This is a genomic window from Arthrobacter sp. CMU6, from assembly GCF_059090205.1.
This window is the reverse complement of record NZ_JBNHFL010000018.1, coordinates 57400-113937: the sequence shown is the minus strand read 5'-3', so window position 1 is coordinate 113937 and position 56538 is coordinate 57400. Positions and strand designations below refer to the sequence as shown.

Sequence of the window (56538 nt, the reverse complement as noted above, 5' to 3'; positions counted from 1 at the left end):
CACCGCCATGCGCAAAAAAGGCTGGGAAATCCCCGCCGAACTCGCCCACATCGAATCCTCCGGCTCCACCCGCCAGGAAGCCAGCACCCTGCTCGCGGCACACCAGTAGCACCGGGCATTTCCTACGGCAAAGGGCCGGACGCCGGAACTTTCGGCGTCCGGCCCTTTGCGGTGGATCACGTAGAATTAAGGCACTATGGCGAAATCCCCTGACTCCAGCAACAACACTTCTGCGGCCGCTGATGCCTCCAAGCGCGGTCTTTTTGGGCGCAAACCCAAAGCCGTGAAGGAAAAGAAGCCCAGCCGGCTCAAGCAAATCCGCGAGGTCTTCAACATGACCCGCCGCCACGACCCCATGGTTCCATGGCTCATGCTGCTGGCGTTCTTGGGCGTCGTGGCCGTCAGCCTCGTCGTTGGCCTGTTGCTGAACAACTGGATCACAGGCCTGATCATCGGCATCCCGCTGGGTTTCCTTGCGGCAACGTTCATCCTTTCGCGCCGCGCCGAGGGTGCTGCTTTCGCCCAGATCGAAAACCAGCCGGGGGCGTCGGGGGCTGTCCTCAGCACGCTCAAGCGCGGCTGGATCACCGAGGAGCAGCCCGTGGCTGTGAACCCGCGGACCCAGGACGCCGTTTTCCGCGCTGTCGGGCGTCCTGGCGTCGTGCTCGTTGCTGAAGGACCCACGCACCGCGTGCGCCCGCTGATCGAAGGCGAGCGGAAGAAGCTGGCGCGTATCCTTCCAAACGTCACCATCCACGTCATCGAAACCGGACGCGGCGAGGGCCAGGTGCCCATCAGCCAGGTGGCGAAGAAGATGAACAAGCTCAAGAACGAGCTCACCAAGACCGAGGTCAGCGCCGTGTCCAAGCGCATCTCATCGCTGGGCACCCGCCTCCCGATCCCCAAGGGCGTGGACCCCTATAAGGCCCGGCCCCAGCGCGGACGCTAATCAGCCTGATCCGCCCCGGGGCCGCCGCATCTGCGGCGGCCCCGGGGTGTTTTCGTTTGCACGACGTCGCCCAAATAAAGGGCCATTGACCGTGTGAACCGCACATAACACCAGCCAGATCCCAGCACCTACAGAAGCCGGAGCCTCCTGTGAAACTCCCGTCCGTGTCCGCCGTCGTCCGCGTCTTCCGCCTGCTGGCAGTGGCCGAAGCCTTCAGCTGGGCCGCGCTCCTGGCCGGCATGTACTTCAAGTGGATCGCCGGAACCACTGAACTTGGCGTGGAGATTGCCGGACCGGTGCACGGCGCGCTGTTTATCGGCTACGGAGTGGCTGCCCTTGTGCTGTGGCGGCTGCAGCGCTGGCCGTTCAAGGTGGCGCTCTTCGCAGGCGTCTCGGCGGTTTTCCCGTTCGCCACTGTCCTGTTTGAGCGGTGGGCGCTCCGCCGGGGGTACCTCTCGGACGGGTGGCTACCTGCGGACGAGGACCGTGTTCATAGCCTTGTCGTGGAGTCCGCGCTGGTCGGGGTCGAAGATGACCGCCGGGATGACAAGGCACAGCAGTACAGTGCGGACCAGGGCGGCCAGCGGACCGGCCGCTGAGCCGTCCGGCTTCACCACGTGGATGCCCATCGCCCGGTGGCCGATGCTGTAGCCAAGGGTTCCGATCAGCAGGATCTGCTCGGCGGCAAAGATGGCAAGCGTGGCCATGGAATTGCCCGCGAGGAATACGTTGCTGATCAGCAGCGCGATGGTCCAGTCGATGGTGATCGCCAGGATCCGCCGGCCGGCGCGGGCCATGGATCCGCTCCCCGATTCGGGAAAGCCCAGGCGTTCCCCCGGGTACTTGGAAATGCCGGAGGTGTCCGGCCCGCTGAGCCACGAACCGATATCTTTGCGATCTACCACCTGCCAAGTTTACCGAGCCGCGGGCACCGCCGCGGACGTTCACAGTCTGGATAGGCGTGGACCACAGTGTGGACACCGTATAGCGTTTACATATCAGTAGGTTCTGTAACCTGCCGGAAACAAAGCGGACACGGGCGAGAAATCCCGGATCCCTAGGGTGGTAACAGTTGCTAGCGAGCCTGGAGCGGGGCACTTTTGTGTTTCCGCCCATTGGATTGCGCTGGACCACTTGGCTTTACGGCCAGTTATTAAATATGCGTAAGGAGCATAGATGTTCAAGACTGCGGACGAAGTCCTCAAGTTCATCAAAGATGAAGACATTCGGTTTATCGATATCCGCTTCACCGACCTCCCCGGCGTTCAGCAGCACTTCAACGTGCCCGCAAAGAGCGTGGACGCCGACTTCTTCGTCAACGGCCAGCTTTTCGATGGTTCATCCATCCGCGGGTTCCAGGGCATCGCCGAGTCTGACATGCAGCTCATTCCGGACGTCACCACCGCGTTCCTGGATACGTTCCGCATGGAGAAGACCCTTGCGCTGAACTTCTCCATCGTGAACCCCCGCACGGGTGACCCGTACCACCGCGACCCCCGCGGCGTGGCAGAGAAGGCTGAGGCCTACCTCGCCTCCACCGGCATCGCCGACACCGCGTTCTTCGCTCCCGAAGCAGAGTTCTTCGTGTTCGATAACGTCCAGTACAAGTCCTCCCCCGAGGGCAGCTTCTACAAGATCGACTCCGAAGAAGCTCACTGGAACACCGGCCGTGAAGAAGAGGGCGGAAACCTCGGCTACAAGACCCCCGTCAAGGGCGGTTACTTCCCGGTTTCCCCGACCGACAAGCAGGCCGACCTGCGCGACGCCATGTGTGTTGCCCTGGACGAGGCCGGCCTTGAGGTCGAGCGCAGCCACCACGAAGTTGGCTCCGCCGGCCAGGCCGAGATCAACTACAAGTTCACCACGCTGACCCACGCGGCTGATGACCTGCAGAAGTTCAAGTACGTCATCAAGAACACCGCCGACGCCTGGGGCAAGTCCGTGACCTTCATGCCGAAGCCGGTCTTCGGCGACAACGGCTCGGGCATGCACTGCCACCAGTCGCTGTGGAGCAACGGCGAGCCGCTGTTCTACGACGAGAAGGGCTACGCCGGCCTGTCCGACACCGCCCGCTGGTACATCGGCGGCCTGCTGAAGCACGCCGACGCTGTCCTCGCGTTCACCAACCCGACGGTCAACTCCTACCGCCGCCTGGTTAAGGGCTTCGAAGCCCCGGTCAACATGGTCTACTCGCAGGGCAACCGCTCTGCCGGTATCCGTATCCCGATCACGGGCTCCAACCCGAAGGCCAAGCGCATCGAGTTCCGCGCGCCGGACCCCTCCTCCAACCCGTACCTGGCCTTCGCTGCCCAGCTGATGGCCGGCATCGACGGCATCCGCAACCGCATCGAGCCGCCGGCTCCGATCGACAAGGACCTCTACGAGCTCCCCGCCGAAGAAGCCAAGGACATCCCCAAGGCTCCGGGCACCCTCGAGGAAGCACTCCAGGCACTGGCTGAGGACAACGAGTTCCTGCAGGCCGGCGGCGTGTTCACCCAGGACCTGATCGACACCTGGATCGAGTACAAGTACGAGAACGAGATCCGCCCGCTGTCCCTGCGCCCGAACCCCTACGAGTTCGAGCTCTACTACGGCGTCTAGCCAGTTCATGCGGCTAACGCGGACTTAGTCCGCAGGCAGACCGCAAGAATGTCGCTACAGCAAGGGCCGGTTCCAGGTTTCCCCTGGAGCCGGCCCTTTGTCGTGCCGGACTCCGCCGTGTTGTGCCGGACTCCGGCTATGCCCGCTGCTCGGCCGCCCCACCTTCAGGGGTCAGCGGAAGCTCCATGAACTCGTACAGCTCCCGCCATGCGTTGTCTAATTGCAGCTCGGCCAGGACCAGAGCCTCCTTACCCGATCCAGCGCCGCCCTTGGAGCCTTCCCGCAGTGCCGTAAGTTCGCGGTACAGCTCCTCTACACGGACCAGCCGCCTCTTGAATTCGTCATCAGCCATGCGAACAGGCTAGCCGACACTGGCGCAGGATAATACGGCGGGCAAGTGAACTTCCTGCCGGGCGGCCGCCGCTCAGGTCCCCCGGCAGGGTTCCTCCGCATACCCTCCCCAGAGGGAGTCCGCACCGGCGCCGCCGTAGGCTTCAATGTCCTCCCGCAAAGCCCGGCACAGAACGAGGGAGTCAGCGAAACTCCGCCGCATGTAGGCCTCCCAGTCGGCCCGTTCGGAGGTGAACGCCTGGGTACCCATCTGGTACTTGAGGTGGGCGAAGTGATCGAGGATCCGGTGGGCCGTCGCTTCGGCCCGGGCCGCGAGTTCCAGCGCCTCCCGCTTCGCCGCAGGATCCCCGGCTGCCGATGCGTCGGGCAGTTCGTGGCGGTGCCAGAAGTACGGCTGCAGGTCGACGTTGTCCACGAAGATCCTGTCGATCTCCTGCTGCTGGGCATAGAGCGAGGAAGCGGTGCTGCTTTCCAAAGTGCTCCGGATCCCGGCGTACTGGTACGCCGCCGCGATGAGGGTGGCGGCAACGCCCGCCCCAATGAGCAGCAGCTCGGCCCTTCGGAGCCTCCTGGCGCGGCTGCCCTTCGCCTGCGCGCGGGCATGGTCCGCATCCTGGCGTGCCAAGTCCTGGCGCCTGTGGTGCTGCGGAGGCTCGGACGCCGAAAGCTGGCTCCAGGCGTGCTGAGACCGGGAGCCAGCCTGTTCCGGCGAGTGCCTCCGAGACGAAGACCTTTTCAAGCCTTCCCCCCAACAAGGTTTGAAGTGCACTGCCACGTCTCAGCGTAGGCACGCCCGGGCGACGGCGCAACGGCCCGGCGCAGCTTCCGCGCCGGATGAGCGTTCAGAAGGCGGCGTACATGGTCCGCTGCGGGCCGGCCTCGGCGCCCAGATAGAGGCCTTTGTCTGTAAAACCAGCCTTCAGGTAGGCTCCCTGCCCGGCTGGGTTGTGCTCGTTGACTGAAAGCACGACGCCGGCCTGGCCGCCTCCCAGCCTGGCCGTTAGCTTGGCGGCCGCCGCCACCGCCGCATAGGCTGCCGCCTGGCCCAGGCCCTGGCCCTGCCGCCGCCTGTCGATCAGGAACCCGCGAAGCAGCCAGGCAGAGTCGTCGTCGGGCCAGCCGGCGAGCCGGGCTGCCCCCGACTGCAGCGTCAGCACCCCGGCAGCCCTGCCGCCCGCCTCGATGACATAGGGCCGGCGGGACCCGTCCTCGAGCCCTGCCAGCATCATGCGCAGGGGGTCGCCCACGAACTCCTGCTGGCCCGGGGCGAGCTCCAGTTCTGCCACGGCACCGAGTTGGATGGCACGGGCATCGGCATCCAGGTCCCGCAACGGAATGAGCCATACGTCCGGACGCATGATCCGTCAGGAAGCAGGTGCTGCCCCGTCGGCGGGCGGACCCGCAGGGTCCATCCACATGACCTCCCACAGGTGCCCGTCCGGATCCTGGAAGCTGTGGCTGTACATGAAGCCGTAATCCTGCACCGGCTGAGATTCGGTTCCGCCGGCGGCCAGGGCCTTGCTCACCATCTGGTCCACGGCCTCCCGGCTGTCCACCGAGAAGGCCATGATGGCTTCGGTGGCGGATGTGGCGTCCACGATCTCCTTGGAGGTGAACGTCTTGAAGAACTTTTCCACGAGGAGCATCACGAAGGCGTCGTCGTTGATCACCATGCAGGTGGCGTTCTCGTCCGTGTAATCCTGGTTGAACGTGAAGCCCAGCGCCGTGAAGAACTGCACGGATCTGTCGAGGTCGCTGACGGGCAGGTTCATGAAGATTTGGGTAGCCATGCGCCCAAACCTAGCACCGGTTCAGTGGCCGTAGAAGACTTTCTCGAACACGGCGCGGGCCCGCCTGCTCACCCTCAGGTAGTCCTCCTCGAACGCCGTGGCCATCCCTTCCTCGTAGCCGCACCACCTGGCGACGGCCTCCAGGTCTCGCCGGGACGAGGGCAGCAGGTCCGAGGCGCGGCCCGTCCAGATCACGTTCGCGGAACGGATCCGGCTGGCCAGCCGCCAGGCGTCGGCCAGCAGGCGGGCATCGTGGTCGTCCAGCAGCCCCAGCGAGGCCGCCGCGTGGAGAGCCTTCAGGGTGGACGTGGTGCGCAGTTCCGGGTTCCGTCCGGCGTGCTGGAGCTGCAGCAGCTGCACGAGCCATTCCACGTCGCTGAGGCCGCCGCGCCCCAGCTTCAGGTGCCTGGCAGGATCGGCGCCGCGGGGCAGCCGCTCGGACTCCACCCGGGCCTTGATGCGTCTTATTTCCCGGACGTCCGCGTCGGAGACGGCGGCCGGGTAGCGGATGGGATCGATCAGCTTCACGAAGTCGCCGGCGAGCCCGTCGTCACCCGCGATCGGCCGGGCACGGAGCAGTGCCTGTGCCTCCCAGATGAGTGACCAGCGGCGGTAGTACTCGGCGTAGGACTCCAGCGACCGCACCATCGCCCCGTTCTTTCCCTCCGGGCGAAGGTCAGCGTCCACGGCAAGAACCCGCTCGGCCATGATGGCCGGCTTGAGCGGCTGCGTCAGGAGGGTGGACAGGTGGCCCACGATCTTCGCGGCCTGCTGCTGGGCTTCGTCGTCCGAGGCGCCGGGCAGCGCACGGTGGACGTACAGGACGTCGGCGTCGGACCCGTAGCCGATCTCCAGCCCGCCCTGCCGGCCCATGGCTACCACCAGCACAGATGTCTTCAGCGGGCCGGCGGCGGAGACAATGTTTTCGGCCACCCGCAGGGCGCCAAGGATGGCGGCGCGGTCCGTCTCGGCCAGCGCCTCCCCCACCTGGTCCTGGCGGAGCAGGCCGGCGCTGTCAGCGATGGCGATCCGAAGGATTTCACGGCGGCGGATGAGCCGGATGAGGCGCATGGCGCTTTCCGGGTCCGCGTGCCGGGACATCTTGGAGGCGATCTCCTGCCACTGCGCCTCAAAGCTGAGCGGCGCCAGTTCCTTGTCCGTACCCAGCCAGGACACCGATTCCGGCGACACCTCGAGGAGGTCTGCGATGAGGCGGGAGTTGGACAGCATGTGGCACAGCCGCTCGGCCGCCGCAGCGGAATCACGCAGCATACCGAGGTACCAGTGCGTGGTGCCAAGAGCCTCGCTGATCCTGCGGAAGGCGAGCAGCCCGGCATCCGGGTCCACGCCCTCAGCCAGCCAGCCCAGGAGAATCGGCAGCAGCTGCCGCTGCAGGGCCGCACGCCGGCTTACCCCCGCTGTCAGCGCCTCAATGTGGCGGAGCGCTCCCTGCGGATCCCGGTAACCGAGTGCAGCGAGTCGGCCCTGCGCGGCTTCCGGAGTCAGTCGCGCGTCCTCGCTGCTCAGCTTGGCGGCCGTGTTCAGGAGCGGACGGTAGAAGATCCGGTCGTGGAGTTCGCGGACGGAGCGCTTTGTCCGCTGCCACGCGGCCAGAAGCGCGTCCGGGTGCGGCCGGTCCGTTGAGAAGGGGCCCAGCACTGCCTTGGCCAGGGTCCGGAGGGGCTCCTCCTTGACCGGCATGAGGTGTGTGCGGCGCAGCTGGAAAAGCTGGATGCGGTGCTCAAGCAGCCGCAGGTACCGGTAGGCGTGGTCGAACGCGGCCGCGTCTGCCCGGCCGATGTAGCCGCCGGTGGACAGTGCGGCTATGGCCGACGTCGTGTCGCGGCGGCGGAGCGATTCGTCTGACTTGCCGTGCACCAACTGGAGGAGCTGGACGGTGAATTCGACGTCGCGTAGCCCGCCCCGGCCCAGCTTGATCTGCCGCTGTTCCTCGGCCGGCGGGATGTGTTCGGTCACCCGGCGGCGCATGGCCTGCACGGATTCAACGAATCCTTCGCGGTTCGCGGAGGTCCACACGAGCGGCGAGACGGCCTCCTCGTAGCGGGCACCGAGTGCCGCGTCGCCCGCGATGGTCCGCGCCTTCAGGAGTGCCTGGAACTCCCAGCTCTCTGCCCACCGGGCGTAGTAGCTCTGATGCGAAGCCAGTGTCCGGACCAGCGGGCCGGACTTTCCTTCCGGACGGAGGTTGGCGTCCACCTCCCACAGCCCGGGCTCCCGCGCCGGGGATGAAATGGCACGCGAAATACCCGACGCCAGCGCCGTGCCGATGGTGTTGGCCCGGGCGTCGTCCAGCTCCCCTGCCTCCACCACGTAGATGACATCGACGTCCGAAATGTAGTTCAGTTCGCGGGCTCCGCACTTGCCCATCCCGATCACTGACAGTGCAACGTCGGCGACCTCCCCGGCGTCGAACTTCACCGCCGCTTCGGCGCGGGAGACAGCCAGGGCAGCCTCGATGGCGGCCCCGGCCAGGTCCGCGAGTTCGGCGCCGACGGCGGGCATGAAGTCCAGCGGGTCTGCGGCGCAGAGGTCCTTGACGGCGAGGTCCACCACGCCCCGGCGGTAGGCGGTGCGGAGCGCTTCGTAGGCCTCGGGGCCCGAGATGCCCGCCACCGGCCGTGCGGCGGTGGGGTCTGCGCGCACCGACCTGAGCAGCTGGGCACGCAGCTCAGCGGGATCGGCCGGGAGCGGTTCCGGGCTGGCGGTCACGTTGAACGCGTCGAGGTGCTCAGGGTGCCTGATCAGGAACTCACCCAGTGCCTCGCTGGCGCCCAGGACCCGGTAGAGCGGTTCGCTCACCTCGGTGTCCGCCGCTGCGAGCTTCCGCAGGTCCGGGTGCTTCTCGATCAGCCGGACCAGCGACTGCAGCGCGGCATCCGGGTTCGCCGCCAGCTGGAGTCCGGCAAACAGGATCTCTTGGTCAATGCCCTCCAGCTCGGGGGCGGCAAGGAACCGCTCGCCCTTCTCGAGGTCGCTGAAGCCGGCGGTAATGAGCCGGCGGGCCAAGCTCACCGCATCCGCCTAAAGGATGGCGAGGTTGCGCTGCAGCTCATAGGGGGTCACCTGCAGGCGGTAATCCTGCCACTCCGCCCGCTTGTTGCGCAGGAAGTGCTCGAAGACCTGCTCGCCCAGGATCTGCGGCATCAGTTCCGAGTCCTCCATGGCCCGGATGGCGTCATGCAGGCTGGCGGGCAGGGGGTCGTGGCCCATCGCCCGGCGCTCCGCGGAGCTCAGCGACCAGATGTCGTCTTCCGCCGCTGCGGGAAGCTCGTAACCCTCCTCGATGCCCTTCAGCCCGGCGCCCAGGAGCACGGCGTAGGCAAGGTAGGGGTTGGCGGCCGAGTCGATGCCGCGGTATTCGATCCGTGCTGACTGTCCCTTGCCCGGCTTGTACAGCGGGACGCGGACGAGGGCGGAGCGGTTGTTGTGCCCCCAGCTCAGGTAGCTGGGCGCCTCGCCGCCGCCCCAGAGGCGCTTGTAGGAGTTGACGAACTGGTTGGTGACCGCGGTGAATTCGGGGGCGTGCTTGAGAATGCCGGCAATGAACTGGCGCGCCGTCTTGGAGAGCTGGAACTCCGCACCCGCTTCGAAGAAGGCGTTGGTGTCGCCTTCGAAGAGCGAGAAGTGCGTATGCATGCCCGAACCCGGGTGGGCCGTGAAGGGCTTGGGCATGAAGGTGGCGTAGGTGCCCTGCTGCAGCGCCACTTCCTTGATGACGGTGCGGAAGGTCATGATGTTGTCCGCCGTTTGCAGGGCGTCCGCGTAGCGCAGGTCTATTTCGTTCTGGCCCGGGCCGGCCTCGTGGTGGCTGAATTCCACGGAGATGCCCACGGATTCCAGCATGGTCACCGCGGTGCGGCGGAAGTCCTGGGCCACACCGCCGGGAACGTGGTCAAAGTAGCCGCCCTCGTCCACCGGAACGGGTGAACCGTCGGGGCCGGGCTCCTGCGACTTGAGCAGGTAGAACTCGATCTCGGGGTGCGTGTAGCAGGTGAACCCCATGTCGGCGGCCTTGGCTAGGGTGCGCTTGAGGACGTTGCGCGGATCCGCTGCCGAGGGCTCGCCGTCGGGAGTCAGGATGTCGCAGAACATGCGGGACGTCTGCTCCGTCTCGCCGCGCCACGGAAGGATCTGGAAGGTGGACGGGTCCGGCTGGGCCAGCATGTCGGATTCGAAGACACGCGCAAGGCCTTCGATGGCCGAGCCGTCGAAGCCGAGCCCCTCCTCGAAAGCGCCTTCGACCTCGGCGGGGGCCAGCGCTACCGACTTGAGCGAGCCCACGACGTCGGTGAACCACAGGCGCACAAAGCGTACGTCGCGCTCTTCGATCGTGCGCAGGACAAACTCTTGCTGGCGGTCCATGAAGGCCTCTTCTCCGGTCTACGTTCTTGCCCCGGTCCGTTCACGACGGAGCAGCGGCAGCTCACGAATCACTTTACTAAGCATTTACGCGTGGTGCTGGCGCGGCTGCGGCGCGTAACACAGCGTTAACACTCAGCCGGAGCCTTGGCAGCCCCGCCCGGGCAAACCCGCTATGACGCGAATCACCCGGCATCTCATGGCGGCCGGTGGCTAGCACGCTGCGTCCCGGACTACGCTCTTGCCATGGCCTCAACCAGCAGTCCCGATCCAAGCACGTCCGCTGAAGTACCTGCACCCTACGGGAACGGCCCCGCGGCAGCAGCAGCGCCGCCGTCGGAGTCCGCACGGAAGCCGCTCTCCCGGATCCGCACGCACCACCTGCAGCAGGCCAAGACCAGCGGTGAACACTTCGCCATGCTGACGGCCTATGACCAGTACACGGCTGAGATCTTCGACCAGGCAGGCATCGAGGTCCTGCTGGTGGGCGACTCGGCATCCAACAATGTCTTTGGGAACGAAACCAGCCTTCCCGTCACCGTGGACGAGCTGCTGCCCCTGTGCCGTGCGGTCACACGGTCCGCGAAGCGCGCCCTGGTGGTGGCGGATCTTCCCTTCGGCAGCTACGAGGTTTCACCCCAGCAGGCCGTGGCCACCGGCGTGCGCTTCCTCAAGGAGGGCCTGGCGCACGCAGTGAAGCTCGAGGGCGGCAAGTTCTACGCCGAGACGGTAAAGGCGATGGTCCAGGCCGGCATCCCGGTCATGGGCCACATTGGTTTCACGCCCCAGAGTGAGCATTCCCTGGGCGGCTACCGCGTGCAGGGCCGGGGCGACGATGCCGCACGGCTTGTCGAGGACGCCGCGGCGCTGGCCGATGCCGGAGCCTTCTGCGTGCTCATGGAAATGGTTCCTGCGGAGACGGCAAAGGGCGTGGACGCTGCCGTTTCAGTGCCCACCATTGGCATCGGCGCAGGCAATGCCACCACGGGTCAGGTTCTGGTCTGGCAGGACATGGCGGGCCTTCGCGGCGGCAGGATGGCCAAGTTCGTCAAGCAGTACGCGGACCTGCGGACCGTCCTGAGCGACGCGGCCAAGGCCTATGGTGACGACGTCCGGTCGGGACACTTCCCCGGCCCGGAGCATTCTTTCTAGTCGTCGTCGCCCTTTTCCCAGGATTCGTTGCGCGCCTTGACCTTCTCGAGCGCGTGTTCCGCCTCTTCCCGGGTCTTGTAGGGGCCGATCAGCTGGGTCCAGTCCGACATCGCGTCTTCCTCCACCATGTGGGTCTTGACGTTGTACCAGTATTCGGGCATCGGTGTTCCTCGCTTTCCGGTGAACGGCACACTGCCGCCGTGATCCACGTAACGTAACCCGCAACGGTAGCCGCCGGGCGCATTAATTTACATGGCGTTCTGTGCTGCCTTATATGATCAATCTATGCCTTCCTTAGCCTCGACCGCACCCACCGGCACGCTGACCCCGGGGACCATCAGCCCGCAGCGGCCCGTTCCCGCGTCGATCCCGCGGCCGGAGTATGTCGGCAAGCCAGGTCCGGCCAGATTCACTGGGTCAGAGGTCAAGTCACCGGAAACCATCGAGAAGATCCGGGTGGCCAGCAGGATCGCCGCGCAGGCCATCGTGGAGGTGGGCAAGCACATCAGGCCCGGCGTCACCACCGACGAACTGGACCGCATCGGCCACGAATTCCTGCTGGACCACAACGCCTACCCGTCCACGCTGGGGTACCGCGGCTTCCCCAAGTCCCTGTGCTCGTCGCTGAATGAGGTCATCTGCCACGGCATCCCGGACAGCACCGTGGTGCAGGACGGCGACATCCTTAATATCGACATCACTGCCTTCATCGGCGGGGTCCACGGCGATACCAATTACACCTTCCTGGTGGGCGACGTTGACGAGGAGTCCCGGCTGCTGGTTGAGCGGACCCAGGAGTCCCTCAACCGCGCCATCAAGGCGGTCGCCCCCGGACGCCAGATCAACGTGATCGGCCGCGCCATCGAGGCCTACGCCAGGCGCTTCGGCTACGGCGTGGTCCGTGACTTCACCGGACACGGCGTGGGCGAGGCCTTCCACACCGGGCTGATCATCCCGCATTACGACGCCGCGCCCGCCTACAACACCGTTATCGAACCGGGCATGGTGTTCACCATCGAGCCCATGCTGACCCTCGGCACCATCGAGTGGGACATGTGGGCCGACGACTGGACCGTGGTCACCCGCGACCGCAAGCGCACGGCGCAGTTCGAACACACGCTCCTCGTCACCGAATCCGGTGCCGAGATCCTCACCCTTCCCTGACGCCAGGCAACCGCCCTCGTCACTCCGGCAAGTCACCCTTGCCCAGCCCGAGCCCCTACCCTGCCACGAACGGAATCCCATTGGCCAAGAAGGACGAAAAGACCCGCAAGAACGCCCCGCTGATCGGCATCGACATCGGCGGAACCGGAATCAAGGGCGGCATCGTCGACCTGAAGAAGGGCAAACTGATCGGCGATCGCTTCCGCCTCGCAACCCCGCAGCCGGCCACGCCGGAAGCGGTGGTCGAGGTAGTGGCCAAGGTGGTCGAGGAGCTCTCGGCACGTCCCGACGCACCCGAGGCTGACAGCCCCATCGGCGTGACGTTCCCCGGCATCATCCAGCACGGCGTAGTCCACTCTGCCGCCAACGTGGACAAGAGCTGGCTCAACACGGACATTGACGCACTGCTCACCGCCCGTCTGGGCCGCCCCGTGGAGGTCATCAATGACGCCGACGCGGCCGGCCTGGCCGAAGCCCGGTACGGTGCGGGCGAGGGAATCAGCGGCACCGTCCTGGTCATCACCCTCGGCACCGGCATCGGGTCGGCGTTCATCTTCAACGGCCACCTGGTGCCCAATGCCGAACTCGGCCACCTGGAGATCGACGGCTTCGACGCCGAAAGCAAGGCCTCCGCGGTGGCACGTGAACGCGACGGCCTCAGCTGGGAGGAGTACAGCGTCCTGCTGCAGCGCTACTTCTCCCACGTCGAATTCCTGTTCTCCCCAGAACTCTTCATCGTCGGCGGCGGCATCTCCAAGCGCGCCGACGAGTACCTGCCGCGCCTGAAGTTGCGCACCCCGATCGTTCCCGCTGAGCTGAAGAACGAGGCCGGCATCGTGGGCGCTGCCTTGGAGATCGCCGTCAAGCACGAGCTGGCCAAGTAACCCGGCAGCTGCGGCTAACGCGGCCAGCAGAAAACGCCGAAGGCGGCAGACCTAGGGTCTGCCGCCTTCGGCGTTTTGCACTGGAGCCGGTGGCGGTTGCGGCTTCCCCTCCGCTGCCGCCACCGGAGACTTTAGAGCGTGCTCTTCGCGGTGTTCTTTTCTGCGGTGTTCTTTTCTGCAGCGTTCTTGGCCTCGGGTGCCTTGGCCTCGGGGCCCTTGCTTTCGGAGCCCTTGCCGCCAGCCCTTGGGGCCGCCGCCTCTTTGGCGTCGACGTCGGACTCGTGCCGGAGCAGCGCAATCGCGGATTCGAAGTCTTCGAGCGATTCAAAGGCCTGGTAGACGCTGGCGAACCGGAGGTAGGCCACCTTGTCCAGCTTCTGCAGGGGCCCGAGGATGATCAGGCCAACCTCGTGGGCATCGATTTCCGCGGCACCGGACGCCCGGATGTTCTCCTCGACTTCCTGCGCCAGCATCGCGAGGTCGTCCTCGCTGACGGGCCGGCCCTGGCAGGCCTTGCGGACGCCGTTAATGACCTTGCTGCGGCTGAAGGGCTCCCCCACGCCGGACCGCTTGATCACGGAGAGGCTGGTGGTTTCCACGGTGGTGAAGCGGCGGCCGCACTCGGGGCACTGCCGGCGGCGGCGGATGGCGGAGCCGTCGTCGGCCATCCGGCTGTCCACCACACGCGAGTCAGGGTTGCGGCAAAACGGACAGTACACGTTCTTTCCCTACCCTTCCGCGCGCTTACCGATGCTTCTTTCGGCTCCAGTTTACGGCTACATATGGCCGAATAACAAGCCTGTAATTACTACATGTAGTGGGTAATGACTACATGTAGTGGTCAGCGGCCGGTTTGGAACCGGACAGTGACCGCGTCGCCGTGGGCCGGGAGGTCCTCCGCGCCAGACAGGCTGACGATGTGACCGCTGACCTGCCCCAGCGCCGCCTCCGAGTAATTGATCACTTGGATGGCGCGCAGGAATGTGGTCACGTTCAGCCCGGACGAGAACGCCGCAGTGCCGCTCGTGGGAAGCACGTGGTTGGACCCCGCGCAGTAATCGCCGAGGCTGACGGGGCTGTAGTCGCCGACGAAAATGGCGCCAGCGTTCCGGATCCGCGCGGCCACTGCGGGGGCGTCAGCCGTCATGATTTCCAGGTGCTCGGCCGCGTAGGCGTCGCATGCCGCGATGCCCTGGTCGAGGCCGTCGACGAGCACGACGCCGGACTGCGGGCCGGACAGTGCCTCGCGGACACGCTCGCTGTGCTTGGTGGACGCAGCCTGCAGTTCCAGTTCCTCCCGGACCTCCGCGGCGAGCTGCACGGAATCCGTGATCAGGACCGAGGCGGCCTTCGGATCGTGTTCGGCCTGGCTGATCAGGTCGGCGGCGACGAAGGCGGGGCGCGCCGTGGAGTCCGCGAGGATGGCAATCTCCGTGGTGCCGGCCTCGGAGTCGATCCCCACCACGCCCTTGACGAGGCGCTTGGCGGTGGCCACGAAGATGTTCCCGGGTCCGGTCACGACGTCGACGGGTTCCAGCGCGGGGGTCTCCGGTTCGCCTGACACGCCATAGGCGAAGGCGGCGATGGCCTGGGCTCCGCCGATGGCATACACCTCGTCAATTCCCAGCAGCGCGGCGGCGGCCAGGATGGTGGGGTGCGGGAGGCCGCCAAAGTCCTTCTGCGGCGGCGAGGCGAGTGCGATCGATTCCACTCCTGCGGCCAGCGCGGGAACAACGTTCATGATCACCGAGGACGGGTAGACCGCCAGTCCGCCGGGAACGTACAGGCCCACGCGCGCCACGGGCACCCACTTCTGGCTCACCACTGCGCCGTCGCCCAGGGAAATGTCGACGTCGGCCGGGCGCTGCCCGTCCGCAAATCGGCGCGCGCGGCTGATGGACTCTTCCAGCGCAGAACGAACGGCAGGGTCCAGGCCGTCCAGCGCTGACTGAAGCGCCTCTGCCGGAACGCGCGGATGGGCCTGCTCAACGCCGTCGAACCTCAAGGCGAAGTCGGCCAGGGCGGCGAAGCCGCGCTGGCGGACGGCCGTGATGATGTCGGTGACCTTCTGCTCGGCGTCGGCGACTGTCTGCTGCCGTGCCCGGGGCACCGCCTCGCGGAGTTCGGCCAGGCTGAGACTGCGGCCGCGCAGGTCAACGGTGCGGAAGTCGACGGCGGGGGTGTTCGGGCGTGCGGATCTGTCCGGAGAAGTGGTCACCCGTACATTTTACGCGCCGCAGCCGCGCGCCCCGACGTCTGTTACCGCCATACCGTTACGTCACAGGCGGCCGTCGACGCTGTCATCGTCCGGGTCATGGTCCACGGAAGAACGCAGGATGCCGATGATGCGCAGGACGAAGAAGCCGGCGGCGACAGCCGCGGGCCACAGGACAAGGACGGTCAGGGACCGCAGCGAGAAGGCCACGCTCGCGTTCGCCGATGTGTCCTGCGGTCCTCCCAGCCAGCGGCCCGCCAGCACGCCGGTCTGCCAGGCCAGGACGGCCGCCGCCGCGCTGGCCGCCACTGACAGCACTAGCATCCGGCGCGTCCCGCCGTTCCGGCGGCCGGACAACAGCACGGCCACCAGGCAGCCCGCAAAGACAAACAGTCCCGCCAGCACCAGGTCCCGGGGCAGCCAGCCCGCGCTGTTTGTCCCGGAGGAGAGCGCGGAGTTTCCCGAAATGAGGTTTTGCCCGCCGGGTGCCAGGAGCCACCAGAGGAGGCCGGCCGGGATGCCGGCGCAGATGATTCCAGCCGCCCACGCCCAGCCCTTGCCCGGTAGCCGCCGGGTGCCGTGGGCCTCGTCGGAGGAGCGGACCGGAGGGACGGGTGCAGGCTGGGTCATGAAGAAACGTTAACAAATGTTGGCCGGCATTCCGCGCTACGCGTCCGTCCGCCAGGGGAATACTCCATCCGCCCGGAAGCCCCATAGTCTTGTACTAGAGATTCAATCGGCACGGATGCAGTAGGGAGATCGATTCCAGTGACCTCAGATGATGGCGCCTTCGAGGGCACATTCAAGGAGATGTTCCGCCGGCATGCAGCGGGCGTTGCGATCATCACCGTGAACTACGACGGGGTCCCCTACGGCTTCACGGCAACCTCCGTTGCCTCGCTTTCCGCCAAACCGCCGCGCTTCACCTTCAACATGGCGCGCAGTTCCAGCTCGTGGCCGGCGGTGGCCAACACCGCGTACATCGGCGTACACATGCTGGGGCTCGAGAACCAGGAGCTGGCCGACCGGTTCGCCCGCACCAAGGAACGCTTCGCCGGCGACCACTGGGCCCACGGGCCCTACGACGTGCCTGTCCTCAAGGACGTTTCCGGCTGGCTGATCGGCAAGATCCAGATGCGCCTGTCCTTCGAGAACAACGCCGTCGTGGTGGTCGAAGTGGTGGAAGGCCAGGTCGGCGAGGACGGCTCACCGTTGCTCTACCACTCCGGAACCTACGGGCAACCCGTTCCGCTCGACTACGAAATCTGAACGGCTGCGCGATCCAGCCGTCCCGGCAGGGAAGCCTAGGCGGCAGGGCACCTAGGCGTCCAGGCAGGCCGGGCCCAGCAGCACCTTCAGGTCCCCGAACAGCGACGGGTTCGGATTCACCCGCAGCTGCACCGGAAGCGCCATGACCTCGATCCGGCTGTCGCCCTGCAGGTTCACCCGGACCTCGGAGTTGCCCCGGTGGTTGCGCAGCACATCCCCCAATTCCGTGACCACGGCCTCGGTGGCCTTGTGCGTGGGCATGGTGATCACCAGCGGCCCGTTGGTGCCCTGGCTGAGGTCCGGGACGGAGAGCTCCATGCAGTTCAGGGTCACGGCACCGTCGTCCCGCCGCTGCAGCCGGCCCTTGACCACCACGATCAGGTCCTCGGCGAGAACCGAGGCAATCGGGCCGTAGACCTGGCCGAAGAACATGACCTCCATGGAACCGCCAAGGTCCTCGATCTCCGCCCGGGCGTAGGCGTTGCCGCTGGCCTTCGCGATCCGGCGGCTCAGTGAGGTGATCATGCCCGCGATCGTGACGATGGCGCCGTCATGCGGCCCGTCCTCAGCGATGATTGAGGTGATGGACTGGTCGGCGTGCTGGCTCAGGACGCCTTCCAGGCCCTGCAGCGGGTGGTCTGAAACGTACAGGCCCAGCATGTCCCGCTCGAACGCGAGCTTGTCCTTCTTCTCCCATTCCGGCAGGTCGGGGATTTCGATGCTGAGCGAGGACTCGGACTCGGCCTCGTCGAAGCCGGCAAAGAGATCGAACTGGCCGATTGCCTCGTTGCGCTTGAGGGTGATGACGGAGTCGATGGCCTCTTCGTGGACCATGGCCAGCGCGCGGCGGTGGTGGCCCAGCGAGTCAAAGGCTCCGGCCTTGATCAGCGATTCGATGGTGCGCTTGTTGCATACCACGGCCGGCACCTTCATGAGGTAGTCCTTGAAGGAGGTGTAGGCGCCTTCCTTTTCCCGGGCGGCCACCATGGCCTCGACCACGTTGACGCCGACATTGCGGATGGCGCCCATGCCGAAGCGGATGTCCTCCCCCACCGGGGTGAAGTTCAGGGCCGACTCGTTGACGTCCGGCGGCAGCACCGTGATGCCCATGCGGCGGCACTCGTTGAGGTAGATCGCCGATTTGTCCTTGTCGTCGCCGACCGAGGTCAGCAGCGCGGCCATGTACTCCGGCGCGTAGTGCGCCTTCAGGTACGCCGTCCAGTACGAGATCACGCCGTATGCCGCCGAGTGCGCCTTGTTGAAGGCGTAGTCGGAGAAGGGCAGCAGGATGTCCCAGAGGGTCTTGACGGCCTCCATGGAGTAGCCGTTGTCCTGCATGCCCTGCGAAAAGCCGGCAAACTGCTTGTCCAGCTCGGACTTCTTCTTCTTACCCATGGCGCGGCGCAGGATGTCGGCCTGGCCAAGGGTATAGCCGGCAAGCTTCTGCGCGACAGCCATAACCTGCTCCTGGTACACGATCAGGCCGTAGGTGCCGCCAAGGATCTCGGCGAGGGGTTCCTCAAGCTCCGGGTGGATCGGGATGACCTCCTGGATCCCGTTCTTGCGCAGGGCGTAGTCGGTGTGCGCGTTGGCGCCCATGGGGCCCGGCCGGTACAGCGCCAGCACCGCGGAGATGTCCTCGAAGTTGTCGGGCTTCATGAGCTTCAGGAGGGAGCGCATGGGACCGCCGTCGAGCTGGAACACGCCCAGCGTGTCACCACGGGCCAGCAGCTCGTAGGATGCCGCGTCATCCAGGGCGAGGGTTTCGAGGTCCAGGTCGACGCCCCGGTTCATCTTGATGTTTTCCAGGGCGTCGGAAATGATCGTCAGGTTTCGCAGCCCGAGGAAGTCCATCTTGATCAGGCCGAGGCCCTCGGACGTCGGATAGTCGAACTGGGTGATGACCTGGCCGTCCTGGAAGCGGCGCATGATCGGGATGACGTCGATGATGGGGTCCGAGGACATGATCACGCCGGCCGCGTGCACGCCCCATTGCCGCTTCAGGCCCTCGATGCCCAGTGCGGTCTCGAAAACCTTGGCGGCCTCGGGATCCGTGCTGATCAGCTGCCGGAAATCCCCTGCCTCGCTGTAGCGCTTGGCATCCTTGTTCTGGATGTCCGCAAGCGGAATATCCTTCGCCATCACGGCAGGCGGCAGTGCCTTGGTCAGCGTCTCGCCCATGCTGAAGGGATAGCCGAGGACGCGCGAGGAGTCCTTGAGTGCCTGCTTGGTTTTGATGGTGCCGTACGTGACGATCATGGCCACGCGCTCGTCGCCGTACTTCCGGGTCACATAATCGATGACCTCGGGGCGGCGCCGGTCATCGAAGTCCACGTCGAAGTCAGGCATGGAGACGCGGTCCGGGTTCAGGAACCGCTCGAAGATCAGGCCGTGGTGCAGCGGATCAAGGTCGGTGATGCGCATGGCGTAGGCCACCATGGACCCTGCACCCGAGCCACGTCCGGGGCCCACCCGGATGCCGTTGTTCTTGGCCCAGTTGATGAAGTCGGCCACCACGAGGAAGTAGCCCGGGAAGCCCATCGAGGTGATGACTTCCAGCTCGTAGTCGGCCTGCTTGCGGACCTTGTCCGGTATGCCCTGGGGGTACCGGTAGTGGAGGCCCTTGTCGACTTCCTTGACCAGCCAGGACGTTTCGTCCTCGCCCTCGGGGCAGGGGAACCGGGGCATGTAGTTGGCACCGGTGTTGAAGGACACCTCGCACCGCTCGGCGATGAGGAGAGTGTTGTCGCACGCGTCGGGATGGTCGCGGAACAGCTCGCGCATTTCCTGCGGCGACTTCAGGTAGTAACCGCTGCCGGAGAACGCGAAACGGGAGCCGCCGTTGTCGTAGGTGGGTTCCAGGAGCGTCGAGCCGGACTGGATGGCCAGCAGGGCCTCGTGTGCCTTGGCGTCATGCTCGTGGGTGTAGTGGAGGTCGTTGGTGGCTACGAGCGGGAGGTTCAGTTCCTTGGCGAGCCGCAGGAGGTCACCGGTGACCCGGCGTTCAATGTCCAGGCCATGGTCCATGAGTTCGCAGAAGTAGTTCTCCGCGCCGAAGATGTCCCGGAACTCCGCAGCGGCTTCCAGGGCTTCGCGGTACTGGCCGAGCCGCAGCCGGGTCTGGACCTCGCCGGAGGGGCAGCCAGTGGTGGCGATAAGCCCTTCGGAATAGGTGTTCAGCAGCTCGCGGTCCAGCCGCGGCCACTTGCCGAAGACCGAATCCAGGGAGGCGATCGACGAGGCGCGGAAAAGGTTCCGCATGCCTACGTTGTTGTAGCTCAGCAGGGTCATGTGGGTGTAGGAGCCGCCGCCGGAGACGTCGTCCTTGCGCTGGCTTTCATCACCCCAGCGGACCCTGCTCTTGTCGCCGCGCGCGGTTCCGGGAGTCACATAGGCTTCGACGCCGATGATGGGCTTGATGCCCTTGTCTGTGGCTTTCTTCCAGAAGTCAAAGGCACCGAAGAGGTAGCCGTGGTCCGTCGTTGCCAGGGCGGGCATCCCCAGCCGCTCGGTTTCGTCGAACAGCTCGCCGAGCCTGGCGGCGCCGTCCAGCATCGAGTACTCGGTGTGGGTGTGAAGATGTACGAACGAGTCATTGCTGGAAGTCACCGGACCATTCTAGTGCCGAGCCCCTGACAATTAGAGTCGGCATGCCGCCGGCTCAGGCCTTGCCCGTGCCCAGGACTTCCAATGCGTAGGCGAGGTCCTCCGGGTACTCGCTGGTCACGGTGACGCGTTCACCGGTGCGCGGGTGGTCAAAGCCCAGTTCACGGGCGTGCAGCCACTGCCGGGTGAGCCCTAGGGTAGCGGCCAGCCGCGGGTCTGCCCCGTAGGTGAGGTCTCCGGCACACGGATGGCGGAGCGCCGCGAAATGGACCCTGATCTGGTGGGTCCTGCCGGTTTCCAGGTGCACCTCCACCAGGGTGGCCTTGCCAAATGCCTCGAGGACCTCGTAATGCGTCACCGATGGCCGGCCGTCCTCGATGACGGCGAACCGCCAGTCGTGGCCGGGATGCCGGCCGATCGGGGCATCGATGGTCCCCTCCAGGGGATCCGGCAGCCCTTGGACCACTGCGTGGTAGACCTTATCCACGGTGCGTTCCTTGAACGCCCGCTTGAGGGCGGTGTAGGCGGGTTCTGTCTTGGCCACCACCATGACCCCGGAGGTCCCGACGTCGAGGCGGTGGACAATGCCGGCGCGCTCGGCGGAACCGGAGGTGGAAATGCGGTAGCCGGCCCCGGCAAGTCCGCCGACGACGGTAGGTCCCACCCAGCCCGGGGACGGGTGCGCCGCAACCCCGACCGGCTTGTCGACCACCACAAAGTCGTCGTCATCCAGCAGGATCTTTAGGCCTTCCACAACTTCCTCCACGACTTCAAGGGGATCCCGGCGTTCGGGGACCGTCACGTGCAGCACGGTGCCGGACGCGAGCTTGGCGGACTTGCCCACCGGTTTGCCGCCGCTGATGACGTTGCCTTCGGCTATCAGGGTGGCGGCGGTCGAACGGGACATGCCCATCAGCTTCGCCAGGCCGGCGTCCACGCGGGTCCCGTCCAGCTCCTCGGGCACCACCACGCGCTCAGACATCGTCGGTCCCGTTACGCTTCTCGACGCTGTGGTGCGATCCGTCAAGGGCGATCCCCCGCAGGGTCAGCAGGCAAATGATGACCACGGACGACACGACGGCGGAGTCGGCGATGTTGAATATCGCAAAGTTAGGCAGCTGGATGAAGTCCACCACGTGCCCCATGCCGAAGGACGGGTCCCGGAACAGGCGGTCCGTCAGGTTTCCCAGGGCGCCGCCGAACAGCAGCCCCAGTGCCAGCGCCCACCACGTGGATCCGAGCTTGCGGAGCTGGAACAGGATGGCGGCGGCAACCACCACCATGATTATCGTGAACACCCAGGTCACGTTCTCGCCGATGGAGAACGCGGCGCCGGAGTTCCGGATGTAGTACCAATGCAGCAGCGGGGGCAGCACCGGAATTCGTTCGCCCTCCACCATGGTGCTGGTCACCCACAGTTTGGTCAGCTGGTCGAAGACATAGGCGAAAACCGCCAGTCCTGCGAACACGGACAGCAGAAGGCCGCGCCGGCGCCGCGGTGATGATGAAGCTGGATGCGCTGCGTCAGCGGCAAGGTCGTCAGTCATGGTGCTTTCATTCGGGAACCGTCGTTAATGGCAAAGGCCGGTGGCCGAGGAATCCTCAGCCACCGGCCTTCAGAATACGTGCTAAACGGCGGCGCTGCTGCTTTCGCCAACCTCGGGGGCGGCAACGGAACCACGGGCGTCCAGGTCGCGCAGCTGGCCCTCGATGTAGGCCTTCAGGCGTGAGCGGTAGTCGCGTTCGAAGCCGCGCAGCTGCTCAACCTTGCGCTCCAGAACGGAACGCTGCTGCTCCAGGGCGCCGAGAATCTTGCGGGACTTCTCCTGCGCGTCGTTGACCAGGCTGCTGGCTTCGATCTGAGCTTCTGCGATGATCTTGTCGCGCTGCTGCTGGCCCTCGGCCACGTGGCGATCGTGCATCTGCTGCGCCATGGCCAGCAGGCCGGCAGCGGACTCGGAGACGTTGCTGCTGGTGACGGCGGGTGCCGGGGCAGGGACCGGTGCGGCCTGCTCGGCTTCCTTCTTCTTCGCAGCCTCGGCAGCCTTGGCCTCGGCTTCGGCCTTCGCGCGCGCTTCGTCCTTCTCGGACTTGGACGGCGCGGGGACCTTCTCAACGACAGGGGCGACGGCGGAGGTGGCAGCCGGCGATCCGGAACCGCCTTCGGCGAGCTTCTTGCGAAGTTCTTCGTTCTCCTGGTTCAGGCGCCGCAGTTCGACGACGATCTCGTCCAGGAAGTCGTCAACTTCATCCTGGTCATAGCCTTCGCGGAACTTGGTCGGCTGAAAGCGCTTGTTGACAACGTCTTCTGGCGTCAAAGCCATCTGGTCACCTCGTTGGTCTAGTTCGTCAGGAGGCCTTCCGGCCGTCAAAACTACGGTACCTAAATATGGTCTGGTTCCTCTAATTCAACACCGTGGCGTCAAATAAAAGGTCTTCCGCGCCCGGGGAACGGATCGGGCCCCGGCGCGGCAAGCTGATATGGAGTTATGCAAATGACTTAGTGATCGCCATGGCGATGCTCAGGCCGATGAACAGCACCAGAAACCCGAGGTCCAGTGAGACGCCGCCCAGCCGCAGCGGCGGGATGAGCCGCCGCAGAACCTTCAGTGGCGGATCGGTCATCGAGTAGACCGCATGAGCCGCCACCAATGCTACCCCGCGGGGACGCCATTCCCGCGCGAACATCTGAACCCAGTCAAAGACCAGGCGGACAATCAAAGCGACGAAAATGAACAGCAGGACGATATAGACGAGCCCGAATAGTATTCCCATGAGCTAACCCATTGTCTCCATGTTCATCGCGGACACTTCCGTGCCCTGGGATTCCTGCCTGATTGTGCTGCTCCCCTATTTCAGCACGGATGCCAGGCAGGTGCGTCCCTGCCTGGCATCCGAAGAGCCGATTTTTAGCTTTGGTTGAAGAAGCTGGCGGTGGCCTCGCTGGCTTTCTTGTCATCTCCGATGACTTCAACGTAAGACGGCGACAGCAGGAAAACCTTGTTCGTCACGCGCTCGATGCTTCCGCGCAGACCGAAGACGAGGCCGGCGGAAAAGTCGACAAGCCGCTTTGCGTCCGCCTCCCCCATGTCCGTCACGTTCATGATGACGGGGATGCCGTCACGGAAGCTTTCGCCGATGAGCTTGGCGTCGTTGTAGGAGCGCGGGTGGATCGTGGTGATCTGCCGAAGCCCGGTGGTCTCTTCGCGGCTCGATGCCGCACGCTTGATGGGTGTCACGGGTGCGCGGTATTCCTCTTCGGCAGCTGGTGGCACTTCACGGGTGACCTCTCGGAGCGGCGCAGGCGCGCGGCGCTCTTCACGGTCATGCTCCATTGGGTTGTCCTCGTCCTTTTGCTGGGTGGAAAGCTCAGACTCGTAGTGTTCATCGCCGTCGGCGAGCCCAAGATAGATCATTGTCTTGCGCAGAGCGCCAGCCATGGTCGACTCCTAATCGTGTCCGTAAGCGGGCCGCCCAAGGGTCAAGACAGCATTGGAATCCCCGCCATTCACTTCCAATACGACAGACGCTACCGCACGGTCGGGCGGGAACCGAGAATATCTGAGCCAATTCGGAGGTGTGTCGCACCGAAACGGACAGCTGCTTCCAGGTCCTGGCTCATGCCGGCCGAAATCCCCGTAGCGCCGGGGAAATCCCGCTGCAGGCCTGTTGATATGCCCAGCAGTTTCTCAAAGGCCCGGTCGGGGTCCGCCCCGAGCGGCGCCACCGCCATGACACCTGCCAGGCGCAGGCCGCCAGCGGCCTCGAGCTGCTCCGCCAGGTGCGTCACCTCGGCGGGCGCCGCCCCGCCACGGTGGGCTCCGGCGTCATCTTCCAGGCTCACCTGGATGAAACAGTCCAGGTCGGCCCGGCCGGTGAGCTCCTGCTGGCCGGCCATGGCCCGCTCCAGGGCGGTTACGAGCTGGGAGCGGTCCACCGAGTGCACGGCAGACGCGTACCGGACCACCGTCTTGGACTTCTTGCTCTGGAGCTGGCCCACGAAATGCCAGGTGAGGTCCAGGGCCTCGAGTTCCTCGGCTTTCGCGGAGGCCTCCTGGTCCCGGTTCTCGCCGAAATCCTTCACGCCGAGCGCTGCCAGCCGGCGGACGTCGTCGGCCGGGTGGAACTTGCTGACCACAATCAGGCGCGGCGGGTTTTCGTGGCGGCCGGCCGCCGTGGCAGCGCGGTCGATGCGCTGCCGGACGGCGTCGAGTCGCTCCTGCAGCTGTACCGTCCGGGCATCCCCGGACGCCGGGCTTTCAGTCATGGGTCCACACCAGTCCGGCGAACCTGCCGGACCGGGAGTCGCGGCGGTGGGAAAACAAGGATTCGTTTTCAAGCGTGCAGGGCCCCCGGTACTCGATGGGAACGCCAAGGGCGTCAAGCTGGCTGGCGGCGCCGCCGGGCAGGTCGAGCGCCGGCGTTCCCCAAGTGGTGGTTGACCAAGCGGAAGGCAGGACGGCGGAGACCTCGTCCCGGAGCTCGGCGGGCACCTCATAGCACTTCCCGCAGACGGAAGGGCCCAACCAGGCCCGGATGTCCGTGGCGCCGGAGGCGCGCATCCGTTCCACCGCAGCCGGAATGACCCCGGAGAACAGGCCAGGGCGCCCGGCATGCACAGCAGCCAGCACGGGGCCGGAAGCCCCTGCACCCACGAGGACCAGCGGAATGCAGTCCGCCACCATCACGGCAAGCGGCTTGCCGAGGGACACCAGGGCGTCCGCAGTCGGCGCCTGCGGAGCACCTGCAGCCGGGTCAGCTTCAAAACCTGGACCCGACTCAGCGACAGCACCGGAATCAGCAACTACACCAGATTCAACAACAAGGGACACTTCGTTGCCGTGGACCTGGTTCATGTACTGGAACCTGCGTGGCGCGACGCCGGCGGCGTGCTCCAACTGGACCCGGCGGCGAAGTACCGCACCGGGGTCGTCACCCACGTGCAGGGCGATATTGCCGGCATTCGTGTCGGTGAACGCCACGGACACGCCAGGCTGCACTTCAGCACGCCACAAAAACAATCGGAACTCCGGCTAGCAGGGTCAGGAAACGGGTCAGCGGCCGGGCGGGGACCCGCCCGGCTGCCTCCTACTTCAGGAAATCGGGAACGTCCAGGTCGTCAGACCGGCTGCCGGTGAGGTCAGGCTCAACCACCGACGGAAGGTCGACGTCGAATCCGGAGTCGGCAGGGACAGCTGCCGGGCGCTGCTGCCCCCAGCTGCTGAGACCTGCACCGACACCGGCGTGCACGGGCTGGACGTGGACCTGCTGGCTGCCCGCGGACGGCTGGCTCTGCGGAGCGGCCGCCGGCACGGCAGGGCGCTGCGGCGCAACCTGCGGCTGCGACTGGTCCATGGACGGCGAGGTGGCTTTGACGTCGTCGAAGCCGGCCGCGATGACGGTGACGCGGGCCTCGTCGCCCAGGGCGTCGTCGATGACAGCACCGAAGATGATGTTGGCCTCGGGGTGGGCAACTTCCTGCACCAGGCGCGCAGCCTCGTTGATCTCGAACAGGCCGAGGTCGGAGCCGCCCTGGATGGACAGCAGGACGCCGTGGGCGCCGTCGATGCTGGCTTCCAGCAGCGGGGAGGCGATGGCAAGTTCGGCGGCCTTGACCGCGCGGTCCTCGCCGCGGGCGGAACCGATGCCCATCAGGGCCGAGCCTGCGCCCTGCATGACGGATTTCACGTCGGCGAAGTCAAGGTTGATCAGGCCGGGCGTGGTGATGAGGTCCGTGATGCCCTGGACACCGGACAGCAGGACCTGGTCAGCGGAGCGGAAGGCGTCCAGGACGGAGACGTTGCGGTCGCTGATGGACAGCAGGCGGTCGTTGGGGATCACGATGAGGGTGTCCACCTCGTCGCGGAGGGCGTCGATGCCCGCCTCGGCGGAGCCGGCACGGCGCCGGCCCTCGAAGGTGAACGGACGCGTGACAACGCCGATGGTCAAGGCGCCAAGGGAGCGCGCAATGCGGGCGACAACCGGCGCGCCGCCGGTTCCGGTGCCACCGCCTTCACCTGCGGTCACGAAGACCATGTCAGCACCGCGGAGGACTTCCTCGATCTCGTCGGCGTGGTCCTCGGCGGCCTGCTTGCCGACCTCCGGGTTGGCCCCGGCACCCAGCCCGCGCGTCAGTTCCCGTCCGACGTCGAGCTTGACGTCGGCATCGCTCATCAGCAGGGCCTGGGCATCGGTGTTAATAGCTATGAATTCGACACCGCGGAGACCCACCTCGATCATGCGGTTGACTGCGTTCACGCCACCGCCGCCGATGCCGACGACCTTGATGACGGCCAAGTAATTCTGCGGAGCTGCCACGTTACGTGTCCCTTGTTAGTGTCCTATTGCGAAATCTGATGGAGTCGAGCTTGAAGCCCTGAACCTTAACGTTCCAGTTGAAGGTTATAGTTATGTCAAGTAACTCACGTCTGTGACGCTATTTCCTATGCTGGCTACATTCAATAACCGCCACCGCGTGTCGTCCTAATCCCTGTGAAATACAGTGGCTCACCGCGTCACCGGGTGTCGCGGCACGCTCACATCGTAGGTATTGACCGGGTTCGCGGGATCGGCCGGCACTTTAAGCAGCGCCTCAAGCACCCGCGCCTTGAGCTCCTTCTCCCCCGAATTGCCCCAGATGACGGTCTGGCCGTCCAGCAGCTTCAGCTCCACCGCGTCCACGGACTTGGCGGAGGCGTTGGAGAGCTTGGCGAGCACATTGGCCGGAAGCGCGCCGAGGACTTCGGCCGTGGCCTGGAACAGGTCCTTGCCGATCGTTCCTGCGCCGCCGTCAATCACCGGCAGCTTCACGGAAGCCGCGTCTGCGGTGGTGCCCAGCCTCACGCCGTCGACGTCCACAAGCATGAATTCGTTGCCGCGCTTCACCAGGGCAACAGGCACGCGTTCCTGGACCTGCACCACGAGCACGGACGGCGGGTGGGCCTGGGTGGTGACGGATTTGATCTGGACGAGCGGCTTCAGCAGCGAGTTGACGTCCTCGTCGCTGACCTGTGGCAGCGGCGTGCCCAGCAGCGGTTTGAGCGCCGCCTGCACCTGGGCAGGTTTGAGGAGCTTGGTGCCGGTGACGCTCACGCTGTGGACAGCCAGCACCGGGGAATAGATGGCAGCAACGATCAGCCCCGCAACGAGGGCAGCAGTGACACACGCCGCAACGATGAGGTTGCGCCTTATGCGCCGGCCCCGCGGCTCGGGAAAGGCCAGCACATTGTCCGGCCCTGTTCTGTCCGGCCGTGTCTTGTCCGATCCTGTTTTGTCCGATCCTGCAGCCCGGGTCGCTGTGGCGCCCGGCTTGGCAGGTCCCCGGCCTTTCAGCCGTGGCCAGGGCGACTTCGCGGGCTTGTCCTGCCCCTTGCCCTTCGGCCTGCTGCCCTGTGCCGTCTCCTGCGCGTTACCCTCCGGGACACCTTTGGAGGCGGTGATCACGGCCGGCTGGCCGCCGTCGGACCGGGTGCCGGTGTTCACCTCGCGGTCGGGCCGGGTGCCGGTGTCCCGCCTGCCACCGTCGGACCGGGTGCCGTCGTCCCGGGCCGCGCCAGTGTCCCGGCCGGCACCACTGTCCCGCGCAGCGGGCTTGGCTGGACGGTAGGTGGGGCGCCGGGTGCTAGCCACCGAGGGACTCCACGATGAGCGGCCCGTAAGCGGTGACGTCCCCGGCGCCCGCAGTGAGGATGATGTCCCCCGGCTGGGCGGCTGCGGCCAGGGCGGCAACAGCCTCCTCGCCCGCCCCGACCAGGCTGCCGCCGGCACCGAGGTGCTCGGTGATGAGGGCGCTGGTTACGCCGGGGATGGGATCCTCGCGGGCCGGGTAGATGTCGAGCACCAGGGCAGTGTCCGCAGCATTGAGCGCGTCGGCGAACTCAGTGGCAAACTCCCGGGTCCGGGAGAACAGGTGCGGCTGGAAAAGGACATGCACCTTGTGGTCGCCTGCCACGGACCGGGCGGCCGCCAGGGCGGCGCGTACCTCCGTGGGGTGGTGGGCGTAGTCGTCGTAGACCCGCACGCCCCGGCCCTCCCCCTTGTATTCGAACCGCCGCGATGCGCCGGAGAAGCCCGCCAGGGCGGACGCGGCGGCCTGGGCGTCCACGCCGAGTTCCAGCGCCACCGCCATGGCGGCGACGGCGTTCAGCGCATTGTGCCGCCCTGGGACCTGCAAGGCCAGCGGGAACCGGCCCCCCGCCGTCGTGATGGCCACCCTGCCGGGGCCGCCGTCGTCGAGCTTGATGTCCGCCGCCTCGGAGGTGCCGTACAGGACAACACGGGTGTTGCCCCGCCCGCGGGTGCGCAGCGCCAGCGCATGCGCACCGGGGTCGTCCGCGCAGGCCACCAGCACGCCGTCGGCGGGCAGCAGTTCCGTGAACCGGTCGAAGGATTCGTACACCGCCTCAGCGGTGCCGTAGTGATCGAGGTGGTCCGGTTCCACATTGGTGACGACGGCGATCTGCGGACGGTAGTTCAGGAACGAACCGTCGGATTCATCCGCCTCGGCCACAAACACCTTGGAGCTGCCGTTTGCCGCGTTGACGCCGAGCGCCGGCACGTTGGCACCGATTGCGAACGACGGGTCCAGGCCTGCGCCCTGCAGCAGGACGGTGATCATGGACGTGGTGGTGGACTTCCCGTGGGTCCCGGCCACCGTCACCACGAGGTCCTCCCCCATGGTGGCTGCAAGGGCTTCGGAGCGGTGCAGCACGGGCAGGCCGGCGGCCCGGGCGGCCTCGAGTTCGGGGTTGTCGGCGCGGATGGCCGATCCGGCCACGACGGTCTGGGCGTCGCCGAGGTTGCCGGCACCGTAACCGACGCAGATCCGGGCGCCCGCCGCGGCGAGCTCCTTCATGACCGGCAGGTCCTTCGCGTCTGAACCGCTGACGGGAATCCCGCGCGCCACCATGATCCTGGCGACGGCGGACATGCCCACGCCCCCGATTCCGATGAAGTGCACGCGGCCCAGTGCTTCCTGGCTGGGTGCTGCATTGGTGGTCATTTGGATACCGCTTCCAGTACGAGGTCGGCCATGAGCTGGTCGGCATTTCGGATGCCGAGGTTCTCCGCATTGGCCGCCATCGCCTCGAGGCGGGAACGGTCGGTCAACAGCGGGATGAGGCTGGTGCGGACCCACTCGGGAGTGAAGTCCCGGTCCGCCACCAGCAGGGCGCCGCCCGCATCCACAAGTCCGCGGGCGTTCAGCGCCTGCTCGCCGTTGCCTATCGGCAGCGGCACGAAGACCGCGGGAACGCCGACGGCGGCGACCTCGCTGACGGTGGCCGCGCCGGAGCGGGCGAGCAGCAGGTCAGCCGCGGCGTACACGGTTTCCATGCCGTCAACGTACTCAAGCTGCCGGTAGCCGTCGGCGCTCAGCGCATTGCCGTCTGAATCCGTCACGGACTTGCCGCGGCCGGTGATGTGGATGGTCTGGACGCCGGCCCTGGACAGCGCTTCAAGTGACGCCGCCACGGTGCGGTTGATGCTCTGTGCCCCCGACGAGCCTCCGGTAACGATGAGCACCGGCCGCTCGGGCTCCAGGTCCAGGCTTTGCAGGGCCCCGCTCCGCGCCGTTGCCCTGACCAGGGCGGACACCTCCCGGCGCATGGGCATGCCCACGTGGCGGGCGTTGCGCAGCGGGGTGCCGGCAAAGGCCACGGCCACGTGCCGGCTCAACCGCGCTCCGACCCGGTTGGCCAGGCCCGGGCGGGTGTTGGCTTCGTGGATGACGATGGGGATCTTCCGCCGCCAGGCAGCGAGGTACATGGGCGTGCAGACGTAGCCGCCCACGCCCACGAGGACGTCCGCGCCGGCGTCGTCGAGGATGCGGCCGGCCTGGCGCACGGCGCCGGCGAGACGGCCCGGAAGGCGGAGCAGGTCTGCGGAGGGCTTCCGCGGGAACGGGACACGGTCGATGGTGGCCAGTTCGAGGCCGGCGGCCGGGACGAGCCTGGTTTCCATGCCGGCGGCTGTTCCGACAGCGAGCAGCCGTGCGCCGGGGCGGGCATCGCGGATGGCGGCGGCGATGGCCAGCAGCGGGTTGATATGGCCTGCTGTTCCGCCGCCGGCGAGGACCACGGACAATGACTCGGTTTTCATCAGGTGCTGGTTTACGCTTTCGTACGGGATTTCTTGCGCCCGGGCAACCGCCACGGGCCGAGCAGTTTGCGGGGCCGGATGTTGGGCGCCATCTGTTCGCGGGCCAGTGACAACACTACGCCGATCGCGCAGAGCGACATCAGCAGCGCCGAGCCGCCGTAGGAGATGAACGGCAGCGGAACGCCGATCACCGGCATCAGGCCGGTGACCACGGCCATGTTGACCGTTCCCTGGCCCAGCAGCCACACCATGATGGTTCCGGCCAGGACCCGGTGGAACAGGTCCTCCTGTGCCACCACCACGCGGTAGATGGCGGCGCCCAGGATGGCGAAGAGGACAAGTACGACGACGGTCCCCACCAGCCCGAGTTCCTCACCGATGATGGCGAAGATAAAGTCGTTGTGGGCCTCGGGGATCCAGCTGTATTTCTGCCGGCTCTGGCCGAGCCCGACGCCGAACCAGCCGCCCGACGCCAGCCCGTAGAGGCCGTTGGTGGACTGGTAGTTGGCGTCGATGCCGTCGCCGCAGCTCTGGCCGGTCCACCACGAGGTGATGCGGCAGACCCGGTTGGAGCTGGTCATGGCCATGAACGCGATGACGGCGCCGAGGCCCACGGCCGCGAAACCGAACAGGTACAGGCGCACGCCGGCGAAGAACAGGGCCGCGGCCGTGATAAGCATGATGATCATGCCGGTGCCGAGGTCGTTGCCGATCAGGACCAGTCCGATGATCCCCCCGGCTATGGGTACCACCGGGACCACGGCGTGTCCCCACTGGTGCAGCAGGGACGCCTTCTTGGCCAGCACGGTGGCCATCCACAGGGCCAGGGCAAGCTTGGCTGCCTCGGAGGGCTGCAGGGTGAAGACCCCGCCGATGTCGATCCAGTTCTTGTTGCCGTTGACGCTGGTGCCGATGACCAGCACGAGCCCCAGCAGGGCGTAGGCGATGATGATGCCGGGCCATGCGAGCCGCTTTAGCCACACCACGTTGATCCGCGAAAGCATGAACATGCAGAAGGTGCCGATACCGGCGAACAGCCCCTGTTTGAGGGCTGCGGTGTAGGGCGACTCGCCCGCAGCAATGGCCTCCACGCTGGACGCCGAGAGCACCATCATGATCCCGATGGCCGTTAGGGCCAGCGTGGTGCCCAGGATGAGGTAGTAGGTGGAGCCGTTGCGCGACTTGCCGTTTCCCTCGAGGGCGGACCAGAAGCGCCGGTACCACCGGAGCAGCCGGCCGCCCGTGGAAATCCTGGCTGCGGGAGTGGTCGATGCAGCACCCGGTCCGGCCTTCTCCCCCGCCCGCTGCCGGGCGGCCGCGGGACGTGTGGGTGTGCTGACCATTCTTACTCCTTGCCGGTCCGGGCCTCCCCTTCCACAAGCTCGCGGACCGCTGCAATGAAGGCGTCGCCACGATGAGCGTAGGAAGAGAACTGATCCATGGATGCAGCAGCCGGGGCCATCAGCACAGTGTCACCGGAGGCGGCGAGCTGTGCCGCCGATGCGACGGCCCGTGCCATCACTGCCTCCCCGGTTTCGGCTGAATCCGGTGCGGCGTCATGTCCGGTTCCGGCTGACTGCACAATTTCAGTGTGGCCTGCCGCCTGCCGGATGACGGGGACATCCGGTGCGTGTCGCTGCAGGGACTCCTCCAGCGATGCCGTGTCCTTGCCGATCAGTACCACGGCCTTCAGGCGGCGCGCGTGGTCACGGACCAGGTCATCGTAACTGACGCCCTTGGACAGTCCGCCGGCAATCCACACCACCGGGTCGAAGGCAGCCAGAGAGGCGGAGGCGGCGTGCGGGTTGGTTGCCTTGGAGTCGTTGATCCAGAGGACGCCGTTCTGCTTGGCGACCGGCTGGATGCGGTGGCTTCCGGGAATGTAGGCCTGCAGTCCCTCGCGCACGTGCTCCGGGCCGACACCGTAGGCCCGTACCAGGCCTGCGGCGGCCAGGGCGTTGGCCACCATGTGGCGGGGTGCCACCGGGCCCAGGTCCGCCATGGAAGCCAGTTCGACGGCGCTGTCCTTCCGTTCGGCGATGAAGGCCCGGTCCACGAGAAGGCCCTCCACAACGCCGAGCATACTGATGGCAGGCGTGAGGGTGGTGAAGGCCACCGCGCGGCAGCCTTCCACCACGTCCGCGTCCTCCACCATGCGTTCGGTTTCGATCTGCTCGTCGTTGTAGATGCAGGCCTTTTGCGTGTTTGCGTAGATCTTGGCCTTGTCGGCAAGGTAGGACTCGTAGGAGCCGTGCCAGTCAACGTGATCTTCGGCGACGTTGAGGCACACGCTGGCGACTGCCGAAACGGAATCGGACCAGTGCAGCTGGAAGCTGGACAGTTCCACCGCGAAGACGTCGTACTCCACCGGGTCACGCAGGGCATCGAGGATGGGCGTGCCGACGTTGCCCACCGCGATCGCCTTCAGACCTGCGGCACGCAGCATGGACTCGGTCAGGCCGACCGTCGTCGTTTTGCCGTTCGTACCGGTGATGGTGAGCCAGTCAGCTGTTTTCCGTCCTTCGCGGACGCGCAGGCGCCAGGCGAGTTCGACGTCGCCCCAGACCGGGATATGGGCGCGGGCGGCAGCAGCTAGCAAAGCCTGGTCCGGGCGCCAGCCAGGAGAGGTGACCACGAGCTCCGGTTTCTGGCCGTCGATCTTCGGCAGCTTGTGGACGGCGTCCTCCCCCAGGAGGACGTCGGCCGCACCCACGATCCGCAGCGTGTCCGCCTTGGCCTGGGCCGTTTCCGTAGTGGCGCCGTCAACCACCACTACGCGGGCACCGAGTTCGATCAGCGTGTCCGCGGCCGCGAAGCCCGAGACGCCGATTCCGGTGACCACGACGCGCAGCCCGGCCCAGTCGGAGTCCCAGCTGACCAGGTCCTTGAGCCTGGCCGGACCTGTTGCTGCGGTGCCTGGTGCTTCGGTGTGGGATGCGGAGCCGTTCACAGCAGGACCACCCATTCTGCGTAGAAGATGCCAAGACCCGCGGCGACGAACAGGCCGGCGAGGATCCAGAACCGGACCACCACGGTGACTTCCGCCCAGCCCTTGAGTTCGAAGTGGTGCTGCAGCGGCGCCATCTTGAAGAAGCGCTTGCCCTTGGTCACCTTGAAGTAGCCCACCTGGATGATGACGGAGAGCGTGATGAGGACGAACAGGCCGCCGATGAAGGCCAGCAGCAGTTCGGTGCGGGAGAGGATGGCGAACCCTGCGATGGCGCCGCCGATCGCGAGGGAACCGGTGTCACCCATGAAGATCTTGGCCGGTGACGTGTTCCACCACAGGAAGCCCACCAGCGCGGCGCTCATGATGGCCGCAAGGAGCGCCAGGTCCAGGGGATCCCGGACGGAATAGCAGCCGCTGCCGGCCTGGCGGGGAGAGCCGCAGGCCTGGTTGCTCTGCCAGATGCCCATCAGCGTGTAAGCGCCAAACACCATCACCGCAGCACCGGCGGCCAGGCCGTCAAGGCCGTCGGTGAGGTTGACGCCGTTCGTCGCCGCCGTGACGATCAGGTTCGACCACAGCACAAAGAGGATCGCACCCAGTACCGTGCCGCCGAATGCCAGGTCCAGCCACGGGATGTCACGGACCAGCGAGATTTTGGTGGACGCCGGCGTCAGGCCGTCGGCGTCCGGGAAGTAGAGGGCCATGACGGCGAAGATGATGCCGACGGCCGCCTGGAGGATGAGCTTGGCCTTGGCGTTCAAGCCCAGGCTGCGCTGCCGGGAAATCTTGATGAAGTCGTCGAGGAAGCCCACCAGACCCATCCCCACCATCAGGAACAGCAGGAGCAGCGCCGATGCGGACGGCCCGGCCGAACGCGGGTTCATGAGCCACATGATCAGGTGGGTCAGTCCATAGCTCAGCAGGACCGCGCCCACCACCACGGTGCCACCCATGGTGGGCGTGCCGCGTTTGGTGTGATGCGACGTCGGTCCGTCGTCGCGGATGAACTGGCCATAGCTCTTGCGGACCAACAGGCGGATGAACAGCGGTGTGCCCACCAGTGCCAGCAGCAGGGCCAGGCCAGCGCCGATCAGAAGTGCAATCACAGCAGCTCGCTCCCTTCATTGGCTGTGGGGGTGGCATGTGGGGGTAATGCTATCCGATCGCCCAAATGGCGCAGTCCCACGCTGTTCGAGGATTTGAAGAGCACGAGGTCGCCGGGCTCGAGCTGCTCCTGGAGCAGTTCGTACGCTTCGTCGACGGTCTCAGCGAAGACGCATTCATCCCCCCACGAGCCTTCCTGCACGGCGGAAACGTACAGCGAACGCGCTTCGCGGCCCACCACCAGGAGGCGGGAGATGTTCAGCCGCACCACCTGCGTTCCGACGGCGGTGTGCTCGCGGATGGAATCGTCACCCAGTTCCAGCATGGCGCCGAGCACGGCCCAGGTACGGCGGCCGCGGCCGAGGTCCGCGAGCGTGCGCAAGGCAGCCCGCATGGATTCCGGGTTGGCGTTGTACGCGTCGTTGATGACCGTGACGCCGTCGGGCCGTTCGGTCCGCTCCATGCGCCAGCGGCTGGCCGCGGACTGGGAGCTCAGTGATGCGCTGATCCGGTCTGCCGGTACGCCGGCCGCATGCGCGGCCGCTGCGGCGGCGAGGAGGTTCGCCACGTGGTGTTCGCCGATGAGTTTGCTGGTGACCCTGACCGTGGGCTCCCCCGGCACTTCGAGGTCGAACTCCGGGTTGCCCGAGGCGTTGGTGTCCAGGTTGGCGGCCCGGACGGCAGGAGCGTCGGGCTCGGCGTCCCGGGAGGAGAAGCCCAGAACAGTCGCCTGGGTCCGCGCGGCCATTGGAGCAACGCGAAAATCGTCGAGGTTCAGTACGGCGGTGCCGTCGACGGGCAGCGCCTCGGCGAGTTCGCCCTTGGCGGCCGCGATGTTCTCCACGCCGCCGAATTCCCCGGCGTGGGCTGTTCCCACGCCGAGCACCACGCCGATCTCGGGCCGGACCATCTCGGCCAGGTAGCGGATGTGTCCTATGCCGGTGGCGCCCATCTCGATGACCAGGTACCGGGTGTCAAACCCCGCCTGGAAGACGGTGAGGGGCACGCCGACCTCGCCGTTGTAGGAACCCTGGGGTGCTACGGTCGGCGCTTCAGCCGACAGGATGCCGGCGAGGAGGTCCTTGGTGGTGGTCTTGCCGGCGGAACCAGTGATGCCGATGACCGTCAGGTGCTCGCCGGCGGCCTCGCGGTGGTGCCGGATCCGCCGGACAGCCTCTGCCGCAAGGGCGCCCATGGCCAGCACCGCATCCTCGACCACGATCGACGGATAGTTCCGGCCGGCGTCGTCCTTGATCTCGCGTTCGGTGAGGGCCAGCAACGCGCCCCGGTCAAACGCCGCGCCCACGAAGCTGTGCCCGTCTGCGCTCTCGCCCGGTTTGGCGACATAGAGGGAGCCGGCAACGGCCTCCCGCGAGTCGGTGACCACGGATGCCGGGGTGACGCCGGGGTCGGCAAGCAGCCGGCCGTTGGTGATTTCGGCGATTTCCGCCGCAGTTAGTTCAATCATGTCGGTCTAGGACTCTATCCCGTCGTCTTGGAGAACGGTGAATCCTCGTGCCGTCAAGGCGTTCCGTAGTTCCACCCTGTCGTCGAGGGCAAGGTTCACTCCCTTGACCTCCTGCCACACTTCGTGCCCGCGCCCTGCAATGAGGATGGTGTCCTCCGGTGCCGCCAGGTTGACGGCCTCCCGGATGGCAGCTTCCCGCGGAAAAACCTCCATGATTTTGCAGTCGAGCTGCTCGGATTCCTTGGCGTCCGTGGCACCTACCAGCACCTCGGCGCGGATCGCGGCGGCGTCCTCGTCGTGGGGGTCGTCATCGCTGACGATCACGACGTCGGCCAGCCGCGCGGCGGTGGCGCCCATGGACGGGCGTTTGCCCTGGTCGCGCTGGCCCGTGGCGCCGAAGACCACGATCACCTTGGACGCGGGTTCCGGGGACCGGACGGCCTCCAGGGCGCGTGCCAGTGCATCGGTGTTGTGCGCGAAGTCGACGACGGCGGCCGGCCGGGTGGAGACGAGCTGCATGCGGCCCGGCACTGCCACCGTGAACGGATCTTTGGCATCGAGTGCTGCCTGCACGTCGGCGGGGTCTGCGCCGCCGGCCAGCACCATGGTCACGGCCAGTGCCGCGTTGGAGACATTGAAGGCCCCGGGCAGCCCGGTGTGCACACGCAGTTCCGTGCCGTTCCGGCCGCGGAGGGTAAATTCCGTGCCGAGGCCGCGGGGCTTGGGGTCGGTGACCGTCCAGTCGGCCCCTGCAGGTTGGGCCGCTGCCGAATTGGACACCGGGTCCGCTTCCGGCCCGCTGCCGGGCTGCAGGGTTCCCAGTGTGGTGACCGGAAGCCCAGTCTCGGCGGCAAGCCGCCGTCCCCACTCGTCGTCGACCGTCACGACGGCGGCCCGGGCTCGTTCGGCGGTGAACAGCTCCGCCTTGGTCCGGTAGTACTCCTCCATGGTGCCGTGCAGGTCCAGGTGGTCCTGGGTGAGGTTGGTGAACCCGACGACGTCGAAGACCACGCCGTCCACCCGGCGGAAGGACACCGCGTGTGAGGAGACTTCCATGGATGCGGCGTCCAGGCCGCGTTCCCGCATGAGGGCAAGGAGGGCGTGGACATCGGTGGATTCCGGCGTGGTCAGGAGGCTGGGAATCGGGTCCCCGCCGGCCAGGATTTCGATGGTGCCGATGAGTCCGGTCTTCTTGCCCAGCGCCTGCAGCAGGGCGTTGATGAAGTACGTGGTGGTGGTTTTTCCGTTCGTGCCCGTCACGCCGAACATCGAGGGGCCCGGGAGGTCAGCGTCCTGGCTCCGGTAGATCAGCCTGGACAGCCGGCCCACCACGCTGCGGGGCTCTGCCACCACCAGCACGGGCACGGCGATGTCCGACCCCAGGGCAAGAAGTTTTCCGCCGGCGTCATCCGTCAGCACCGCCACCGCACCGGACGCGATCGCCGTCGCCGCGAAGTCCGCGCCGTGCCGCGACGCCCCCGGCAGGGCAACGTACAGGTCCCCGCGTTCCACGGACCGGGAGTCGAGCGAGATGCCGGTGACCTGGATTGACTCGGAGGCCCCGGGCACGGTGACGCCCACTGACTGGCCGATGACACCCAGTTCGACGGCTGCGATGGCGGTGGGCCGGAAGCCGCTGCTGGATGCCTGCCCCTCCGGGGCGTCGGCAGTGCCGGGGTCATGGTGCTGTGACAACTGAATCTCCGTTGGTGCTAGTGGACCAACGGACACGACAGAACTGTTTGTTCAGGTGTACCGCGGTCTTTCTTGGCGGGCGTTACTTGGCGTACTGCGGCAGCCTGACGGGCGTGCCCTTGGACGGCGGAACGTTGTACGTCCGCAGTGCCTGGCTCATGACCGAGCGGAACACGGGCCCGTTGGTGATCCCGTAAATGGACCCCTTGGGACGCTGCAGGACCACCTCCACAATAAACCGCGGATCGTCCATCGGCGCCATCCCCACCATTGAGGCGGTGTACCCGCAGAAGCCTGCGGTCCCGTCGTCGCAGGGCGACTGTGAGGTACCGGTCTTGGCGCCCACCCGGTAGCCGTCGATGGCGGCCTCCTTGATCTGGCCCTCCGTAACGGCGCTTTCGAGGATGTCCCTCACCTGCTGCGCCGTCCCCTCCGAGACCACCCTGCGGGACGGCTTGGCCGCCACCTTTTCCTCGGTTCCGTCCGGGCTGATGTAGCTGTCGATGAGCCGCGGCTGCAGCATCACCCCGTCGTTGGCGATGGACTGGTAGGCGCGGACTGTCTGGAGTGTCGACTGCGAGACACCCTGACCGAACAGCACCGTGTACTGCTGGCGCCCGTCCCACTGGTCGGCGGGGGTCAGGATGCCCTTCGCCTCCGCCGGCAAGCCGATCTCCGGCGCCTCTCCGATGCCGAATTTCTGCAGCCAGTCGTGGCGCTGGTCCTTGGTGAGGCGCTGGCCCGCCATCACGGTGCCCGTGTTCATCGACCAGCCCAGAATGCCCGCCAGGGTCCGCTTCTCAGTCCCGTGCGAAAAGGAATCATCGAACTGCTGGCCGTCGACCACCAGGGACGGCGGGATCACGAAGGTGTCCAGCGGCTTGGCCTTGCCTTCTTCGATGACCGCAGCGGCGGTAATCATCTTTTCCACCGACCCGGGCTCGTACGCAGCGGTGACGGAACGGACGCCGCGGTCCTCGGCCGCCACCTTGCCGGGGTCGTTGGGGTCTGGGGTGTTGGTGTCGGCCATGGCGATGATGTTGCCCGTCTTCACGTCCGAGACGATGATGACCCCCCACTCGGCGCTGAGCTTGTCCGCCTGGGTCTGGATGGCCTGCTGGGCGAAGTACTGGAGGTCGGAGTTCAAGGTGAGCTTGACGTCCTTGCCGTCCTGCGCGGGCGTCAGTTCGTCGATGCCCACGGGAATGCGGAGGCCGTCGGCGCCGATTTCGAACACACGTTTCCCGGGAGTGCCCCGCAGTATCTCGTCCTGGGTCTGTTCGAGGCCGGCCTGGCCGGTGGTTCCGTTCTCCAGGAATCCCACAATGCCGCCGGCCACCGAACCGTTCGGGTAGACGCGCTTGCTGGTGCCCTCGGAGAAAATACCCGGGATCTGCAGTTCCGACACCCGGTTTTCGACATCGGGCCGGAGGTCCTTGGCCACGATGTAGTACGTCCTGGTTCCGGTGACGGATTTTCGCACGTCCTCGGTATCCATGCCCAGGACGGCGGCAAGCTCGGCGATCCCCTGGTCACGGGTCACGGTGACGAGTTCGTCCTTGCCGTTCACCTTTTCAAGCCGCTTGAAGGATTCGGTCTTGGTATTTACAGACTGGTCAACAGTGATGTTGTAGCGGATGACGCTGTTGGCCAGCACAGTGCCGTTCGCGTCCAGGATGCTGCCGCGTTCGGCCGGGAGCACGGTGGGGCGCAGCCGGTTGTCCAGCGCAGCTTCGGCCATGCCGCCGACGTCCAGCCCCTGCACCAGGAACAGCTTCCCGCCGACCACCACCAACAGCGCAAGCATGATGCTGAGTCCAAGGCGGAGCCTCTTCGTGGCGTTGGCGGCCTTCGTCTTGCTTGCCTTGCTCTTGCCTTGCGCCACGTTCATCCCCTACTGCTTGCCATGCGGGCTACCAGCCGCCTGTTCCTGCCCTACTGCCCCGGTGTCCTTTGCTCCGGCGCCGGAATGGTGCCGCCGTTCAGGGCGGCCGGCTTTGCGGCAGCGGCCGGCTCGGCCGGCTTCGCAGGCGCCGGGGTCTCCGGCTGGGCAGCTGCCGTTTCACCGGCAGCGGGCGCCCTGCTTGCAAGCGGCTCGCCCGAGCTGGCGGGCGGAACCACATTCAGCTGACCCGGGACGGCAGGGGCAGCGATCACCGCTCCAGCCGAGTCTCCCTTAACCGCCGGCTTGGCATCCCCGCTCACCGTCAGCGTGGAAAGATCGATCTGCCCCTTGCCGGTGGAAGCCACCATTCCCAATTCTGCGGCCTTGGCAGCCAGATTCTGGGGAGCCTCGAAGTTTTGCACCTGCTGTGTCAGGTCCTGGTTCTGCTTGGTGAGCGACGTCTGTTCGGCACGGAGCTTGACCAGCTGGTACTGGGCCGTGGACACAGAGATGTTGAGCACCAGCACCGCGATCAGCGCAGCCGCCAGCATGCCGAAGCAGAGGACAACGAAGGGCGCACGGCGCTTCCGCGGTGCGGACCGGACCAAGGACAGCGGGGTACGGGCCTTGCGGGTCGAACCCGGAAGTCCGGCCTCTACATCCTGGACGCTCGGGCCGGACGGAAGGGCGAGGTTCTTGGCAGCTGCTGCGCTCATGTTGCTCTCCTGGCTCTGATGCGTTCCACTGCGCGCAGCCGGGCTGATGCTGCACGCGAATTCTCTGCGATCTCGACGGCGGTTGGCACCTCGGTGCCTTTGGTCAGGGTTTTGAGTTCGGCCTTGTGTTCTTCAAGCTCCACCGGGAACCCGAGCGGAGCCGACGATTTGGAGCGGGCCTGGAAGACGCCCTTGACGATCTTGTCCTCCAGGGAGTGGTAGGACATCACGACGATCCGGCCGCCAAGCGCGATGGCATCCACCGCTGCCGGAACCGCACGCTCAAGGACTTCGAGTTCCTCGTTGACTTCGATGCGCAGCGCCTGGAACGTGCGTTTGGCCGGGTGTCCGCCGGACTTGGCCGCGGCAGCCGGAACCACCGCCCGGATCTGTTCGACGAGTTCCCCTGTGGTGGTGAACGGCTTCACTGCCCGGGCATTGACGATCCTGTTGGCGATGCGCCCTGCAAACTTTTCCTCACCCCACTTGCGGATGATCCTGACCAGTTCCTCTTCGCTGTACGTGTTCACGACGTCCGCCGCAGTCTGGCCTCGGCTGGTGTCCATCCGCATGTCCAGGGGTGCGTCAAAGGAGTACGCGAAACCGCGTTCGCGCTCGTCGAGCTGAAGGGACGAGACCCCGAGGTCCATCAGGATGCCGTGGGCCTCGGGAATGCCGAGGTCCTCAAGCACCTCGGCAATTTCGTCGTACACAGCATGGACCAGGTCCGTGCGGGCTGCGAAGGGCTTGAGCCGCTCGCCTGCCAGTGCCAGTGCTTCCTCGTCACGGTCGATGCCCACGAGGTGCAGGTCTGGAAAGCGCTGGAGCATGGCTTCGGAGTGCCCGCCCATGCCCAGCGTGGCGTCGATGGCCACCGGCGTCTCACCGCGCAGGCGTGCCGCCTCGAATCCGGGCGCCAAAAGATTGATGCACCGGTCCTTGAGGACCGGCACATGGCGTTCGGACGTAGGCTTCGGCTGGTCAGGTTCTGTCACGCCTTCGTCCCTTCTTGAGCGCCTCTGGTGGTTTCTTGGGCCAGATCCCCATCCGCGCCTATCCCCTTGACTGCCTGGCTCCGGGGAAGTGAGCCAGGAAGTCGACGAGGATGGGCGGCTGGAGATCTCGTCCAAGAAACAGGTTCGGGCCGGCCTACAGGATGCCGGCGATGGGGTTGTCGGTTTCAGAGAAGGAGGTTTCCTTCTCCGCCAGGTACGTATTCCAGGCTTGGGCGTCCCAGATTTCGGCCCGGGTGCCGGCCCCAATAACGGCCAGCTCCCTGCCGAGCCCTGCGTACTCCCGGAGCGCGGGAGGTATGGTCACGCGCCCCTGCTTGTCAGGTACCTCGTCCGAGGCTCCAGAGAGAAAAACCCGGATGTAGTCACGAGCCTGCTTATTGGAGATCGGAGCCTCCCGGATCTGCTCGTGTACCCTCGCGAATTCCTGCTCGCTGAAGACGTAGATGCAGCGCTCCTGGCCTCGCGTGAGAACAAGTCCGCCGGCAAGCTCCTCACGGAACTTGGCGGGAAGAATGATCCTGCCCTTTTCGTCAAGACGCGGCGAGTGTGTCCCAAGGAACACGTCCCACCGCCCGTCTGCCGTCAGAAGCCGAACAACCCCCGCGCTGCCACTACCCTCTTACGCGCTCCACTTTACTCCACTTCTCCCCACAGTCAACGCGGCGCGGGCATTTCTCTGCAGCTTGGACAAACAGTTTTCCGCGAAATTGCGGGGATTTTGGGCGGGGGTGGAAAGTGGAGGGAAACTGCGCCGGTCCGCCCAGGGCAGCAGACGTGTCATCACGCTCCGGGATGCCGGTCCGGCACCGTTCCGCGGATTAAAGCGGAATGACCCGCCGCGGCGGGTCATTCCTGGCTATTGGCGCCCACCCGGCATTCCCCGGTGGTGCGATGTGGAGGGTGGTACGAAATGGAGGTGGTGGGAAGTGGAGCGGCGGGCTCAGGACTCCCCGCGCCGCCTTTCGTCCCATCGCTCTTCGAGGCTGTTCATGAAGGAACTCTTGCTCTTCGATTTACGGCCATGCCCGCCAGCCTTTGCTTTGCCGGCCGCAACGCTGCGCATCGTGGCAAAGTAAACTCCGGCACCCATGACGACGAACCCGAGGACCCCGACGAATATGTTCTGGAGAGAGACACCCACCAGGAGGAGCAGCACCCCGGCCAGTGTGGCCAGTACGCCAATCACGATGTGCCGGGTGGACCAGCTGCGGCCGGGATCCGAGCCCATGGAATTGGCAAACTTGGGATCGTCCTCATGCAGTTGCCTCTCGAGTTGCTCGAGCAGCTTCTGTTCGTGCTCCGAGAGCGGCATCACGACCTCCTTAAGTAGGCCAACGTCCAGACAGGTCGGAACCGGTTGTTCCTGCCTCGTCAACGACCGGCATGCCATCCAGGTTCCCGGCCTGCCAACCTCGGCAGATCCAGGGATTCAAGCATACTGACGCGGCGGGTCAGGTGATCCACACATGTCCAGACGTTCGAAATCTTTGTATCTATAAGGATAGTTTGTTGGAGGCTGTTCTGAAAGACGCTGTTCACGGGCGGCAACACTGCCTGGGCCCTGAACTGACACGGATCTGGGGCCATGAACGCGGTTTCGCGCGCCGGCGGATGTCGCGGGAATCACCCCAGCCAGAAACACATCAGGACTTGCTGCTTCCCGGCTCAAGCAGACGGGCCGGAAGCACGGACTTGCTGCCGAATTTCTCCGCGACCTTGTCCAACGCCTGTTCGGCGGCCCGCCAGTTGTCATCGCGCCTGTCCAGGCTCAGCTGAAGGGATGTCTGGGCGGCCGGCTCCAGCTGCTCCGCACGGACGCCCACCAGCCGGACCGTCAGGGGCCGGCTGCCCAGTGATTCCAGCAGTTGGATCGCCACGGCGTAGATGAGCTGTGCGCTGTCCAGGGGCGTGTGGACGGTGCGGCTTCGGGTCACGGTGGAGAAATCGGCGTACCGCAGCTTCAGCGCCACCGTTCGGGCCACCAGCCCGGAGGCGCGGAGCCGCTCGGCAGTGCGGTGGGACAGCCGCAGCAGTTCCCTGTGCAGCAAGGCATCGTCCGCCGTGTCCGCGGCAAACGTCTCTTCCGCGCCGATGCTTTTCTCAACCCGCACCGGGGTAACCTTCCGGCTGTCGATACCCCAGGAGAGCTGATGGACGTGCTCACCGGTGGCACCCAGCACCTTTTTGAGCGAGGAGACCGGCGTCGCGGCGACGTCCGCCACGGTACGGATTCCCATGCGGGCCAGAACCTCAGCCGTCTTTCCCCCGACCCCCCAGAGGGCATTGACCGGAAGGCTGTGAAGATACGGGACAGTCTGCTCCGGCCGTATGAGCAGCAGGCCGTCCGGCTTGCACCGGGTTGAGGCGATCTTAGCCACGAACTTGCTGGCGGCGATCCCCACGGACGCCGTGATGCCGAGCTCTCCGGCGACCCTGCGCCGGATCAGCTGCCCGATTTCAGACGGCGGACCGAGCCTGCGGATCGCGCCTCCGACGTCCAGGAATGCCTCGTCGACACTGAGCGGCTCAACGAGCTCCGTGATGGACTCGAATATGGCCATCAGCTGACCGGACACTTCGTAGTACAGCTTATGCCTGGGCTCGATGATGGTGGCCTGCGGACACAGCCGGTGTGCCACAGCCATGGGCATCGCGGATTTCACGCCGAATTTGCGTGCCTCGTACGACGCCGACAGCACAACGGAACGCTCCGCCGGAAAGCCCACGATGACCGGCCGGCCGCGCAGGTCGGGGCGGGCGCGCAGTTCAACCGAGACAAAAAACGCGTCCATATCGACGTGCATGATGCTCGCCCGCCGAAGGTTCAGCAGCCGCGCTTCCGCCTGCTCTCTGTCTTCGTCCGGACCCACGTCTGCAATCCTATGCCCTGCACCTGACTAAACTGGAGGCTGAATCCGGCATCAACACCCAGGAGGACCGCACCTGTGAAGGTCATTGGAACGCTCATGCCTGCCCGCCTTGGGCTGCTCGCCGCGGGTGCAGCCGTAGTGGCGGCGGCGTCAGCGTGCACGGCACAGGCACCCGGTTCCGCAACGCCCGCGGCAACGGCACCGGCCACCTCGTCAGCGGTGGCGGCTGCCACCGCGTCAGTGGCCGCAACCGCCAGCCCGAGTGCATCACCTGGCACGTCGGCCACCGTGGGAGCGCTGGTCGCAGGCTTCCCGTCAAAGCTCCTTCCCGTGATGCCCGGGACCAAGGTGGTGGCCAGCAGCTTCGACAAGTCCACGTCCCCGGCCACCGCCGCCCTGGTGGGCTCAACCGCCGCCAAGCCGGCCGCCGTCGTCGCCTATTACACCAAAGCGCTGGAAGCGCAGGGCTTCAAGGCCGTTCCCGGCAGCACGGTGGGCAGCGTGGCGTCCAAGGACTTCGTGCGGGCGGGCAACGAGACGGTTAACATCGCCGTCCCCGCAACCGGCGGAGTTTCCACCTTCACGATCGGTGCCAACGTGGCGCCCGAGTCCGTCAAGTGATGCTGGCCGAGCAGCTTCGCGTGGAGCAGGCGGACTTCGTGGCCGCCGTAGCGGGAAAGCTCACAGACTTTTTGACCACCCGGCAGTCGATCATGACGGCCATCTCGCCGGACATCGAGCCCATCATGGGGTCCATCTCCAACCTGGTCACCGGCGGAAAGCGGCTGCGTGCCCTCATGTGCTACTGGGGGTGGCGCGGAGCCGGCGGCCCCGCCTCGGCAGAGGACATCGTCACAGCAGGCGCCGCACTTGAGCTGTTCCAGGCGGCAGCCCTGATCCACGACGACATCATCGACAGGTCGGACACGCGCCGCGGCGGACCCAGCGTCCACCGCCGGTTCAGCCAGCTCCACGAGTCCCAGGGCTGGGCCCTCGACAGCGAACGCTTCGGCCACGCCGCTGCCATTCTGGCCGGCGACCTCTGCCTGTCGTTCAGCGAGGAGGCCTTCACCGACATCGGCGAGACGGCAGCCTCAGGAAGCAGGGCCAGGCTGATCTTCAACCTGATGCGTTCGGAGGTCATGGCCGGCCAGTACCTGGACATCCTCGAGGAGGTGGCCGGGCCGGTCCGGGACCGCGCCGGGGCCGTCAGCCGCGCCCAGTCGATCATCCGGTTCAAGTCGGCCAAGTACTCGACGGAGCATCCGCTCGCCCTGGGCGGTGCGCTCGGCGGGGCCTCGGACGAACTGCTCCGGGGCTACTCCGCCTTCGCCCTCCCCCTGGGCGAAGCCTTCCAGCTTCGTGACGACGTCCTGGGCGTTTTCGGGGACCCTGTCACCACCGGCAAACCCGCGGGAGACGACCTCCGGGAAGGTAAGCGGACCGTCCTCGTGGCCTTCGCCCTGGACCTGGCCACGCCCGAGGAGTCCGCGTTCATCGACTCAAAGCTTGGAAGCCCCGAACTGAGCGAGGACGACGTGGCCGAGATCCGCCGGATCATCGCGGACTGCGGGGCGCTGCAGGCCACCGAAGTGCTCATCGAGGAATTCGGCGCTGCGGCATACGCGGCACTGGAGCTCCTGCCGCTGGAAGACCTCCCCAAGACCGCGCTGCGGCGGCTGGCTGAGGCGACAGTGAGCCGGGCCGCCTAGTCGGCCGGCCCGGCCCGTTTACGGGGCCGGGTTCGTCCCTATGCCCCTTTTCACCAGGCTGGGTCTTATCACCAAGCTGGGTCTTATCACCAGGCCAGGGACTGCGCCCGACGCCGGATTTCGGTCTTGCGGCCTTCACGGAGGGCATCGATTGGTCGCCCGCGCAGTGATTCGTCAGGGGTAAACAGCCAGCCGATCAGCTCTTCGTCGGAGTAGCCGGCATCTGACAGCACCACGATCGTGCCCTTGAGGCTGTCCACGACGTGGCCGTCCTGGAGGAAAGCCGCGGGCACCGAGCGGATCCGCCGCTCCCCCACCCGCAGGGCCGCCAGCGCGCGCTCGTCAAGGAGGCCGTGGACTTTGGTAATGGACACATCCAGCAACTGGGCAACATCGGGCAGTGGCAGCCAGTCGCCTACAAGGGTTTCTACAGTACTCACGGGTCAAGGTTGCCATGGCGGGCGGCTGCAAGCCTAGTCGAACCAGCGCACGTGTGCGCCCGCTCCATTTTCGCGCGCGACACTCCCAGCCGGGCAGACTTTCCGGCTCAAAGCTAATTCTTGTGCTAACCGAGAAATCGTGAGAGATTCACATAGATAACATTCGCAACACGATTAACATCAGTAACATTGGTATCACGCACTTGGCATGACCGACAGCATTCGCCGCTGAGAAGAGGATCTTTCCCATGACGACGACCCGCTCCACCAAGCAGTCAACCCGGCCGGGGCTGCCCCTGATCGCGGCCACGACCGCCACGCTTCCCGCCGTCATGCTTTCCTCCCTTGCGGTCGCTGAGCCCGCAGCGGCCGACGCCCGGCCCCAAACGGTGCCCGCGACGCTTGCCGCCGCCATCGAGGCCCAGGCAGCAGCGGTCAAGGCGGGCATCATCCCCGCAGCCTCCGTGCCGGCAGCGCTCCCTTCGGGCCTTCAGCCCGCCCGCGTCACCCCAACTGCCCACACGGTGGTCCGCGGCGACACGGTCAGCGGCATCGCCGGCCGGTACAGGCTGAGCACCACCGCCGTGCTGAAGCTCAACAACCTGAAGTCGAACTCCGTGATCTACCCGGGGCAGCGGATCAAGCTGAAGGCTGCTGCGGCTCCGGCGGCCCGGACTGCGGCAGCACCTGCCACCACCGCTGCCAGGACATACACGGTCAAGTCAGGCGACACACTGGGCGGCATTGCCGGGCGGCACGGCGTCAGGCTCTCCCAGGTGCTCAGCTGGAACGGGCTCAAGGTGACCTCAATCATCTATCCCGGCCAGAAGATCCGCCTCGGTGCCGGCACGGCTGTGGCGTCGGCCCCGGCCAAAGCGGCAGCACCCGTTGCCACCCGCTCAGCCTCCTACGTCATCAAGTCCGGGGACACCCTGTCCGGCATCGCCGCCAGGCACGGCGTCAGGCTCGCGGACATCTTGTCGGCGAACCGGCTGAAGGTCACCAGCGTCATCTACCCCGGCCAGAAGCTCGCCATTCCCGGTAAGGCCAGCGCTGTCCAGCCGGCATCGAGCGTCACGCCCCTCGTGCCCAGCTCCTTCCTCGGCTACACCTACCCCGCAGCCGTGGTCAGCTCGGCCAACAAGAACAAGGCCCTGCTTAACGCCTCACCGGTTCCGTCGCTTGCCCAGATGCAGTCCATCGTGGCCGACACAGCACGGCGGATGGGCGTGGATCCGGCGCTGGCACAGGCCTTCGCGTACCAGGAATCCGGGTTCAACCAGCGGGCAGTGTCTCCGGCCAACGCCATCGGCACCATGCAGGTCATTCCCTCCTCGGGCGAGTGGGCATCAGATCTCGTGGGCCGGAAGCTGAACCTGCTTGATCCGTATGACAATGCGACCGCCGGCGTCGCGATCATCCGCCAGCTGATCCGGACCAGCAAGAGCCTGGACTACGCCATCGCGGGCTACTACCAGGGCCAGTACTCGGTCAACAAGCACGGCATGTACTCCGACACCAAGCACTACGTCGCCGCCATCAAGGCACACCGCAAGAACTTCAGCTGACGCCCCCAACGGGCCTCAGGACCGGGAGGCCCCGGCCCGCAGGCGCATAACGATACGGGTCCGGATCGCATGTTGATTCGGACCCGTTTCCGTGCAGCACTTAGTATCGAAGAGTGCAGGAAAACGCTTTAGGCAGTCTCGTCGGGTCGCTCGTGGACAACCGCTACCTGGTGAAGTCCCGGTTGGCTCGGGGCGGGATGTCCACCGTTTACGTGGCCACGGACCAGAGGCTGGACCGTGATGTTGCCCTGAAAGTCCTGCATCCCCACCTGGCCAACGACGGAAATTTCCTCGACCGCCTGGCCCGGGAAGCACGGGCAGCCGCAAAGCTCTCACACCCGCATGTAGTGGGCGTCCTGGACCAGGGGCACGACGGCGACACCGCCTACCTCGTGATGGAGTACATCAAGGGGCACACCCTCCGCGACGTCATCAACAGCAAGGGCGCTTTGTCCCCCCGCCTCGCCCTGGCGCTCATCGATCCGGTGGTGGAAGGCCTCGGGGCAGCCCATGCCGCCGGCATGATCCACCGCGACGTCAAGCCGGAGAACGTCCTGATCGCCGACGACGGCCGGATCAAGATCGGTGACTTCGGCCTCGCGCGTGCCGTCACGACGACAACCAGCACAGGTGCCCTGATCGGCACGGTCGCATATCTCTCGCCGGAACTGGTCCTTGGCAAGCCGGCCGACGCGCGGAGTGACATCTACTCCACGGGCATCATGCTGTTCGAGATGCTCACCGGACGCCAGCCGTTCGACGGCGAGGTCCCCATCCAGGTGGCCTACCAGCACGTGAATTCCGCTGTGGGTCCTCCCTCCGGCCTCGTTCCCGGCCTCGCGGGGGAAGTGGACGAACTCGTGCAGTGGTGTACCGCCAGCGACCCCGAGCAACGGCCAGTGGACGGCAACGCCCTGCTCGCGGAACTCCGTCATATCCGGACCAACCTCACTGACACCGAACTTGATCTGCAACCCCCTGCGGCCATCCAGGCGGCCACGGCGGCAGGCGCGGCCCCCAACGCCGGCCCGCGCGGCGTGGCCGCTCCCCCCGCGCCTGCCCGGATGCCGTCCGGCATGCCGCAGAGCCCGCCCGTCCAGGGAGGCCAGGGAAACCACACCGAGCTGCTCGCGCCCATTCGCGGCGGTGAAGTCCCCCGGGTCCGCCCCACGGAAGTCATTTCACGCACCAGCAACCCGACCACTGTGTTTTCCGCCCCCGGTTCTTCAGCCCCTGGCTCTTCTTCAAGCCCTGGCTCTCCTTCAGCTCCTGTCTCTTCAACTCACCGGCCGGTCCTTCCTCCCTACGGATTCGACGATGACGACGGAGAGGCAGCCCCGCTCCCCCTGAGCAAGCGGGAACAGCGGAAGCTGGACCGCCACGAACAGAAGGAACGGGCCCGCGCCGCGGCTACTCCCGTCCGAACACTCCGCGAAGGGAATTCCCGGCGCCGGGGCGCGCTCTGGATTGTGGTCCTGGTGATCCTGGCCCTCCTGGCCACGGGGGCGGGTTGGTTCTTCGGCATGGGACCCGGCTCCCCCGGTACCGTGCCGGCGGTGGCTAACAGGACCGTGGCAGAGGCTCAGCAGCTGCTCCGGGACGCCGGTTTCGAATCCAGTACCAAGGACGTCTTCGACGACGACGTCAAGGCCGGACTCGTGGTGGGATCTGAGCCGGACGCCGGAACGGAAATCCGCAAATTCCAGCAGGTCTCGCTGTTCGTCTCCAAGGGTCCGCAGCTGTTTCCCCTCCCGCAGCTGACGGGAAAAACGCTCGATGGGTCCAAGGAAGCACTCAACGGCGCCGAGATGGCGCTCGGCAAGGTCACCGAAAAGTTCGACGAGGAGGTGCCCGCCGGCACGGTGCTGGACCAGGCTCCGGCGTCGGGAACCCCCGTGCGGCACGGGACACCGGTAAGCCTCACTGTCTCCAAAGGCCCGCAGCCCATTCCGGTGCCGGACGTGCGCGGACAGGATCAGGACGCAGCCTTCCGCGCTATTGAATCCGCCGGCCTGAAAGCCGTCTTTGCCGACGAAACGGTGCACTCTCGGAACGTACCGAAGGGCGCCGTGGTCAGCCAGGAGCCTGCTTCCGGAACCCTGACAAGGGGCCAAACGGTCACCCTGACGATTTCCGAGGGGCCCAAGCTCGTGAAGGTGCCCAACTACATCGGCAAACAGGTGGAAGATGCAACTGAGGCGCTGAGGAAGCGCGGTTTCCAGGTCCGCGTCAACGAAATCCTCGGCGGATTCTTCGGCACGGTGCGGGACCAGGATCCCGTGGACACCGAGGTCCCTGAGGGCTCCGTCATCACCCTCACCGTGGTGTAGCCAGAGGGCAAACGAAAGACCGGCGCCCGGGAGTTCGAACTGCTCCCCGGCACCGGTCTTTCTTCTATGCTGTTGGACCTGCCCGCTGTTGATCTTCCCCTGGCGCCTAGCGGCGGGTGAGCGCGCCCGCCACGAGGAAGGCCATCTCCAGCGACTGCATGTGGTTCAGCCGGGGGTCGCAGACCGACTCGTAGCGGTCAAGGAACGCTTCCTGGTCGATGGGGTCGGCGCCGCCGAGGCATTCGGCCACGTCATCCCCGGTCATCTCGACGTGCAGGCCGCCCGGAACCGTCCCCAGGGCATGGTGCACTTCGAAGAACCCGCGCACCTCGTCAATGACGTCGTCGAAATTACGGGTCTTGTAGCCGTTGGGCGAGGTAACGGTGTTGCCGTGCATCGGGTCCGTGACCCACAGGACCTGGGCACCGGAGGCGGTGACCTTCTCCACGAGGGACGGGAGCTTCTCGCGGATGTTGCCGGCACCCATGCGGGTGATGAACGTGAGCCGGCCGGGTTCGCGCTCCGGATCCAGCTTGTCGATAAGGCGCAGGGCATCGTCACCGGACGTGGACGGGCCCAGCTTTACGCCGATCGGGTTACGCACCCGGGACAGGAAGTCCACGTGGGCGTGATCCAGCTCGCGGGTACGCTCACCGATCCACAGGAAGTGGCCGGAGGTACCGTAGGGCAGCCCGGTGCGGGAGTCGATGCGGGTGAGCGCACGCTCGTAGTCGAGAAGGAGCGCCTCATGGCTGGCGAAGAATTCAACCCGCTTGAGAGCTTCGAAGTCGGCGCCGCAGGATGCCATGAACTTTATGGCGCGGTCGATGTCACGCGCGAGCGACTCGTAGCGGGCATGGGCCGGGTTCTCGGTGAACCCCTTGTTCCAGGTGTGGACGAGGCGCAGGTCCGCGAAGCCGCCCTGGGTGAAGGCCCGAATGAGGTTCAGCGTGGAAGCGGAGGTGTGGTAGGCGCGCAGCATGCGGCTGGCGTCGTGGGCCCGCGACTCGGGCGTGAAGTCATATCCATTCACGATGTCGCCACGGTATGCCGGCAGTGTCACGCCGTCCCGGGTCTCGTCGTTGGAGGAACGCGGCTTGGCGAACTGCCCGGCCATGCGCCCCATCTTGATGACGGGCATCGCCGCACCGTAGGTCAGGACCACGGCCATCTGCAGGATCGTCTTCACGCGGGCGCTGATCTTGTCCGCTGTGGCACCCTCAAAGGTCTCGGCGCAGTCACCGCCCTGAAGCAGGAAGGCCTTACCCTGGGCTGCGGCGGCGAGACGCTCGCGCAGGATGTCCACCTCGCCGGCGAAAACGAGCGGCGGGAGCACCGACAGTTCCTTGATGGACGCGTTGAAGACCCCGGCGTCCTGCCAGCTCGGCTGCTGGGAGATGGGAAGGTCCCGCCAGTTGTCGAGTCCCGGATAGTTGGCCGCACCGCTCTGTGAAGTGCTGGTCAGGGAAGAGGCAGGTTTTGCAGATAGCTCAGTCACACTAACTAGAGTAGTTGGCCGGACCGGCTCGGGACACCCGGACTGTCATGCGATCGGCCAGGGCGTCACAGATGCACGGTCCACGGGGTCTATGGGCACAGCATCTGGGCCACCTAGGCTGACCGGGACGTACCGGCCTCCCCGGGCTCTTCGCCCGACTTCCCCGCCAGCCTCAGCTTGACCACCGAGGCGTACTCGTCCACGTATTCCTGGCCGGAGAGCCGCATGAGCTCGTACATGATCTCGTCCGTGACGGACCGCTGGATTAGCCGGTCATCAGCCAGGCCTTCATACCTGCTGAAGTCCAGCGGCTTTCCGAAGATCATGCCGATCCGGCGGATGTTCGGCAGCCGCTTGCCGATGGGCTGGACCTTGTCTGTTCCGATCATCGCCACCGGGATGACCGGGACGCCGGCCTGGAGCGCCAGCCGCGCCACCCCGACCTTCCCGCGGTACAGCCGCGAATCGGGGCTGCGGGTGCCCTCGGGGTAGATGCCCAGCAGCCCGCCGTGCGTCAGCACGTCCATGCCCGCCTCGAGTGAGGCCGCCGAGGCCGCCCCGCCGGAACGGTCCATGGGCAGCTGGTTGGTCAGCCGAAAGAACATGGCGGTCAGCCGGCCCTTGAGTCCGGTGCCCGTGAAGTACTCGGATTTGGCCAGGAACACGACAGGCCGCGGCACCATCAGCGGCATGAAGATCGAGTCCGAAAATGAGAGGTGGTTGGAGGCGATAATGGCCGCGCCCTCGGACGGGATGTTGTCCAGCCCTTTGACCCATGGCCGGAAAAGCGTGCGGACCACCGGCCCCAGGAAGATCCGCTTCATGACCCAATAGAACACGTGTCGTACCTCTCCGGAAGGCTACCGCCAGGGCGTTCAAGGGGCCCGGCGGCACTGCAATGCAACCCTACTCTAGTGAGAATTGTCCGGAACAGTGACACGATGGTTTCATGACAGAAAGCAGCGACCGCCCAAGGCCCGCCGCTTTCAGCTACGTGGGTCACGGACCCAATGCGCGGATCGGAATCGCGATTTCCCACGGCTTCACCGGCAGCCCCCTGAGCATCCTGCCGTGGGCCGAATACCTGGCCGGGCGCGGCTTCGCCGTCACTGTTCCGCTGCTCCCCGGCCACGGCACCACCTGGCAGGATCTGGCCAGCACAGGATGGCGCGAGTGGCACGGCGCCTTCGAGCAGGCATACCTGGACCTGGCCGCGAGGACGGACGAGTGTTACGTGGCCGGCCTCTCAATGGGCGGGGCGATCGCCCTGCTCACGGCATCCCGCCACAGCGTGGCGGGCGTCGCCGTCGTCAATCCCGGCCTGAGTTTCTACGATCGGCGCATCCGGATCATTGGCCTGCTCAAGTACATCCAACGAACCACTGTGCCCGTTGCGGAGGACAATCCGACGGCGGCCACCACGGACGACGGCGACTACTCCCTGACGCCGCTGGCCGCGGTTCACCAGTTGAAGAGGCTCTTCGCTGCCGCCGCCCGCGGACTACCGCGGATCACGGCCCCGGTGCTGGTCTTCAAATCGGTCAATGACGCGGTGGTACCCCCGACCTCGCTCAGCCTGATCAGGAAGCGCCTCACCTCGGCTGCCCTGGACGTGGTGCCGCTGAGGAACAGCGGTCACGTGGCTACGCTGGACACGGACGCCCAGGAAATTTTCGAGTCCTCGGCGCGGTTTTTCCAGCTGCGTTCCCGAAGCCACATACCGTCGGAGAAGTCATGACCACAGTCCCCGATCACAGCCCGTTCAGCAGCGCTTTCTCCGGCGAGGGGCCGTCCATCGGCATCGCCCTGTCCCACGGGTTCACGGGCAGTCCGCACAGCCTGCGTTCGTGGGCCCAGTCCTTTGCCGATGCCGGTTTTGCCGTCAGGATGCCGCTGTTGCCGGGCCACGGCACCACCTGGCAGGACCTTTCCCGCAGCCGCTGGCCGCAATGGCATGACGCTATGGACGCCGCCTACCTGGAGCTTGAGTCCGAGTGCGATCTCGTGTTCGCCGCGGGGCTGTCCATGGGCGGCGCCCTGGCCTTGCGGATCGCCGCGACCAGGCCTGTGGCGGGAGCCATCGTGGTCAACCCCGGCCTTGTCATCGATGACCGCCGGGCGCCGCTGGCCGGCGTCCTCAAGCTGGTCCTCAAGAGCACGCCAGCCATCGCGAACGACATACGGAAGCAGGGGGTCGACGAGGGCGCATATTCCCGGACCCCCGTGGCAGCCGCCCACGAACTGAATAAGATGTTCAAAGACACGGTCCGGCTGCTGCCACGCATCACGGCGCCTGTGCGGGTGTTCCGCTCCACGGTGGATCACGTTGTGTCCGATTCCAGCATCACGGCCCTGCGGCGCGGGCTTACCCACGCTCCGCTGCAGCTCACGCGGCTCGACAACAGTTACCACGTGGCCACGCTGGACCACGACGCCGGCCAGATTTTCAGCGGTTCGGTGGACTTCATCCGCTCCGTAGTCGCGGACATCCGCCAGGGATCCGCCGACTCCGCGACAGCCAGCCAGAAGGGCGCCACCGATGAATAGGCCCGATTCGAATTCGTCCGATCCGAGCGCCAACCAGGACGACGCCGTCTGGCTCGACCTGGTGGCAAGGCTCCAGGGCGATGCCCCGGCTCCCGATGCAAACCCCGCCCCCGGCGACGCTGACTCCCCGGCGCCCGGGTCTCGCCATCACGGCGGTCCCCGGCACAGCACGGCTACCAGCGACGACGCCGGCCCTGCACCAGCAGAACAGGCGGACGTTTCCGGTCCGGAACGCGCTGCAAAACGCTTCACCGACTTCGATCCGCTGGGCCTGGCGCCCCGGGCGCCACGGGAACTGTCGGCGGCCGAACGGCAGCAGGCCGCCGACCGGGAGAAGGCAGCCTGGCAGCAGAAGGCCGCCCGGTCAGGGCAGGCTGAAGTTCCCGCCAGCGCAGGGGATCCGCGGGACTACAGCGTCGATGACGACGACGGCGAGTTCGTCCCGGAAGAGCCTCCCAAGCTGTCGGCGACGGACCCGCTGACGATGCTGGCGTGGCTGGGCGCCGTGGGCGCCCCGGTTGCCCTGGTCCTGTCCTCGATGTTCTGGCGCTCCGCGCCGCTGCTGGCAATCCTCGGCATGGTGGCCGTCTTTATCGGGGCTGTGGTGTATCTGATCATGAAGCTGCCGCAGGAGAAAGACGAAAACGACGACGGCGCCAGGGTCTGACGCTTCCGTCAGCGGCGGATCGGGGTCAGCGGTGCGTACGGCTGCTGACCCGCGACAGGTCTGCAGCGCCGATCAGGCCGGCGTTGGGCCCCAGGGCAGCCAGGTCGATTTCTGCGGCGGGACGGAATCCGCGGCCGGTGAGGTTACGGGCGAAGGCCTTGCGCGCCGGGGCCACCAGCAGTTCGCCGGCCGCGCACAGGCCGCCGCCGATCACGAACTTCCCGGGATCGAGGGCGGCGGCAAGGTTGGCCAGCCCCAGCCCGAGCCAGTTTCCGACGTCCTCCAAGAGTTCCCGGGAGGCGGCGTCGCCCGCGATCGCCAGTTCGGTCACCGTAGCGCCGGTGATGCGTTCGGCGCTTCCCGCCACGGCCTTGAGGAGTTCTTGCGCCACCGGCGAATTCGCCAGGGCCAGTTCCCGGGCTTCCCGGCCAAGGGCGTTGCCTGAGGCGTACTGTTCCCAGCAGCCGCGGTTGCCGCACTCGCACCGGTGGCCGCCGGGCATGATGATCTGGTGGCCAAACTCCCCCGCCACGCCGAACCGGCCCCGTTCAACGTGCCCGTCCATCACCATTGCTCCGCCGATGCCAGTGCCGAGGGTGATGCAGACCAGCCGGTCCTGCCCCTGCCCGGCGCCAAAGCGCCATTCGGCCCAGGCCGCAGCGTCGGCGTCGTTAACCAGCATGACGGGGCGGCGCAGCAGATGCTGCAGGTTTTCCCGGAGCGGTTCGTTCCGCCAGGCGAGGTGCGGGCTGAACAGCACCGTGCCGCCGTCGAGATCCATCCAGCCGGCGGCACCAATGCCCACGGACCTGATCCGTGTACCAGCGCTCAGTTCTTCAACCAGTTCCACGATGACGCGCTCCACCGCACGCGGGTCGCTTCCCGGTGTGGACCGGCGCGCCTCACGCAGGATGCGGCCCTCGGCGTCCACAACGCCGGCGGCAACCTTGGTGCCGCCTATGTCGATGCCGATGGCAAGTCCCCGCCGGCCCAGCCGCAGCTGCTGCCGGAACAGGCGGTGCCCAGCCAGCTGGCCGCCGTACCCCGATACCGGGCGCCGTGATGTCGAGTGCCGTGACCCCGCGCGTCGGGACGCCCATCCGCCGGCCAGACCGCTCCGGCCGGAGTCAAAGGGCGGGGCTGGCTGCTCGTTGGGTGGAGAGGGCTGCATAGTCCCCCATTCTAGGTGTCGCCGCAGAGCGTCTTCGCAGGTACGACAACGCAAACGACACGTCGTGCACTCTGGCGGCGCGGGCCCCCGCGCCGTAAAGTTACCGACGGGTAACCAAGATCTCCCGGCCCGCGCCATTTGTCGTACTAAGGTTAGGGTTACCCGGTGCGGCCAACGGATATCAAAGGAGCTATCGTGCGCGAATTCAGCGTTCCGCCCTTGGCGAACGTCCCCTTGGACAGCAACATCACGGACCTTGTACTGCGCCAGGCAGCGAAGGCGTCCAACCCTGCCCTGTTTTCGCGTCTCGACTCCGCCGGCCAATGGCAGGACATCCGGGCCAAGGAGTTTTTGACCGACGTGTCAGCCCTCGCCAAGGGGCTTATCGCCAGCGGCGTCGGCGCGGGTGACCGCGTGGGAATCATGTCCCGGACCCGCTACG

52 protein-coding genes and 2 pseudogenes (1 of these 54 only partly in view) are annotated in these 56538 nt (G+C 66.3%); 16 read left to right on the top strand and 38 right to left on the bottom strand.

Annotated elements, in window-relative coordinates; all coding sequences use genetic code 11:
- The 3 genes and pseudogenes from AC5RWD_RS14175 to AC5RWD_RS14165 form a co-directional block, all read left to right on the top strand.
- A pseudogene (locus tag AC5RWD_RS14175) lies at positions 1-109 on the top strand (lipoyl synthase); the annotation flags it as partial.
- 87 nt (positions 110-196) lie between these two features.
- Entirely contained in the window at positions 197-949 is a 753-nt protein-coding gene (locus tag AC5RWD_RS14170) for a DUF4191 domain-containing protein (RefSeq protein WP_494020609.1), read from the top strand.
- 149 nt (positions 950-1098) lie between these two features.
- Positions 1099-1407 (top strand): annotated as a pseudogene (locus AC5RWD_RS14165) (DUF3817 domain-containing protein); the annotation flags it as partial.
- A gap of 9 nt (positions 1408-1416) precedes the next feature.
- Here AC5RWD_RS14165 and AC5RWD_RS14160 read toward each other — a convergent pair.
- Positions 1417-1854, bottom strand: coding sequence for an RDD family protein (locus AC5RWD_RS14160; protein WP_494020608.1), 438 nt, complete (start codon positions 1852-1854; stop codon positions 1417-1419).
- A gap of 271 nt (positions 1855-2125) precedes the next feature.
- Here AC5RWD_RS14160 and glnA (AC5RWD_RS14155) point away from each other — a divergent pair, with 271 nt between their 5' ends.
- The gene (glnA, locus tag AC5RWD_RS14155; RefSeq protein WP_331573456.1) at positions 2126-3550 is read left to right on the top strand and encodes a type I glutamate--ammonia ligase; all 1425 of its coding nucleotides are present in this window, start codon (positions 2126-2128) and stop codon (positions 3548-3550) included.
- A 136-nt stretch (positions 3551-3686) separates the two neighbouring features.
- On the opposite strand, the gene AC5RWD_RS14150 is transcribed toward glnA (AC5RWD_RS14155), so the two are convergent.
- The 6 genes from AC5RWD_RS14150 to glnA (AC5RWD_RS14125) form a co-directional block, all read right to left on the bottom strand.
- A complete protein-coding gene (locus AC5RWD_RS14150) occupies positions 3687-3902 on the bottom strand; it encodes a hypothetical protein (protein ID WP_494020607.1) in 216 nt (71 codons plus the stop codon).
- Between the two features lie 72 nt (positions 3903-3974).
- Positions 3975-4526, bottom strand: a complete 552-nt coding sequence (locus AC5RWD_RS14145) for a hypothetical protein (protein WP_494020606.1) — start codon at positions 4524-4526, stop codon at positions 3975-3977.
- A gap of 217 nt (positions 4527-4743) precedes the next feature.
- The gene (locus AC5RWD_RS14140) at positions 4744-5259 is read right to left on the bottom strand and encodes a GNAT family N-acetyltransferase (RefSeq protein ID WP_494020605.1); all 516 of its coding nucleotides are present in this window, start codon (positions 5257-5259) and stop codon (positions 4744-4746) included.
- A 6-nt stretch (positions 5260-5265) separates the two neighbouring features.
- A complete protein-coding gene (locus AC5RWD_RS14135; protein WP_494020604.1) occupies positions 5266-5691 on the bottom strand; it encodes a VOC family protein in 426 nt (141 codons plus the stop codon).
- Between the two features lie 21 nt (positions 5692-5712).
- Positions 5713-8724: a bifunctional [glutamine synthetase] adenylyltransferase/[glutamine synthetase]-adenylyl-L-tyrosine phosphorylase gene (locus tag AC5RWD_RS14130; RefSeq protein ID WP_494020603.1), complete on the bottom strand. Its 3012-nt coding sequence runs from the start codon at positions 8722-8724 to the stop codon at positions 5713-5715.
- A gap of 9 nt (positions 8725-8733) precedes the next feature.
- On the bottom strand, positions 8734-10074 hold the full coding sequence (gene glnA / locus AC5RWD_RS14125; RefSeq protein ID WP_307101310.1) for a type I glutamate--ammonia ligase: 1341 nt from the start codon (positions 10072-10074) through the stop codon (positions 8734-8736).
- Positions 10075-10317: 243 nt separating this feature from the next.
- On the opposite strand from glnA (AC5RWD_RS14125), the gene panB reads away from it, so the two are divergent.
- Positions 10318-11223: a 3-methyl-2-oxobutanoate hydroxymethyltransferase gene (panB, locus tag AC5RWD_RS14120; protein ID WP_494020602.1), complete on the top strand. Its 906-nt coding sequence runs from the start codon at positions 10318-10320 to the stop codon at positions 11221-11223.
- Here panB and AC5RWD_RS14115 read toward each other — a convergent pair.
- Positions 11220-11384 carry an SPOR domain-containing protein gene (locus AC5RWD_RS14115; RefSeq protein WP_190603389.1) on the bottom strand — a complete coding sequence of 55 codons (165 nt, stop codon included), beginning with the start codon at positions 11382-11384 and terminating at the stop codon, positions 11220-11222. The two genes, panB and AC5RWD_RS14115, sit on opposite strands and share 4 nt — an antisense overlap.
- A 124-nt stretch (positions 11385-11508) precedes the next feature.
- On the opposite strand from AC5RWD_RS14115, the gene map reads away from it, so the two are divergent.
- Together map and ppgK are read left to right on the top strand one after the other, a co-directional pair.
- Positions 11509-12387, top strand: a complete 879-nt coding sequence (gene map / locus AC5RWD_RS14110; RefSeq protein ID WP_494020601.1) for a type I methionyl aminopeptidase — start codon at positions 11509-11511, stop codon at positions 12385-12387.
- An 80-nt stretch (positions 12388-12467) separates the two neighbouring features.
- On the top strand, positions 12468-13271 hold the full coding sequence (gene ppgK / locus AC5RWD_RS14105; protein WP_494020600.1) for a polyphosphate--glucose phosphotransferase: 804 nt from the start codon (positions 12468-12470) through the stop codon (positions 13269-13271).
- Between the two features lie 131 nt (positions 13272-13402).
- On the opposite strand, the gene nrdR is transcribed toward ppgK, so the two are convergent.
- The 3 genes from nrdR to AC5RWD_RS14090 all read right to left on the bottom strand — a co-directional run bounded on the left by nrdR (position 13403) and on the right by AC5RWD_RS14090 (position 16116).
- The gene (gene nrdR, locus AC5RWD_RS14100) at positions 13403-13990 is read right to left on the bottom strand and encodes a transcriptional regulator NrdR (protein WP_494020599.1); all 588 of its coding nucleotides are present in this window, start codon (positions 13988-13990) and stop codon (positions 13403-13405) included.
- Positions 13991-14112: 122 nt separating this feature from the next.
- Positions 14113-15489 (bottom strand): histidinol dehydrogenase, encoded by a 1377-nt coding sequence (gene hisD, locus AC5RWD_RS14095; protein ID WP_494020598.1) that lies wholly within the window; start codon positions 15487-15489, stop codon positions 14113-14115.
- 60 nt (positions 15490-15549) lie between these two features.
- Entirely contained in the window at positions 15550-16116 is a 567-nt protein-coding gene (locus AC5RWD_RS14090; protein WP_494020597.1) for a hypothetical protein, read from the bottom strand.
- A 180-nt stretch (positions 16117-16296) separates the two neighbouring features.
- On the opposite strand from AC5RWD_RS14090, the gene AC5RWD_RS14085 reads away from it, so the two are divergent.
- On the top strand, positions 16297-16755 hold the full coding sequence (locus AC5RWD_RS14085; protein WP_306926770.1) for a flavin reductase family protein: 459 nt from the start codon (positions 16297-16299) through the stop codon (positions 16753-16755).
- 51 nt (positions 16756-16806) lie between these two features.
- Here AC5RWD_RS14085 and dnaE read toward each other — a convergent pair whose 3' ends face one another.
- The 23 genes from dnaE to dinB all read right to left on the bottom strand — a co-directional run bounded on the left by dnaE (position 16807) and on the right by dinB (position 44097).
- Positions 16807-20364, bottom strand: a complete 3558-nt coding sequence (gene dnaE / locus AC5RWD_RS14080) for a DNA polymerase III subunit alpha (protein WP_494020596.1) — start codon at positions 20362-20364, stop codon at positions 16807-16809.
- Positions 20365-20416: 52 nt separating this feature from the next.
- Entirely contained in the window at positions 20417-21343 is a 927-nt protein-coding gene (locus tag AC5RWD_RS14075; RefSeq protein WP_494020595.1) for an RluA family pseudouridine synthase, read from the bottom strand.
- A complete protein-coding gene (lspA, locus tag AC5RWD_RS14070; RefSeq protein WP_494020594.1) occupies positions 21336-21908 on the bottom strand; it encodes a signal peptidase II in 573 nt (190 codons plus the stop codon). The genes AC5RWD_RS14075 and lspA overlap by 8 nt, the downstream gene beginning before the upstream one ends.
- 81 nt (positions 21909-21989) lie before the next feature.
- Entirely contained in the window at positions 21990-22685 is a 696-nt protein-coding gene (locus AC5RWD_RS14065) for a DivIVA domain-containing protein (protein WP_494020593.1), read from the bottom strand.
- A 163-nt stretch (positions 22686-22848) separates the two neighbouring features.
- A complete protein-coding gene (locus tag AC5RWD_RS14060) occupies positions 22849-23136 on the bottom strand; it encodes a YggT family protein (RefSeq protein ID WP_494020592.1) in 288 nt (95 codons plus the stop codon).
- A 134-nt stretch (positions 23137-23270) separates the two neighbouring features.
- Complete coding sequence (locus tag AC5RWD_RS14055) at positions 23271-23801, bottom strand: cell division protein SepF (RefSeq protein ID WP_494020591.1); 531 nt, start codon at positions 23799-23801, stop codon at positions 23271-23273.
- Positions 23802-23890: 89 nt separating this feature from the next.
- Complete coding sequence (locus tag AC5RWD_RS14050) at positions 23891-24628, bottom strand: YggS family pyridoxal phosphate-dependent enzyme (protein WP_494020590.1); 738 nt, start codon at positions 24626-24628, stop codon at positions 23891-23893.
- A complete protein-coding gene (locus AC5RWD_RS14045) occupies positions 24621-25382 on the bottom strand; it encodes a purine nucleoside phosphorylase YfiH/LACC1 family protein (protein WP_494020589.1) in 762 nt (253 codons plus the stop codon). Before AC5RWD_RS14045 ends, AC5RWD_RS14050 begins: the two co-directional genes overlap by 8 nt.
- A gap of 67 nt (positions 25383-25449) precedes the next feature.
- The gene (gene ftsZ, locus AC5RWD_RS14040) at positions 25450-26679 is read right to left on the bottom strand and encodes a cell division protein FtsZ (RefSeq protein ID WP_494020588.1); all 1230 of its coding nucleotides are present in this window, start codon (positions 26677-26679) and stop codon (positions 25450-25452) included.
- 189 nt (positions 26680-26868) lie between these two features.
- On the bottom strand, positions 26869-27990 hold the full coding sequence (locus AC5RWD_RS14035; protein WP_494020587.1) for a cell division protein FtsQ/DivIB: 1122 nt from the start codon (positions 27988-27990) through the stop codon (positions 26869-26871).
- Positions 27983-29362 carry a UDP-N-acetylmuramate--L-alanine ligase gene (gene murC, locus AC5RWD_RS14030; protein WP_494020586.1) on the bottom strand — a complete coding sequence of 460 codons (1380 nt, stop codon included), beginning with the start codon at positions 29360-29362 and terminating at the stop codon, positions 27983-27985. The genes AC5RWD_RS14035 and murC overlap by 8 nt, the downstream gene beginning before the upstream one ends.
- Positions 29359-30459 (bottom strand): undecaprenyldiphospho-muramoylpentapeptide beta-N-acetylglucosaminyltransferase, encoded by a 1101-nt coding sequence (murG, locus tag AC5RWD_RS14025; RefSeq protein WP_494020585.1) that lies wholly within the window; start codon positions 30457-30459, stop codon positions 29359-29361. The genes murC and murG overlap by 4 nt, the downstream gene beginning before the upstream one ends.
- A gap of 11 nt (positions 30460-30470) precedes the next feature.
- Positions 30471-31802 carry a putative lipid II flippase FtsW gene (ftsW, locus tag AC5RWD_RS14020; RefSeq protein WP_494020584.1) on the bottom strand — a complete coding sequence of 444 codons (1332 nt, stop codon included), beginning with the start codon at positions 31800-31802 and terminating at the stop codon, positions 30471-30473.
- A 2-nt stretch (positions 31803-31804) separates the two neighbouring features.
- Positions 31805-33424, bottom strand: a complete 1620-nt coding sequence (murD, locus tag AC5RWD_RS14015; RefSeq protein WP_494020583.1) for a UDP-N-acetylmuramoyl-L-alanine--D-glutamate ligase — start codon at positions 33422-33424, stop codon at positions 31805-31807.
- Entirely contained in the window at positions 33406-34515 is a 1110-nt protein-coding gene (gene mraY, locus AC5RWD_RS14010) for a phospho-N-acetylmuramoyl-pentapeptide-transferase (protein WP_314192588.1), read from the bottom strand. The genes murD and mraY overlap by 19 nt, the downstream gene beginning before the upstream one ends.
- Complete coding sequence (locus tag AC5RWD_RS14005) at positions 34512-35981, bottom strand: UDP-N-acetylmuramoyl-tripeptide--D-alanyl-D-alanine ligase (RefSeq protein ID WP_494020582.1); 1470 nt, start codon at positions 35979-35981, stop codon at positions 34512-34514. Before AC5RWD_RS14005 ends, mraY begins: the two co-directional genes overlap by 4 nt.
- 6 nt (positions 35982-35987) lie before the next feature.
- On the bottom strand, positions 35988-37676 hold the full coding sequence (locus AC5RWD_RS14000) for a UDP-N-acetylmuramoyl-L-alanyl-D-glutamate--2,6-diaminopimelate ligase (protein ID WP_494020581.1): 1689 nt from the start codon (positions 37674-37676) through the stop codon (positions 35988-35990).
- A gap of 82 nt (positions 37677-37758) precedes the next feature.
- Entirely contained in the window at positions 37759-39567 is a 1809-nt protein-coding gene (locus AC5RWD_RS13995; RefSeq protein WP_494020580.1) for a peptidoglycan D,D-transpeptidase FtsI family protein, read from the bottom strand.
- Positions 39568-39611: 44 nt separating this feature from the next.
- Positions 39612-40277 (bottom strand): cell division protein FtsL, encoded by a 666-nt coding sequence (ftsL, locus tag AC5RWD_RS13990; RefSeq protein ID WP_494020579.1) that lies wholly within the window; start codon positions 40275-40277, stop codon positions 39612-39614.
- A complete protein-coding gene (rsmH, locus tag AC5RWD_RS13985) occupies positions 40274-41272 on the bottom strand; it encodes a 16S rRNA (cytosine(1402)-N(4))-methyltransferase RsmH (protein ID WP_494020578.1) in 999 nt (332 codons plus the stop codon). Before rsmH ends, ftsL begins: the two co-directional genes overlap by 4 nt.
- 154 nt (positions 41273-41426) lie before the next feature.
- Positions 41427-41855: a division/cell wall cluster transcriptional repressor MraZ gene (mraZ, locus tag AC5RWD_RS13980; protein WP_306922290.1), complete on the bottom strand. Its 429-nt coding sequence runs from the start codon at positions 41853-41855 to the stop codon at positions 41427-41429.
- A 378-nt stretch (positions 41856-42233) separates the two neighbouring features.
- Positions 42234-42605 (bottom strand): SCO2097 family morphological protein, encoded by a 372-nt coding sequence (locus AC5RWD_RS13975; RefSeq protein ID WP_102973963.1) that lies wholly within the window; start codon positions 42603-42605, stop codon positions 42234-42236.
- A gap of 331 nt (positions 42606-42936) precedes the next feature.
- The gene (dinB, locus tag AC5RWD_RS13970) at positions 42937-44097 is read right to left on the bottom strand and encodes a DNA polymerase IV (protein ID WP_494020614.1); all 1161 of its coding nucleotides are present in this window, start codon (positions 44095-44097) and stop codon (positions 42937-42939) included.
- Between the two features lie 141 nt (positions 44098-44238).
- Between dinB and AC5RWD_RS13965 the strand changes: the two genes are divergently transcribed.
- Both AC5RWD_RS13965 and AC5RWD_RS13960 read left to right on the top strand, forming a co-directional pair.
- Complete coding sequence (locus tag AC5RWD_RS13965; RefSeq protein WP_494020577.1) at positions 44239-44784, top strand: hypothetical protein; 546 nt, start codon at positions 44239-44241, stop codon at positions 44782-44784.
- Complete coding sequence (locus AC5RWD_RS13960) at positions 44784-45875, top strand: polyprenyl synthetase family protein (protein WP_494020613.1); 1092 nt, start codon at positions 44784-44786, stop codon at positions 45873-45875. Before AC5RWD_RS13965 ends, AC5RWD_RS13960 begins: the two co-directional genes overlap by 1 nt.
- A gap of 86 nt (positions 45876-45961) precedes the next feature.
- On the opposite strand, the gene AC5RWD_RS13955 is transcribed toward AC5RWD_RS13960, so the two are convergent.
- Positions 45962-46315, bottom strand: a complete 354-nt coding sequence (locus AC5RWD_RS13955) for an Rv2175c family DNA-binding protein (protein WP_494020576.1) — start codon at positions 46313-46315, stop codon at positions 45962-45964.
- A 248-nt stretch (positions 46316-46563) separates the two neighbouring features.
- On the opposite strand from AC5RWD_RS13955, the gene AC5RWD_RS13950 reads away from it, so the two are divergent.
- Positions 46564-47883, top strand: coding sequence for a lytic transglycosylase (locus AC5RWD_RS13950; protein ID WP_494020575.1), 1320 nt, complete (start codon positions 46564-46566; stop codon positions 47881-47883).
- A 197-nt stretch (positions 47884-48080) separates the two neighbouring features.
- Positions 48081-50213, top strand: a complete 2133-nt coding sequence (locus AC5RWD_RS13945; RefSeq protein WP_494020612.1) for a Stk1 family PASTA domain-containing Ser/Thr kinase — start codon at positions 48081-48083, stop codon at positions 50211-50213.
- Between the two features lie 106 nt (positions 50214-50319).
- Here AC5RWD_RS13945 and AC5RWD_RS13940 read toward each other — a convergent pair whose 3' ends face one another.
- Both AC5RWD_RS13940 and AC5RWD_RS13935 read right to left on the bottom strand, forming a co-directional pair.
- Positions 50320-51711 (bottom strand): class II 3-deoxy-7-phosphoheptulonate synthase, encoded by a 1392-nt coding sequence (locus AC5RWD_RS13940; RefSeq protein ID WP_494020574.1) that lies wholly within the window; start codon positions 51709-51711, stop codon positions 50320-50322.
- 113 nt (positions 51712-51824) lie between these two features.
- Complete coding sequence (locus AC5RWD_RS13935) at positions 51825-52550, bottom strand: lysophospholipid acyltransferase family protein (RefSeq protein ID WP_494020573.1); 726 nt, start codon at positions 52548-52550, stop codon at positions 51825-51827.
- A gap of 110 nt (positions 52551-52660) precedes the next feature.
- On the opposite strand from AC5RWD_RS13935, the gene AC5RWD_RS13930 reads away from it, so the two are divergent.
- Genes AC5RWD_RS13930 through AC5RWD_RS13920 form a run of 3 tightly spaced genes read left to right on the top strand, consistent with a single transcriptional unit; the run spans position 52661 to position 54925 of the window.
- Positions 52661-53449, top strand: coding sequence for an alpha/beta hydrolase (locus tag AC5RWD_RS13930; RefSeq protein WP_494020572.1), 789 nt, complete (start codon positions 52661-52663; stop codon positions 53447-53449).
- On the top strand, positions 53446-54258 hold the full coding sequence (locus AC5RWD_RS13925) for an alpha/beta hydrolase (protein ID WP_494020571.1): 813 nt from the start codon (positions 53446-53448) through the stop codon (positions 54256-54258). The genes AC5RWD_RS13930 and AC5RWD_RS13925 overlap by 4 nt, the downstream gene beginning before the upstream one ends.
- Positions 54251-54925, top strand: a complete 675-nt coding sequence (locus AC5RWD_RS13920; protein ID WP_494020570.1) for a hypothetical protein — start codon at positions 54251-54253, stop codon at positions 54923-54925. The genes AC5RWD_RS13925 and AC5RWD_RS13920 overlap by 8 nt, the downstream gene beginning before the upstream one ends.
- A 25-nt stretch (positions 54926-54950) precedes the next feature.
- Here AC5RWD_RS13920 and AC5RWD_RS13915 read toward each other — a convergent pair whose 3' ends face one another.
- Positions 54951-56096, bottom strand: coding sequence for an ROK family glucokinase (locus AC5RWD_RS13915; protein ID WP_494020569.1), 1146 nt, complete (start codon positions 56094-56096; stop codon positions 54951-54953).
- Between the two features lie 195 nt (positions 56097-56291).
- Between AC5RWD_RS13915 and AC5RWD_RS13910 the strand changes: the two genes are divergently transcribed.
- Positions 56292-56538 carry the 5' end (the start) of an AMP-dependent synthetase/ligase gene (locus AC5RWD_RS13910; protein ID WP_494020568.1) on the top strand. It continues 1574 nt past the right edge of the window, so only the first 247 of its 1821 coding nucleotides appear in the window; the start codon lies at positions 56292-56294; its stop codon lies beyond the right edge, outside the window.

Bases quoted from the DNA above. Each gene is read 5' to 3' on its own strand.
- AC5RWD_RS14170 (WP_494020609.1), top strand. From the start codon at position 197: ATGGCGAAATCCCCTGACTCCAGCAACAACACTTCTGCGGCCGCTGAT.
- glnA (WP_331573456.1), top strand. From the start codon at position 2,126: ATGTTCAAGACTGCGGACGAAGTCCTCAAGTTCATCAAAGATGAAGAC.
- AC5RWD_RS14150 (WP_494020607.1), bottom strand. From the start codon at position 3,902: ATGGCTGATGACGAATTCAAGAGGCGGCTGGTCCGTGTAGAGGAGCTG.
- AC5RWD_RS14140 (WP_494020605.1), bottom strand. From the start codon at position 5,259: ATGCGTCCGGACGTATGGCTCATTCCGTTGCGGGACCTGGATGCCGAT.
- AC5RWD_RS14135 (WP_494020604.1), bottom strand. From the start codon at position 5,691: ATGGCTACCCAAATCTTCATGAACCTGCCCGTCAGCGACCTCGACAGA.
- glnA (WP_307101310.1), bottom strand. From the start codon at position 10,074: ATGGACCGCCAGCAAGAGTTTGTCCTGCGCACGATCGAAGAGCGCGAC.
- panB (WP_494020602.1), top strand. From the start codon at position 10,318: ATGGCCTCAACCAGCAGTCCCGATCCAAGCACGTCCGCTGAAGTACCT.
- AC5RWD_RS14115 (WP_190603389.1), bottom strand. From the start codon at position 11,384: ATGCCCGAATACTGGTACAACGTCAAGACCCACATGGTGGAGGAAGAC.
- map (WP_494020601.1), top strand. From the start codon at position 11,509: ATGCCTTCCTTAGCCTCGACCGCACCCACCGGCACGCTGACCCCGGGG.
- AC5RWD_RS14090 (WP_494020597.1), bottom strand. From the start codon at position 16,116: ATGACCCAGCCTGCACCCGTCCCTCCGGTCCGCTCCTCCGACGAGGCC.
- AC5RWD_RS14085 (WP_306926770.1), top strand. From the start codon at position 16,297: ATGTTCCGCCGGCATGCAGCGGGCGTTGCGATCATCACCGTGAACTAC.
- AC5RWD_RS14075 (WP_494020595.1), bottom strand. From the start codon at position 21,343: ATGTCTGAGCGCGTGGTGGTGCCCGAGGAGCTGGACGGGACCCGCGTG.
- lspA (WP_494020594.1), bottom strand. From the start codon at position 21,908: ATGACTGACGACCTTGCCGCTGACGCAGCGCATCCAGCTTCATCATCA.
- AC5RWD_RS14065 (WP_494020593.1), bottom strand. From the start codon at position 22,685: ATGGCTTTGACGCCAGAAGACGTTGTCAACAAGCGCTTTCAGCCGACC.
- AC5RWD_RS14060 (WP_494020592.1), bottom strand. From the start codon at position 23,136: ATGGGAATACTATTCGGGCTCGTCTATATCGTCCTGCTGTTCATTTTC.
- AC5RWD_RS14055 (WP_494020591.1), bottom strand. From the start codon at position 23,801: ATGGCTGGCGCTCTGCGCAAGACAATGATCTATCTTGGGCTCGCCGAC.
- AC5RWD_RS14050 (WP_494020590.1), bottom strand. From the start codon at position 24,628: ATGACTGAAAGCCCGGCGTCCGGGGATGCCCGGACGGTACAGCTGCAG.
- murC (WP_494020586.1), bottom strand. From the start codon at position 29,362: ATGACCACCAATGCAGCACCCAGCCAGGAAGCACTGGGCCGCGTGCAC.
- murG (WP_494020585.1), bottom strand. From the start codon at position 30,459: ATGAAAACCGAGTCATTGTCCGTGGTCCTCGCCGGCGGCGGAACAGCA.
- ftsW (WP_494020584.1), bottom strand. From the start codon at position 31,802: ATGGTCAGCACACCCACACGTCCCGCGGCCGCCCGGCAGCGGGCGGGG.
- murD (WP_494020583.1), bottom strand. From the start codon at position 33,424: ATGGGTGGTCCTGCTGTGAACGGCTCCGCATCCCACACCGAAGCACCA.
- AC5RWD_RS14005 (WP_494020582.1), bottom strand. From the start codon at position 35,981: ATGATTGAACTAACTGCGGCGGAAATCGCCGAAATCACCAACGGCCGG.
- AC5RWD_RS13995 (WP_494020580.1), bottom strand. From the start codon at position 39,567: ATGAACGTGGCGCAAGGCAAGAGCAAGGCAAGCAAGACGAAGGCCGCC.
- ftsL (WP_494020579.1), bottom strand. From the start codon at position 40,277: ATGAGCGCAGCAGCTGCCAAGAACCTCGCCCTTCCGTCCGGCCCGAGC.
- AC5RWD_RS13975 (WP_102973963.1), bottom strand. From the start codon at position 42,605: ATGCCGCTCTCGGAGCACGAACAGAAGCTGCTCGAGCAACTCGAGAGG.
- dinB (WP_494020614.1), bottom strand. From the start codon at position 44,097: ATGCACGTCGATATGGACGCGTTTTTTGTCTCGGTTGAACTGCGCGCC.
- AC5RWD_RS13960 (WP_494020613.1), top strand. From the start codon at position 44,784: ATGCTGGCCGAGCAGCTTCGCGTGGAGCAGGCGGACTTCGTGGCCGCC.
- AC5RWD_RS13950 (WP_494020575.1), top strand. From the start codon at position 46,564: ATGACGACGACCCGCTCCACCAAGCAGTCAACCCGGCCGGGGCTGCCC.
- AC5RWD_RS13945 (WP_494020612.1), top strand. From the start codon at position 48,081: ATGTCCACCGTTTACGTGGCCACGGACCAGAGGCTGGACCGTGATGTT.
- AC5RWD_RS13930 (WP_494020572.1), top strand. From the start codon at position 52,661: ATGACAGAAAGCAGCGACCGCCCAAGGCCCGCCGCTTTCAGCTACGTG.
- AC5RWD_RS13925 (WP_494020571.1), top strand. From the start codon at position 53,446: ATGACCACAGTCCCCGATCACAGCCCGTTCAGCAGCGCTTTCTCCGGC.
- AC5RWD_RS13920 (WP_494020570.1), top strand. From the start codon at position 54,251: ATGAATAGGCCCGATTCGAATTCGTCCGATCCGAGCGCCAACCAGGAC.
- AC5RWD_RS13915 (WP_494020569.1), bottom strand. From the start codon at position 56,096: ATGCAGCCCTCTCCACCCAACGAGCAGCCAGCCCCGCCCTTTGACTCC.